This is a genomic window from Siminovitchia thermophila (assembly GCF_016909185.1).
Lineage (GTDB): Bacteria > Bacillota > Bacilli > Bacillales > Bacillaceae_C > Siminovitchia > Siminovitchia thermophila.
Genome location: NZ_JAFBFH010000003.1, coordinates 1 through 57,671 on the forward strand (window position 1 = coordinate 1; position 57,671 = coordinate 57,671).

The following is a 57,671-nucleotide window of genomic DNA, read 5'->3' on the forward strand; positions in this document are numbered from 1 at the left end:
ACGGGGCCAACAGGACCTATCGGACTTACTGGAGCAACGGGACCGACGGGGCCAACAGGACCTATCGGACTTACTGGAGCAACGGGACCGACGGGGCCAACAGGACCTATCGGACTCACGGGACCCACAGGGCCGACGGGACCGACGGGCGTAACGGGACCAGCATTTAACACATTTGCTGATCTTTCAGTTTATGGAGTTCGTGCGATTAATAATCAAAGTACAGTGATCTGGACTGTTGCACCATCAAGAACTTTCATTTCAAATATAGGCTTTAACGGAAGCGATTCTTTAATTATTCAACAGCCAGGGATCTATTATATGATTGGAGCACTCATGCCAAGCGTAGGAGTAGGCGGTTCATTTGGGGTGCAGATAGGTATTAATGGCACAACACCACAATTTGGATTTAGTGCTGCAAATTATGGAACTCCCGCCGGTCAAGAAGTTGTCGCCTTTGGTTTAGCTTCGTTAAATGTTGGAGATACCGTTGCACTTTTTAATATTGGAGCACCTACCTCGATTGGTGGCGCAATCGGTAACCAGCCAGATGGGCCGGCAGCTCGATTAACCATTTACAAAATTGCGGATTTATAGCCCCCTTGATCCGGAAATGAAAAAGCTATTTCGTGAATCGCGACTTTTACTCTTGATAAATCCTGAAGATACTGTCAGGATTAGGTTTATCGGGTAAACCAGAAACACGATTAGCAGTCTTCAACAATGGGATAAAGTTCATGTCAAACACATAGTAGCACAGACCAAGGTTTGTGCTACTATTTTTAGTAGAGGTTAAACATTCTTCGGGACTGTTTATGGCCATATTGAAAATTTGACTTGGCAATCTGTTTTTGGTTTACTACTGCGCTTTACAATGGAGGGGCTTGTCTTGAAAAGCATGTACGTTCCGGTCATTTCCAATTGCTTTTTTTATAAACACCGCAGAACATGATTGCTTCTGTATCATTTAGTACAAGTAAATCATTCTTTCATCGCGGTGTTCCTTCGTTCGATTTAGTCATTTAAATCATTTGTTTATTGATAATCGTAGTACATTAGAAAGTAGTAAAGTGGGAGTAATATGAAAATGTTAATGCCCGAAGTAAAAACGCAACTGCCGAGACACTGGCCAAGCTTCCCTTAAACCAAACGCCTCCCCACATTGGTGCATGATTCCGATCATTCCGAACTCAATCCCCTACTGCCCGTTTCCCTTTTCAACCTCATTTTCCGGATAGGAAACCCAGTCGGAATAACTTCCCGCGTACAGCTTGACCTTTTCAAACCCGGCCTCTAATAAGGCGATTATATTTGGCGTGGCAGAAACACCGGAGCCGCAATACACAATGATGTCATCTTCTTTTTTCAAGTGCGAAAACCGCTTTTTCTGTTCCTCGGGACTTTTCCAGCGGCCTCCTTCAAAGCTCTCGGTCCAAACGCAGTTAATGGCACCCGGGATATGGCCCGGGATGCGGTCTAGCGGCTCTTTTATTCCCAAATAGCGTTCTTTGGCCCGTGAATCTATCAAAACAGCCGAACGGGAAATCGTCTGCTTTTTAACCTCTTCATAAGAAGCTAACATGGAATGGTCCAATCGTATCTCAAACTGGGCGCGTTCAAATTCAGGGATGTCGTCTGTTACAGGCAACCCCGCCGCCTCCCAGGATTTCATGCCCCCGTCAAGAACGAAAACTTGTTCATGGCCCGCATATGTCATGAGCCACCAAAAACGAGAAGCAAAACAGCCTTCTCCCCCATCATAAGCAATGACATGCGTATGATTGCCAATGCCGGCTGCTTCCAATTTTCTTTTGAAAGTTTCCATATCGGGCAAGGGGTGGCGCCCGCCATGGGCTTTTACCTCTCCTGATAAATCGGATCCCAAACCAAAGTAGATGGCGCCGGGGATATGCTTCATCTCATATATTTTTCGCCCTTTGGATGGATCTCCCAACTGATAGGTGCAATCTACGATTCTGACATTTTTATCTCCAAGCCTATCTTTGAGCCATTTGACCGTTTTTATATGTTTCATGTCTTTCCTCCTCTTTATGACAAACTGGCGAGAGCATCGCGCAGGCGAATCCATTCGGACAATTTCCCCGCGTCTTCAAAGGCGACGAGCCAAGCCTCAAATTGTGCCTCGGCATCCCTTTGTATATGTTTGATGAGAAGGCTGTATTCTTGCTCGAGCAATTGCTGATAATGCCGGCTCAACTGTGCCAAACCTTCCTGCAAATAGTCGTCTGCAAGTGGCGAAAGGATGGATTCCAAATATTCTTCCATTCGTTTCTTACCGTTTTGTTCGAAAAAGGATTTTGTGTTCTTGAAATATTTAAAGGCCCCTTCAAGTTGGCGCTTTTCAATCGTTTGAAAAGCAGGCTCAAAATCAATGGATTCCGCTTTTTCAAACTCGATTGGAGAAAAGGCCAAGTCCTGCTGAATGTCTTTTGCTTCTGTCAACATTTGCTCAAAGCGTTCTTTCAACAACTTTTTCGCAAACTGTTCGAGACGTAATGAAGTAGCCCTCAATTCCTGGGCAAAGTCAAATCCGGCTGCTTGTAAATATTCATCCAACGCTTTATGGAGTGAATCGCGCTGTTGCAAGCTTGCGGGGTTAAAAGCTTCCTTAAAGAAATCCGGCAGCCTGAAAAATACCCTCTGTTTCACATAGTGGACTAATTCCTGCGCTTCCTGATGCAGCCTGTCAGGCATGGAGCCCGGTTGAGCAGAGCTGAGCCATTGATTTAATTGATCTCTCGCTTCTAGCAGTGCTCGTTTTCTTTCCCCTTTTATATGTTCATCCTCGCTAGCAGCCGCAATAATTTGGTCGAGCAGCGTTCTTGCCCGTTCAAATTCCGCTTCGACTGATTGCACCGCCATTTGCGTCAAGTCGGAATCAAGAAATTGCCGAAACACATCCTGGAACTCACCAATACCAGACTGTTCTCTCGTTTCTTGCTGCAGGGCCTGCTTGCTTGACAAGCCAAAAATTCTCGGGAAACGGATGCCGTATTCGGTAAGCTGGCTTTTGACGTACCGTAATACATCATCCACCTCACCCTTGGAAGATGCCAGATCAATAGCATTTACGATAAAAAACATCTTATCCAGTTCAAAAGCGTCCTTCACTCTTCCCAATTGGATCAGAAACTCCCTGTCGGCCTTTGAAAATGCATGATTGTAATACGTGACGAATAAAATCGCGTCCGAGTTTTTAATATATTCGAAAGCAACTCCCGTATGCCTTGCATTGATTGAATCGGCTCCAGGAGTGTCTACAAGTGTCACTCCCTTGCGTGTAAACGGACAGTCATAGTATAAATCGATTGATTCGACGAAGCATGATTTTGATTCCACTGCCACAAACTGTTGGAAGTCTTTTAAATCAGTTTGAATATCATGTCCCAATTCGCCCTTAAATACCTCATACCCGGTCATAAAAGCGGAAAGGAAAGATAAATGCACTTTTTCATTTCCATCATTCCGGTCGGCTTGTTTGGCCAACACTGTGGGGATAAGTGAATGGGCTTCATCCAATGTATGGGCTGTATGGCCAAACAGTTGCAATGACTGGCTTACGTCGGCAAGCATGTTTTCCGCCGTTTTGAACCGGACAACGGCTGTGCCGTGCTCATGCTTGTTATCGGGCGGACAAATTCTGTTGATGGCCGCCGTTGTCGGGTTCGGTGATACCGGAAGGACAGTTTCTCCAAGCAAGGCGTTGGCAAAAGATGATTTTCCGGCACTAAAAGCGCCAAATAAAGCAATTGTAAACCGGCTGTTTTTTAATCTGTTCACTTTTTGCCGCAACTGCTCTGTGATACGGTGAAATTGCTTTTCTTTAGCTAAAAGCAAGGCGGCTTGTTCCATTTTGGCCAACGTTTCATCGACAGGGACTGTTAGAGTGGCTGTTGTTTCATGCCCGCCCACAATCTCTTCTTTATGTTCTTGTTCATTCTCTAGCATATGTCGGCTTTCATCAAATACTTCCACCTGTTGCTCCAATGACTTCCATTCCGAAATCATTTCTGTTAACCGTTCTTCCTCGGTTCCGGTAGGTTCGGTGATGATGTCCGCTTTTTCATCAAACTCCTTTTCTATTTCTGCCGCTTTGCCCAGGGCGTCCGTCATTTCTTTTACTTGCTTCAGCTCTTGGCGAAGCGAGCTCATTTCTTTTTCGGCCCTCTTCTCCATTTCTTCTGTGACTAGTTGTTTCAACTCTTCGGATTGGCTGACTGCTATTCTTTTGATGCGAGTAGCAATCTCTTCACAATAATTCAGTACATATTCTCCCGTTACACGGGCTCCTTTTTTGATTGTTTCAATGAACAGCCGGTCGTCTATGTCCATTTTTAAACTTTGGGCCGCAGATTCAAGTTCGGAGTTGAATACTTGCGCCTCAGACAGCTTTTTGGCGAACAGCTCGCGCATATGCCACTCCATTTCTGTTTCAACCTGCTTTTTTACCTGCTCGGAAAAAGTGCGCAATCGCTGTTCTCTTTCGGTTTCCGTTTTTGCTTTGCTTCGAAAGAAACCGACTTTAAAATCGGGCTGGTATGCCTCCAAAAACTTTTCCGCCGCTTCCCTCGTTTCGTATGGCATTAAGTAGGCGTTTTTCAATAAACGCTCCCGTTCCTGATCCAATTCACTAGCCCATCGGCTTCCTCTTTCGGACAATTCCTCCAATTGACTTTCAAGGTGTTCCTCTTTTTGAAAAGCCTCAGCGATACGTTCCTCCGAATATTGGGAAAGCACATTGTCATATGGTTCAATTGCCAAGGACTTTTGTTCCTGTAGCCAATTTTTGTGTTCTTCCATCAATTGACTGTGGGCTGTTTGAATTGTTTCTTCCATCCATTGTTTATGGTCGAGCATCGCATGTTGAATAATCGTTTTTACTTCAAGAAATTCGTTGTGTTCATGATGGGGATCTTTCAAAGTAGTAAAAAACATTTTTTCAGGATGGACATCCCAGGATGCAAATGCATGCTGCACCGACTGCTTATAATCGTCGAAAGACAGTTCGCTGTCATTATGTTTATCAATTTGGTTAATGATTAAATACAGCCTTACCCCATGCTTTAACAAATTTTTTGTATAAATAAAGTTTAATTCCGACTGCACATGATTGTAGTCCATCACATAAAAAACAAGATCGGCCAAATGAAGTGCCGATTCGGTTGACAGCCGATGAGCGTCGTCTGTGGAGTCCACCCCCGGCGTGTCCATTATCGTAATTCCCTCCGGGATTTTACTCGTGGTTTTGCCAATCTCAATTTCAAGCGCATCACCATTTTTGCAAAATTGCTTTACTGTTTCAAAGCTGTATGGCGCATGAAATACGAGCGGCTTCTTATTTTGATAATACACTTTGGCAAATTCTTGCTCGGACGCAAAAACTTTTACGAGGTTTGCACTCGTGGGAATGGGGCTTGAAGGAAGAATGTCCTCCCCAATCAAGGCATTCACCATCGTTGATTTGCCGGCAGAGAAATGGCCGCTGAAAGCTGCGATAAAATCATTGGAATAGATTTTTTTTAGTAATTTTTTGGCTTTGTCGACACGTTCCCCGTCACCGTTTTGCTCAAACCTTTCAATGAAAGTTAATGATTTTTCAAGCAGGGAAACTCTTGCGTCTTTTTCCAGTACTTTTAGCATCCTTTTGATTAACCCCTTAATGTTACTTTTCTTTTTTCTACTCCATTTTACCTAATTTTTCGCTTTTTTCCCATAGTAATCGTCAGAAATAAGTGTCGTAATCTGTATTTTCCTTAAGGGCTCTTTCTTCCAATGGAATTCTTACCATTAGAATGATCTGGTTTAAAATAAAAAAGACACATGCCGTTACGTAAGCTTGAAATAATAAAGGAATCACCAATAATTCAATTGTTACAATGAAATAATTTGGATGCTTCATATATTTAAAAGGACCCTTTTTCACCACTTCTGCGCCTGGAAGGACGATGATTTTGGTATTCCAATATTTGCCCAGGCTGGAAATGACCCACACTCGTCCGATTTGAACAATGATAAAAAAGATCAGCAAGAGAGGCCAATAAGGATGCAAAGATCGGTTCATGATAAAAATTTCTACTATTAAAGAGATGAAAAATCCCACATGGATCAAAACCATAAATCTGTAATGATTCTGGCCATACTCCTTGGCACCCTGTTCTTTCATCCAGCGTTCGTTGCTGTTGGCAATGAACAATTCCACCACCCGTTGAAAAATCAAAAAAGCCAAAAATATGATAAACACCATCATTGCCACCTGACCAAAAGCATTTCCGAACTAAACCCGGGGCCAAGCGCCGTAATCAGGCCATATTCACCATCACCGATTTGTTTTTCTAAAAAACGCTTAAGGACAAATAAAACAGTTACAGAGGACATGTTCCCAAAATTCATCAGTATTTCAAGGGAATCAACTGTTTTATCCGGAGGGAGGCCAAGCGATTTTTCATAGGCGGAAATCACTTTTTTTCCTCCGGGGTGGGCAATAAAGTGATCGATATCTTCGATATGAAGCCCATGATGTTCCAAGAACCCTGTTGCGTTTGGCTTTAGCCATTTTTCAATCAGGGAGGGAATGCTTCTTGAAAAAACGACATACAATCCGTTATCTTTGATATTCCATCCCATTACATCCAATGAGTTTTCCAGCAATGTGGACTGCGTCCCCACAATGTGCGGGACGTGTTGTTGGACACTTTTCAATGATACATGATCACCGGCAACGAGAACAGCTGCAGCTCCGTCTGAAAACAGAGAAGTGCCGATCAAATTGCTCTTGGAAACGTCATCTTTTTGAAAAGTTAAGCTGCATAATTCTACTGCAATGACGAGGACTTTTTCATTGGGGAATGCCCGGCAATACTCAAAAGCCCTGGAAAGTCCTGCGGCACCTCCCGCGCATCCAAGGCCCCAAATCGGAATTCTTTTCATATTCCGGGAAAATGGCAATTCATTCATCAACCTGGCATCCAGGCTTGGGGTCGCCAGCCCCGAGGTGCACACCATAAACATAGCGCTGATTTCCTCGTGACCTATATGTACGTCATCCAGGCAGTCGTTGACAGCCTGCTTGCACAAGGGAAGGGCGCACTCCAAAAAAGCATCATTTTTTTCAGAAAAGGAATGGTCCTCATCGTACCATTCCAGATTTTTTGCGATATGTCTCTTTTTAATGTGGCCGTTATGAAAAACCGAAAGTAATCGTTCCACATCTTTAAAAGAATGGGAAAATAATTGCCTGGCAAACTCTACAGCTTGATCTTGTGAAACAATATGTTCAGGAACTCCTGTTCCAACTGATAGGATCTGCGGCAACTTCATATCCCCTTTCCCGCTTTTCTTTATCCCGCATGTAAGGTGCCGTAATACTCCTATTTCAAGACCTGAGTTGTTACAAAAGGTCTAAGTGGGAGAAAACGGCACCTAAATGCCCGATTCGTTCAACTAACATTCAGTAGGAGATGGAAGAAAACTCATACTGAATGAAGTTTCACTTTATGTGTTTGCGTGTTTTAATTGCTTCAACTGTTCAAAAAATCGAGGAAAAGAAATGCCGATCGCCTCGTTATTTTCTATGACTGTTTCACCTTTGGCGAGACAAGAGGCAATGGCGAGCATCATGCCAATTCGATGATCCCCGTGGCTGTTAACGGTTGCCGGCCGAAGTTTGGATGGACCATAAATTTTCATTCCATCATCTGTCGCCTCAATCTGCGCGCCCATTTTGGACAGTTCTTTTACAACCGTATCGATCCGGTTCGTTTCTTTTACTTTCAGCTCAGCCGCATCTTTAATGATCGTGACACCATCCGCTTGGGTTGCCGCCAAGGCAATAATGGGGATTTCATCAATTAATCTAGGAATGACGTCTCCGCCGATTTCAATTCCTTTTAAGGAAGAAGTTTTCACGGTAATATCGGCTACAGGTTCAATTGAATGGTCGTCTTTTCCTTCCACTAATATATCTGCGCCCATTTCTTTCAATACTTCTATTATGCCGGTTCTCGTTGGGTTTATTCCCACATTTTGAATCGTCAATTCACTGTTTGGAACAATAAGCCCCGCAACGAGGAAAAATGCCGCGGAAGAAACATCTCCCGGCACATGGATGGTCGTTCCTCTTAAGGATTGGTTTCCCTTTATTGTTTTTTTCAAACCATCTTCTTCCACATTACAGCCGAATAAACGCAGCATTCTCTCCGTATGGTCTCTTGACATTTGCGGTTCAGTAACGGATGTCACCCCATCAGCACGCAGCCCTGCCAACAAAACCGCCGATTTTACTTGTGCGCTTGCTACAGGTGAAACATAATCTATCCCGGTTAATGTGCCGCCGCGAATGCTGAGCGGTGTAAAGCGCCCATTTTCCCTGCCGTCTATTTTCGCTCCCATTTGCAAGAGTGGCTGCACCACCCTGTCCATCGGTCTTTTGGCAATGGATCCATCCCCGATGACGCATGCATGGAAGGGGGCATTCGCCAAAATCCCCAAGAGCAAACGGATTGTTGTCCCGGAGTTTCGCACGTCCAATATCTCTTTCGGTTCCTGTAAGCCGTCAATTCCCTTCCCTCTAATTTCAACATAATCTCCATCTCTTTCGATTTGAACGCCCATTTTTTGAAAGCAATCAATCGTCCGGAGACAATCATCTCCGGTTAAAAGCCCATGTATGCTGGTCGTTCCCTCCGCAATCGAACCAAACATGACCGCCCGGTGGGAAATGGATTTGTCTCCCGGAACGCTGAAAGTGCCCCTTAGCCGTATCCCTTCTTCTGTCTTCAACCGCATACTCATCATGCATCCCCCTTTTACATGTTCAAATATGTCTCGAAACCATCTCTTTCTAAGCACGCTTTGGCCCGATGCCTGTCTTCATCCGTTTGAAAGCTTAAACGAAGAACACCGAACACGTCTTCCCTTGCTTCAATAATGCGGATGTTTGTCAAGCTGATCTGCTCTTTCGCCAAAATAGTCGTTACATGGGAGATGACACCCGGCTTATCCAGCACATCCACAAATAAATCGTAAAACGCATCAATGGCTCCTTTTGCACGAACAGGGAGCGAATCGCGAAATTTCTTCGCTCCGGAAAAATAATGATAAATCTGTTCCCTATCCCCTTTTTTAACGAGTGATTTAACGAAGTCCATTTCATCGATCCATTCATCCAACAAGGCAATTAAACTCGATTTATTTTGTATAATGATGTCCCGCCACATTTCCGGACTGCTGGAGGCGATTCTGGTAATATCTCGGAAACCGCCTGCTGCCAGCCAGCGGACACGATCATTGGTTTGGGCGTGGCTCTCCACTTGCCGGACAAGACTTGAAGCAATCAGATGGGGCAAATGGCTGACGACTCCTGTTACCTGATCATGCTCTTTTGGATCCATCACAACAAAATGAGCTTTCGTTCCTTTCAACCAAGATTTTAACTCTGCAATTTTGTTTTCTTCAGTTTGGGAAGAAGGGGTTAACACATAAAAAGCATTTTCAAACAAGTGACCCCTTGCGCTTCCCGCACCTGTCTTATGGGATCCGGCCATCGGGTGGCCGCCGATAAAAGTGACCCCTTTTTCGCTAAGGATTTCAGCCTTTTCCATAATTTTTTCCTTCGTGCTGCCAACATCCGTCACAATCGCGCCTTGCTTTAAAGGCAACTCCGAAAGCCGCCCGATCATATGTCCCACTTCCTCAACCGGGCAAGCCAATATGATTAAATCACTTAAAACGGCTTCTTTCTCAAGCGATGACGCAATTTCATCAATGATGTGCATTTTTGCGGCCAGTTTGCAATTTTCTTCGTTCAAATCAAACCCCACAATATGGGCTTGATGTTCTTTTTTGATGGCAAGAGCTATCGAACCGCCAATAAGCCCTACACCTGCAATTAATACGCGTCTATCCAAAAGATGTCCCTCTCTATCTGTCTATTGTGTTACAAGCATCATCTTTTCCAATAGTTGAAAAAGCTCCTCGTTTTGTTCCTTTGTTCCGATTGTGATTCGGATGCCGTTTGGAAATGGCCTGACAATAAAACCTCTTTCAAGCAAATATTGAAAAACCTCCGCACTTTCTTTTCCTGGAATCCGAATGAAAATGAAATTTCCTTGCGAAGGGTAATATTCAAACCCGTTCCGTTTACATACATCATAAAATTTTTGTAATTCATCTTTGTTTTCACTGACACACTTTTCCACAAAAGCTTGATCTTGCAGAGCCGCAATGGCAGCTGTTTGCGCAAGGACCGAAGTATTAAACGGAAGCCGCGCCACATCCAATTGTTTAACAAGTTGTGCGTCCGCGATGCCGTAGCCAATGCGGAAAGCCGCTAACCCATATGCTTTTGAGAATGTGCGTAAAATAAGCAAATTTTTATAGTGGTCCAGCAAAGGAATTGTATCAGGAAAATCCTCGGCAACCGCATACTCATAATAAGCTTCATCCAATACGACCAGCACATGGGGTGGAACATTTTGTAAAAATTCATGGAGTTCCTCACTGTTTACATATGTTCCCGTTGGATTATTTGGATTGCAAATCCATACAACTTGTGTACGATCATCAATTTTTGCCGCCATGGCGTTTAAATCATGGCAGCCGTCTTTTAGCGGCACTTCCCGAACTTCCGCTTTCTGGATAACAGCATGGTGACGATATTGGGGAAATGTCGCATCAGCCATGACAGTATTTGCACCTTCTGAAAGCATTGCCCTGCTGATCATTTGGATTAATTCATCCAAGCCACTTGAAAAAATAAGCTGATTTTCATCCACTCTTAAGAACTTGGCTACTTCTTCCCTTAGCGTAATAGCTGCTCCGTCAGGGTATACAGCAAAGCTCTCCAAGGAAGAAATGGCTTTGCGTACGAGTGGTGAAGAACCGTATGGGTTTTCGTTCGATGCCAATTTGACAATCTTTGTTAATCCGTATTCCCGTTTCACCTCTTCGCTTGATTTTCCTGGTGAATAGGCTTTTAACGTCAACAATTCAGGGTTTACCTTTACTACTTCCATGTTGATCCCACCTTTCTATTTTTTCGGCTAGAAATTTTTTGTGTATGCCCTATACTGATTGATATTTTCTTGAATTTGTCCGATCTGATCATGGCCAAACTTTTCTAAGACCGCAACCGCCAATTCCCAAGCGACAGCAGCTTCAGCAACAACGCTTGCTGCCGGAACAGCGCAGCTATCAGAGCGTTCAATGCTTGCCTGGAAAGGCTCCTTCGTATCAATATCAACGCTATTTAACGGTTTGTACAAGGTCGGAATCGGCTTCATCACGCCCCTGATGACGATTGGCATCCCCGTCGACATACCGCCTTCAAGACCTCCGGCATTATTCGTTTTTCTCGTATAGCCGTTTTCTTCATCCCACATTATTTCATCATGTACAAGGCTTCCCGGTTTATGGGCCGCTTCAAATCCGACACCAATTTCAACACCTTTAAAAGCGTTTATGCTCAAAATGGCACCGGCAAGTTTGGAATCAAGTTTCCTGTCGTAATGGACATAGCTGCCTACCCCAATCGGCATACCCTCTGCTATTACTTCAACGATGCCGCCAATTGAATCCCCTTGCGCTTTTGCATCATCGATGGCTTTCATCATTTTTTCGGCAGCCGCTTCATCAAGACAGCGTACTGGAGAAGCTTCTGTCCTTTTCTGGAGATCCTCGATATTGTCGTAATGGACATTTTCGGCCCTGACGCCGCCAATTTCCAGAACATGCCCGCCGATGTTGATTCCAAGTTCAGCGAGTATGATTCTGGCAACTGCCCCTGCAGCCACTCTTACCGTCGTTTCTCGCGCAGAAGAACGTTCCAGCACGTTCCGCATGTCTCTATGGCCATATTTGATAGCGCCGTTTAAATCGGCATGACCTGGGCGCGGTCTTGTAATTTGTCTTTTTACCTCGTCTTGTTCCTCTTTTGAAAGGGGTGCGGCCCCCATGATTTTTTTCCAATGTTTAAAGTCGCGATTTGTGACAACAAGTGTTATGGGAGCACCGATCGTTTTACCATGGCGAACCCCGCTTAGTATCTGCACTTCATCCTTTTCAATTTGCATTCTTCTTCCACGGCCATACCCTTTTTGTCTGCGGGCCAACTGCTCATTGATCATGTCAGCCGTCAAAGTCAGCCCCGCTGGAACTCCCTCCAAAATGGTCGTTAGTTGCGGGCCATGTGATTCTCCTGCCGTTAAATACCTCATTCCCAATTACCTCCAATAAAAAGTAAATAAAATGAAAAAATCGCCCCTGCTATCAGCAGGGACGATTGAATCGCGGTACCACCCTCATTGTGGAAAAAAACTCCACCTCTTTATACAGATAACGGATGTCCCGTCTTTTCTTACTTGTTACAAGACGCCAATCGTTCAGAAAAGAAGCTCGAGGCCGTAATTCATGTTCATTTATATACTGGCTCCCACCATACACCAGCTCTCTGCAATAGTGAAATGAACACTACTCTCACCTTGTCATTGCCAATTATCAAAGTTATTTATCATTAATTTTTACCACATAAAACCTTGTTTGTAAAGAGGGCATTTGAATCATCCTAAAAATTGATAAAAACTTTACATAATATTTTTCCCCTTTTATTTTATAGCTGTTACAATACATATTGTGCAAACAATTTAAAAAAGTCTATTGACAAAACTTGAATAACGGTATAATGTGTTGAGCTATCAACAAAAATTATAACACAACTGCTTTACAGCGTTGAAGTCCTAAAGTAAGATTCGCTTCAACGGGAAGTTCAGTGAAAATATTTAAGGAGGGCTTATCGTTGTCTGATCTCGAAACATTGCGTTCGCGAATTGAAAAAACAACATTACAAATGTTGGAACTATTGAATGAACGCGGCAGTATTGCCCAAGAAATTGGGAAATTAAAAGAAATGCAGGGCGTTAAGCGCTTTGACCCTGTTCAGGAGCGTAAATTGCTGAACTTATTGGCCGACCATAATAAAGGCCCATTCTCAACCGCCACTGTTCAGCATATTTTCAAACAAATCTTCAAAGCGAGTCTTGAACTACAGGAAGATGATCACCGTCAGGCCCTGCTTGTATCAAGAAAGAAAAAAGCTGACGATACGATTGTTGAAGTAAACGGGGAAAAAATCGGGGACGGGCAGACCTACTTTATTATGGGACCGTGTGCCGTTGAAAGCTATGATCAAGTAAAAGCTGTCGGCAAGGCCTTGAAAAATAATGGACTCAAGCTGTTGCGCGGGGGAGCTTTCAAACCGAGAACTTCACCTTACGACTTCCAAGGCCTTGGTCTGGACGGACTAAAAATTTTAAGACAAGTGGCTGATGAAGAAGGGCTTGCGGTTGTCAGTGAGATTTTGAACCCGTACGACATGGAAGCGGCACTCGACTATGTTGATATCATTCAAATCGGCGCCCGCAACATGCAAAACTTTGAATTATTGAAAGTGGCCGGAGCCGTCAAAAAGCCTGTTTTGTTAAAACGGGGATTGGCTGCCACTATTGAAGAGTTTATGTATGCGGCAGAATATATTCACGCCCAAGGAAATAGCGAGATCATCCTCTGTGAAAGAGGCATTCGCACATATGAAAAAGCAACAAGGAATACGCTCGACATTTCCGCTGTGCCGATCTTGAAAAAAGAGACTCATTTGCCTGTCGTTGTGGACGTTACACACTCCACTGGCCGTAAAGATCTCCTGCTTCCTGCTACAAGAGCGGCCATTGCGATCGGAGCGGATGCGGTCATGGCTGAAGTTCATCCAGATCCTGCTGTGGCTCTTTCTGATTCCGCACAACAAATGGATATCGCCCAATTTAACGAATACATGGATGATGTCAAGACATTTGCCAAAAAAATTCAAAAAGAAACAGCCGACGTATAATCATTTGAAATGATTCGCTTCGCATTGCGTGAAGTGAATCGTTTTTTTTTAGGTCTGAGGAATCCGAAACCGAACATGATTTACTTTCCCTGTAGCTTTTTAAAAAGCTTAGCATACGTTAATAAAAATACAGATTGTACAATGATCATTAGTGACATTGTGAATGTTTGTACATGATGGTCAAGTATATTCAATATAGCCATAATGAATCCGGTTACAATAGAGTGAAACCTCATTCAGGAGGAGTTCCATCTCCTACTGAATGTTAGTTGAACCAATCGGGCATTTAGGTGCCGTTTTTCTCCCACTTAGACCTTTTGTATTAAATCAGGTCTTGAAGGGGTGTATATGGCATCTTACATACGGGATAACCATGGCACTTAGAAAAGGTATGACCTTCAATAATATTTCAGAATTTTTAGTTGCAAGGTGCTATTCCCTCCCCTCCACCTACTGCCTTTCATACGTTCTTACCGATCCAAAAGCTTTCTCACAATCCCTCCTTATCAAAAAAACTCGCCATTCGGTACATTACCGCGGCGAGGAATATGTCTATTTGCTTGTCATATCCTTGAATCAGAACGACCAAAACAGCGAGGTGACATGTTTTAACAGAAATATTGGACTTTATTTTTATAAAGAAAATGCTTACAAAGCATATAGAGCTGAATATTTATCAACGAGGTAGCGAGTCAAATAATCAGCAGTTAAGCGTTCGCCGGTTACATCTTGAATAATTTCCAAAGGTTTTTTTGTTTTTCCGAACTGATGAATCTTTTCATTAAGCCATTTTTTTATCGGTAATAGTTCGCCATTTTCCAACAGCTCATCGTATGAAGGCAGGTCTTGCAACATCGCATGTTTCATTTGGGCAGCATACATGTAACCAAGTGCATAGGACGGAAAATAGCCAAAGCTCCCTGACGACCAATGCACATCCTGTAAAATGCCTTCGGCATCGTTATTAGGACAGATTCCCAAATATTCCTCGTACTTGGCGTTCCACATCTCCGGCAAATCTTTTACGCTGACTTCATCGTTAAACAACGCTTTTTCAATTTCATACCTGATAATGATATGTAAAGAATACGTCAAATTGTCCGCTTCAATTCGGATAAAAGAAGGCTTTGCCTCGTTTATGGCGAAATAAAAATCATCGAGAGGAACATGATCAAGTTGGCCATTGGCATAAGATTTCAGCAAATGATAATTGTGAACCCAAAATGAACGGTTCCGCGCAACGATATTTTCATAAAAAAGCGACTGGGATTCATGGATACCCATTGATGTTCCGGTGCAAAGCGGAGTTCCAATTAGTGTTTGTGAGATATTTTGCTCATAGATTGCATGCCCGCCTTCATGGATTGTTCCGAATACGGCAGTCCTCCAATCGTTTTGATTATATCTCGTTGTGATACGTACATCCCCCGGATTTAGTCCTATGGCAAATGGATGCACCGTTTCATCAAGCCGGCCGGCTTGAAAATCGTAGCCCATTTGTTCCAATATTTTCAGGCTGAATTCTTTTTGGTTTTTGATCGGGATGGAACCCCAGAAAATATCTTTGGACGGCTTTTTTCCCGAGTCGGCAATGTTCCTGACCAATGGAACGATTGTTTTCTTCAACGCGGAAAATTCCTTGTCAATTGTTTTTACCGTTACTCCCGGCTCGTAAAGATCCAACAGTGCATCATATTTATTTTCGCTGTATCCCCAGTAGTTAATAAATTTTTTGTTAAACTCGACCAGCTTCTCCAAATAAGGCCGGAACATTTCAAAGTCGGATTTGGCCCGTGCTTCTTCCCAAACCGATTCGGCTTCTGCTTGTAAAATGACATATTCTTTATACTCTGCTGGAGGTATTTTTATATTTTGATTATATGTTTTTTTGCACTCTTCCAGTGTTTTTTGTCCAAGGCTTGACAGTGTCTCTTTTTTTCCTGAAAGGCTTGCAATAAATGCGGCCATTTCTTCAGACGTAGACATGTGAAAGTATTCAGAAGCAAGAACACCGATCACTTGCGACCGTTGCTGCAACCCTTTTTTCGGCGCCCCCGTCCGCATATCCCAGTAAATAAGCTGCAACGCCTCGTCATATGCCTCCATTTTTTTTACATAATTTAAGAATTTTCCTTCTTTTTCAAGCGCGCGTTTCCCCATATGACAGCCCCCTCTAAAATAATCACTCCATATTTGCAAAAGGACCAAGCCTTCCACATCATATTAGTATAATATAAGTCCTATCGTCCAGTAGATCGCAATAAAAAATGAAACGCGGCGAATGATTCCATAGCGTTTCATTTTGCCCTTAAGCAACCATTGTTGGACAATACATAATGCAGCGCTTTGGTAAAGCTTTGTTCGGCATCCTGAAGGCTCTTCGTGGCCAAGTCCGGCACACTTTCCTTCTGCAGGATTTCATAAGATGAAGTGAGCGCTTTCGAGATTTTTTGCAGTTCATTGATTTGTTGCGGCATGCGAAGAATCACATCCTCTCTAGTAAAGTGTACACAAAAAAGTATATTCCAAAGATGTTATTTTTATTCGAGATAAAAAAAACCTTCCTGCTCCGGAAGGTCGTTCATTGAACTTTCTCGCCTATTTCAATAACATTCTGTAAGCCATGTTCTGTGCCATTGTACTGCAAGCGACCGTAGGCTGATCTCGTACTCCGGCGGTAATCATCTATCTGCGGGCACAACCACCCGCCTCTTTCCTCGTTCCTTTATTCCTCGGAAAGAGTGCCTCTACCATTATTTGAGTTTCTCGCTCACGGGGTTTACCTCGTTCCACCCTCACCGTTTCCGGCAAGGCTTCGTCACTGTGGCACTTTAAAGGTATTCGCGTCATATCTGCAATAGACTTAGATGCTTTCCCTGCCGTCAGCCGAAATATCGGCTGCCCTGGCTTATCGTTTCGCCAGGCGTGATCACTACGGGCATCTCAGCACCGTGCGAGCATGGACTTTCCTCTGCCATCGTAAAAAATGACAGCGATTACCCGAATGTTATTGACGTCGAATTACTATTATAGTATGTAGGGGAAAAAAAAGCAAGCTCCATTATCTGGAAATGTTAATAATTTTCATCAAGCTTGCTCCCAAATACGTGTTTTTCTAAATTTGACAGACGTTTTAAAATATCAAAGTTCGTTGTGCCAGCCGGCGGCTGTACATGCTGCCTTCGGCTGCTTTCCTCCAATTGCTTTCTTAACCTTACGTTTTCTTGCTGCATTTCATCAATGATTGTATGCATTGCTTCGTAATCCTTGATAATTAGATCCAAAAACTTGTCAACGTCTTCTTGTTTATAACCACGAATACCGGTTTTAAATTCTTTTTCTAAGATTTCTTTGGCAGTTAATTTTAATTTATCAGCCATCATTCGAGACCACCTCAAATCCAACGACATTACTATTATTCTTTCAGAATATAGGCCATTTGTCAATTTTACAGTTCCGATTTTCCATTTCGTTTATCCAGTGTAAAACAATATCTGATTTGACACAACTGTTTCTTCATAAAAATCCCTACAAGGATGAATATGGCGTTTATTCATCCTTGTATCAGCCTGACCTAATAAGGGATCATCGGACCACCGGGACCGAACCCTGGCATTGGAGGACCGAATCCGGGACCTGCAGGTGGAACCATTCCCGGGCCTATAGGCGGAACCATTCCTGGTCCTGGGGCCGGACCAAAAGATTGGGTGTTAGTCACTTCATTTACGCAAGACTCAGTGTGCGGAAACGAGTGTTGGTGTTGGTAATTAATATGATTGACCGTTGTCGTATGTGAAGGATGGATTTCAGGAATGACATAATTATACTGTTTATGTTTTACACAACATTTTGTCGGGTGCACGACTGCGGGCAACACTTTAGTGCCGCAATTTATATACATAATATATCCCCTTTCTGTATTGATTATTTGTTTACACTATAACCTATGAGAAAAAAGAAACCATGTACTAATACAAACACCTATTTTCAAGGCTGCCGCACAAAGTGTCCCCCGAACAACGTGTCAGCCTTGAAATTTTTTGATTAATTTCTGTCCATTTCAACAAATCATGATAATCATTTCGCCGCAAAGTCGAAAGCTGCGCTTGCCCGGGAAATGACGGCTATTCCCTTATTCCCAAGAACTTTTTTTATGAGTTCTTCATACATTGATTAAAAAGCAGAGGAGCGTGTAAAATGACGGATCAAAATCAAGATAAAAATTCGCCCGGGCAGCCATCTGAAGCTGTTCATTACTTTCTTAAAGCAATGAATGATTTTTTTGAGCACCGTCCTGTTAAAGGATTTTTAGAAAGCATGGACGAATTATTTGCATCCTCCCCATTGAGCAGCTTTCCGGCAGAACTGAAAGAAACAGAAAAGGAGTATGTCGTCCAAGCAAAACTTCCAGGAATTCGAAAAGAACAAATTGCAATCGATGTATGGAACCAACATCTTACAATTTCGGTGCTTCACCATGAATCGTTCACCGCAGAAAATGAACACAAGGAAATCATCCAGCAGAAAGAAACGATGAAAAAATCAACAAGGACGATTCCCTTAACAAAGCCCATCGATAATAAAGGTGTAAAAGCTATATTCGAAAACGGGCTGTTGATAATTAAAATTCCAAAAATAAAAGGAAAAAGAATCGAAATACCTTAAAAAGGAACCGGTTTGAAACACCGATTCCTTTTTTCATTTTCTCACGCAATTCATCCACCTTTAAAAAGCCCTCCTATTCCTTTTGCCATGTTGGATAACTGCGTTAGCGCATTCATCATTTGTCCGGCAGTATCAACCATTTTATTAATGTCTAAACTCCCGCTTTGAGATTTAAATGAGTTTAGAATCGTTCCGAATTGGCTTGGAGGAGGCTTTGGAAAAATTCCCTGCTGCTGGTTGGGAATGGGATATGGTTGAGGGCCCATCCCATACTCTGGCATGGAAAACCCTTTGTCTTCTTCCGGCTGTAATGGGTTTTGAAACAATTGTGACTGAGTATTCGGCGTACCATATTGATGAGGCTGGCCCGCGCCGGCCATATACTGCCCGTTTAAAGTTTGCTGTTGAAGCGTAAAATTGGGAATTCCTCCATAACCTTGCAACCCGATGGGCTGTCCTTCAAATCCTCCCGGCCCGTACGGTGTTGCATAATAATATGGAGAAGGGGTGTACCGTAACATATGTGGATAATGACCATGAAAAAAATGCATAATCCTCCCCTGCCTTTACTGCTTAAGTCAATCTATTTTATGCCCATAGGCAGATTATTGTGCCATAATATAAATCATATATGAAAGCGTTGTCGAAATGTCGAACCTTTTGTCTGAAGTCTCACTTTTCTATAAAATGGCAAACCGGAAAAATTATGTTACTATAAAAAAAAAGCCTAGGAGGAATGTACATGTCAATTCACGAATTAAAGCAAAAGTTTATGATGAAAAGGTCACATGCAATTGAGGATGTCAGCCAACTGTTGGACTTTGCAAAGCAAACATACATTAACAATGAAATTACTGTTAAGGAATTTCGAAACATAATTCGTGAATTGGAAGCTCTCGGTGCTAGAAATCCAGAACCCGTTTATCAAACTGAAAAATCAAGCAACTGATAGAGACCAAACAATTATTTGGAAACGATTACAAATAGAGAGAAAATAAATCCCCTGACGTCTGTCAGCGGGATTTATTTTCGTTGATTTCCTCCATAATCCGGTGTAAAACATATTCAATTGATTGAATATGGCTCTTGAATCTTTTGAGACTCGAATCAGGATAAAAGGAGCGGATAGATACCATTTGGATGTTTTCTGCCGTATGTTTGATTTGTTGAGGAAATAGATTTTTGGGCGCGCAGGCAATCGTCCATTGGACCGCTAAAGGTTCCCATTTCTCACAAAGCTGCTTTACTTTGTCGGCAAACGGCTTTACCTCTCCAAAAAAATCACCCTCCACTCCGGTTTCCCGAGAGTTGTGAAAGTTTGACGAAGCTTCATGACAATAATGAAGAAGTTGTTCCGTCCATTTTTTTAATTGTACCTCATCCATTTCAATCAGCTCCCGTAATAAAAAGGAGCAGCTTTTTAGCTGCTGGCTTCATTTTACAAGCTGCCGGAATGCAATTCAAGTATCGTGGACGTTTCAGGACACTTGATAGCGCCTGATCTTTTCTCTCGCTTTCGCCAACTCCAATTGAGCCAGCTTTTTTCCAATTTCATTATTTTCCTTCGTTATGACCGCTCCTAACCTTGTTTCCTCATTTTTTACACGATGGGCAATTTGTTGTTCCAACCGATTTAATTGCGCCTTGATTTCTTCCAGCTTGTCGATACAGTCCTGTTTATTCATTATGAATCCCCCCATGAAACTGTTGGGTAATGTATTCTTCCTTTTCAAAGAACTTCCTGCCTTGGTGACAAAACTAGAAGCAAATCGTCAAATGTTCTTGTTTATTTCACCTCGTGCTAATGATGTAAAAGTGTGATGGATTATGCAATAGAATATCAATGTAAAAAACTGGATATATTGGAAAATCATTATAAACCATTTACTTTTCCTTTAAATACTTCCTGACAGGATAAATTTGTTATAAAATGTTCTTTGGAATAAGGAAGGCTCTTTTAGATACCCTTTAGACCGGCTCTTGTTCCTTTTATTTTCATATGTTCTCAATTTCTTATTTTTATTCGTTTTTTTCTGCTATGATATAATTTAGTCCATAAAGGGGGATGAAACATGGAATTTCATTATCCTAATGGCCGTAAATACGAAAACCTGTCCGCGGCAAAGCAAAAAACCCCGGACACGACTGCAGCCACTAATTACAGTAACAGAGGCATGACGTTGGAGGAAGATCTTAATGAAACAAATCGGTATTATTTGACCAGTGGAATAGCTGTCATTCATAAAAAACCGACTCCGGTCCAAATTGTTCATGTGGACTATGCCAAAAGAAGCACGGCAGTCATCAAGGAAGCTTACTTTCGCCAAGCATCCACGACGGATTACAACGGTGTATGTGAAGGCAAGTATATAGATTTTGAGGCAAAAGAAACAAAAAGCAAGACATCATTTCCGTTAAAAAATTTTCACTCCCATCAAATTGAACATATGCATCATGTTGTCAAGCAAAATGGAATAGCTTTCGTCATCATTAGATTTTCGACAACCGAAGAGATATTTTTGCTTGAAAGCAAGTTTTTATTTGCATATTGGGATCGCATGATATCCGGAGGCCGAAAGTCAATCTCCAAAAAAGAGATTGTAGCGCACGGGCATAAAATTAAGCTAGGCTATAGGCCGAGAATCGACTATTTGAAAATTATACGTGAGATTTATGCATTTTAAACAAAATAGACTTCTTAAACATTGAAAGCGGGGATTCTTTATATGGCAGACAAGTTTCAAACACGGACAGAACGTCGAAAAGTAACAAAACAAAAAAAACAAAAAAAGCCAAAAAGCTTTCTGAAAAAAACTTTTCTTTTCGTTGTCATACTCATGTTTGCAGGATTGGTAACAGGGGCCGGAACCTTTGCATGGTATGTGAAAGATGCTCCGAAACTGGATAAAAAGTTGCTCGTTGATCCGGTTGCATCTGAATTGCTGGATATAAACGGTGAAGTATTTACAACACTGGGAACGGAGCGCCGGGACTATGTTGAGATTGACCAGATTCCACAATTAGTGAAAGACGCGGTACTTGCCACGGAAGACGTGAGATTTTATAAACATCACGGAATTGACTTTAGAAGAATTGCAGGGGCCGTACTTGCGAACTTCTCTCGGGGATTTGGATCGGAAGGAGCTTCCACCTTGACCCAACAAGTCGTCAAGCGTTCATTTTTGTCAGATGAAAAAACGCTAAAAAGAAAAGCTCAAGAAGCATGGCTTGCTTTTCAATTGGAAAAACAATATACCAAAGACCAGATTTTTGAGATATATGTGAACAAAATATATTATTCCAGCGGTGTTCATGGAATAGAAACAGCCTCCAAGTATTATTTCGGAAAGCCGCTGGATAAGCTTGAGCTCCAAGAAGCTGCATTCCTTGCGGGACTGCCGCAAAGCCCAAACAGATATAACCCGTACGAGTACCCGGAAAGGGCGGATAAACGCAAGAATATTGTGCTGTCCCTCATGCACCAGCATGGCAAAATTTCCAAAGAACAAATGGAAAAGGCAAAGAACATATCCGTCACCGAAACGCTCGTTCCTGAAGAAGAAAATCGAAAAGACTCTTACAAATATGATTCCTTTGTTGATCAGGTCATAAAAGAAGTTGAAGCACTTGGAGATTACAATGTATTTTCTGATGGGCTAAAGATATATACAACTCTCGACCCCGATGCACAACAGTATACTGAAAAAATGTTATACACGAATGAAGTCGTCCAATATCCCGATGAGAAATTTCAAGCGGGAATTGTTCTGATGGATACCAAAACAGGAGAGGTAAGAGCGATTGGTGGCAACCGCAACAAAGACGTAAAGCGCGGGCGGAATTACGCTACACAGCTCAGCGACAAACAACCGGGATCGACTGTCAAACCAATTTTTGACTATGGTCCGGCCATAGAATATTTAAACTGGTCAACATATGAACAAGTCAAAGACGAGCCTTATACGTATACAGGAGGCACGCCGATCAACAACTTTGACAACCGGCACCTTGGACAAATGTCGATAAGAGAAGCTTTATACCGCTCGAGAAACATTCCCGCGTTAAAAGCTTTCCAAGAAGCGGGAGCAGAAAATGTCAGAAAGTTTGCGGCGGGATTGGGCTTTGAAAATATCGATATGACCGAATCCGATTCAATCGGAGGGGGAAAACAAAATCCGTCACCGTTTACTTTGGCCGGCGCGTTTGCCGCATTTGGAAATAACGGGATGTATCATAAGCCGCACACGGTGAAAAAAATCGTGTTGATGGATGGAGAAACGGAAATTAAAAATAAAGTTGAACCGAAAATCGCTATGAAAGACTCTACTGCTTATATGGTTACCGATATGCTGAAAGATGTACTTTCCTCTAAAGCAGGTGCTACCGGTAAAGCAGCGGCGATTCCTGGACTTCCTGTGGCCGGAAAAACGGGTACGACAAACTATAGCAAAGCGGAAATGAGAGAATATAACATTCCGCGGGGAAGTTCTCCCGATTCATGGTTTGCCGGTTATACAACAAACTATACAGTTGCTGTTTGGACCGGATATGAAAAGCGGGAAAATCCAATTCTGCCGAAAGATTTAAAAATCGCCCAGCAACTGTTTAAAAACTTGATGAGACATGCATCTTCAGACATTGAAACACCTGATTTTAAAATGCCAAAAAGCGTTGTACGAGCAGCTGTTGAAAAAGGCTCCAACCCGGCGAAAAAGCCAAGCAAACATACGCCTGAAAGCAATATCGTACACGAGCTGTTTGTAGCCGGAACCGAACCGAAACAAGTGTCACAGGCCTTTGACAAACTGGATGCTCCATCCGTCTCCGGCGAATATAAAGAAGGAGAAAAAGCGGTTGTGTTTAATTGGTCGCATCCTGAATCAGGTGAGCTTAAGTTTCAGGTGAAAGTAAATATTGCAGGAACAGAAAAAGATCTTGGAGAAATATCGGATACAAGCTATACGATTAGCAATGTGGAGCCTGGCAAGACTTATTCGATCAAAGTGACTGCCGTGTCGGAATCGCAAACAAGCTCACCAGGATCGGCAAGTGTCACGGTTCCATCCAACGAAGAGGATCAGAACGAAGAAGAACCAACAGACGGCGAAGAAGAACCCAATGAAGAAAATCCGCCTGCCGATAACGATCAAAACGGAAGCGGAAACGACAATCAAAACGACAATCAAAACGGGCAAAACAATAACAATAACAATAATCCTAATGATAATCAAAATGGGAATAACGGAAACAATAATGGGAATAACCCAAACCCTGGTAATAACCAAAATCCTGGCAATAACGGCAACCAGCAAGAAGGTGGCGATTCGGGCGAGACCCCGGACGACAATACAGACCAATCCGGCGGCTCCCCTCCACAGGCCGTTCGCCCGGCGAATAGAATGACCGGGTAAAATAACCAACAAAAGAAAAAAGAGTGCACAAGAGGCGCCCTCCGCTTGTAGAGAAAGTCGACGCACTTTCTCTACAAGCTTTTTTAATAGGTGTGATTGTACAGAACATCGCTTGTTTAAAAAAAAGCTGTCGAGGTTCCCCTCAACAGCCTTATTCAGCCATTTGTTTTTCCATTTTCTTTATTCTTTTCTTCCCTTCCCTGCAAAGCTCCAACAGCGGACAACTCGCACATTGCGGGTTTTGCGCTTTGCAATGGTAGCGGCCGAAAAAGATCATCCGATGATGGCTGATGGACCATTCTTCCTTCGGTATTTTTCGCATCAAAGTCTTTTCGACTTCCAGTACACTGTCTTTCCATCGGCAAAATCCCAAGCGTTTGCTGATCCTTTCCACGTGAGTATCTACAGCGATCGCCGGCACTCCAAATGCTACCGACACGACAACGTTAGCTGTTTTTCTGCCTACTCCGGGAAGCTGCATTAATTTGTCGCGGTCACTCGGTACGTTGCCATCATATTCGTTTATCAGGATGCTACACAGCTTTCGAATGTTTTTCGCTTTATTTCTGAAGAGGCCGATTGAACGGATATCATTTTGAAGTTCTTCTTCGGAAACAGCCAAATAATCTTCAGGTGTTTTATATTTTTCAAATAACGTTTTGGTTACCTTATTGACGAGAACGTCTGTACATTGAGCGGAAAGCAGCACCGCAATAACGAGTTCAAAAGGATTGGAATGATTTAGTTCACACTCGGCGTGCGGAAACATCTCACCCATCGTATCAAGACAATAGCGAATTTCTTGTTTAGTCAGCAATTCAATAAGCACCTGCCTTTATTGTTCCAGCCAGTTATAAAATGGTATTTTGTTGGAAGGCTCATGCGAAATGACTTTTGACCCCTGTTTAGTTGCCCTTTGTCTGAATTGACTTCCTTGCATGCGAGCCTGCTCAATCGTTTTAACCCCATTTTTCTTCCAACTGAATAATATGCGGTCAATATAACGGAAATTTACTTTTCCCGATATGACTGCCTCCCTTAACGCCGCTTTTATAATGGAGGGGTCCTGTTTGTCTTCATCCAGCCACATGGCGAGATTCTCGCATTCCATCGGGGAAAGGGGCCTGCCAAATTCCTGCTCAAAGACCGTGTATAAATCATGCTCATCATGAAGTGTATGTTCCAAGTCTTGTTGTTTTTTCTCCGCAATCAGTTCTTCCGCCAGCCGAATCCATAGAGGCTTCAAAGAATACTTTTCAAAACGGATTTTTTCCTCGGACATTCCCTCTTCTATGGCAATGAGCTGCATTTGGACGAGTTTCCCCAACATCGCAGAGCACTCATCCGCAGTGATGGACATCCGTTCACACAGTTGCTCGGGTGTTGGAAACTCGTTTCCCCGATCCATAAAGAATTGAATATGCAAAAGCAGCACCAACTCTTTTTCGTCAAGGCCGATTTGTTTATATTTGTTTAACAACACACTTGGTATTTGAACCATACCTTCTTCCATCCACGATACAATCATTTCTTTATCCACATTCAGCACCTCATCTTTATTCATGTGGAGAGTTTTTTTACTCCTTCGATGGAAAAACCACGTACAACATGCACGTGGCTTGTATAACGCAATGATCGGCTTATCGGCTCTTTTCTTTTACAAAAGAATGAATACGGCGGATTGCTTCTTCAAGCGACTCCAGCGCAGTTGCATATGAAAGCCTGATATTTTCCGGCGACCCAAAGCTTGATCCGGGCACTACAGCAACAAGGGCCTCTTCCAGCAATGCTCCGACAAAGCTGTCCACGTCCTCATAGCCGGTTATCCGGGCAGCCTCCATTACGTTCGGATATAAATAAAAGGCTCCTTGCGGCTTCAGGCAAGTGACTCCCGGGATTTCATTCAGCTTTTTATATATGATGTTCATTCGTTCTTCAAAAGCTTGTCTCATCCGTTCAACCGGTTCCTGTGTCCCATTGTAGGCTTCGATAGCCCCGTACTGGGATGCCGCTGCCGGATTGGATGTGGAGTGGCTGGCGACATCTGTCATCGCTTTAATGATGGCTTCATCACCCGCGGCGTATCCTATTCTCCAGCCCGTCATGGAATGTGATTTCGAAACACCGTTAATGATGACGGTAATCGCCTTCAGTTCAGGTGAAATTTCCGCAATCGACACATGTTGGTTGCCGTCATATAAAAGCTTTTCGTATATTTCATCCGATACGACAACGATGTTATGCCGCAAGCAGACTTCGCCGATTTCTTCCAATTCTTCTTTCGTATAAATCATGCCCGTCGGATTGCTCGGCGAGTTGATGATGACAGCTTTTGTTTTTTGTGTAATGGCTGCTTTCAACTGTTGCGCTGTAATCTTGAAATGTTGGGATTCTTCGCCGGCAATATATACTGGCTTTCCTCCAGCCAGCTTTACCTGTTCCGGATAGCTTACCCAATACGGTGCGGGGATAATGACTTCATCCCCCTCATCCAAAATCACTTGAAAAAGGGTGTACAAAGCATGTTTTGCGCCGTTTGTCACAATGATCTCCGCCGGCTTGTAATCAAGCCCTTGGTCTCTTTGCAGCTTTCCTATGATCGCTTTTTTCAATTCAGGCAAGCCGCCTGTTGCCGTATACTTCGTATGTCCTTCTTTCATGGAGCGGCTAGCCGCTTCAATGATGTTTTCCGGCGTATTAAAATCAGGCTCTCCAGCACCAAGGCCAATCACATCAAGCCCGTTTTGTTTTAATTCTTTTGCTTTGGCCGTGATGGCCAAAGTGGATGAGGGTGTAACTTTTGAAACACGGTTTGATAATTGAATGTTCATGCCTATCCCTGCTTCCTTATAGATTTTCAATATTTCTCCACCATTTTCCGGTGTCAAAATGAATGTAATAATAATTTAAACGGGATTGATTGTCTAAATAGGACAATTCCCATACGGGGAGCTGTTTTTCCATGCCAAGCCTGACGCCAAGAATTTCCTTGGGCTGCTTTTCTTTCACCAGCATATCGATGGCTTCCTGCTTGGAAATGCCATCAGCCAGCTTTTTAGAGATGGTTTTTTCATCCTTTTTTTCCGGAATCCAAAAAACAACTTGTTCGCCCTTTTTTTCTTCTCCAATCAAAACATAATACGTTTGCGAACCGTTGTATAGATAAAAATCATCAATTTTCTTCAATTTTTCATCGGCGTTTATTCTTTGTTCCGCCTCTTTTCTGGCTTGTTTGACCGGATCCATCGCCTTTGTATATATGTATCCCCCTGCTCCTGCTAGAAGCAATAAGACTGAAAAAATGATAATAAGCCATTTATACATGTAACATCCCCCATTTAACGGCGGGCGCCGAATACACAAATTTTGTTACTCATAATAAGCCGTTTGAAAGCCAAAATATCATTAAACAACGCATTGCTCACCCATCATTATAACATGATGGGAATGACGTTATAAATACATTCTAGTCCACATTCCAGGAGCGTCGCAATTGCGGCGTTCTATTCATTCTCCAGCCATTGCTCTATTGCGGGGATAAGCTCCTTTAATGGCTGTTGTTCCACCTGGATCGGAGGAAGTGAACGCAGAAACGCGCTTCCATACATCGTTGTAACGATTCGGCGATCAAACACAATAAATGCCCCCCTGTCTGTTTCTTTCCGGATCAATCTTCCGAAACTTTGTTTAAATTGTATGATTGCTTCAGGCAATGAGTATGCGGAAAAAGAATTCTTCCCGGCTTCCTTGATCGCCTGCATTTTTGCAGCGGTTACCGGTTCATGAATATGGGAAAACGGGAGCCTGGTGACAACGATCGCGGATATACTTTCCCCGTTCATATCAATTCCTTCCCAAAAGCTGTTCGTTCCCAGCAAAATGGACTTTGTAAACTGCTGGAACGTTTTCAGAAGGCGGTGGCGGCTTCCTGAAGATATTCCATGAGCCAAGAGAACATACTCATGCAGTTCTTCGCTGTCCTTTAACAAATCAAACGTTTTTCTCAGCATATCGTGTGAAGTAAACAACACAAGAATTCGTCCCCTTGCTGCGTGGGCAATAGCGATTAAATGACAAGCGATCGCTTCTGTATACTCATCGCTTGCGACTGCGCTAATATCTGGCAAGTCACTTGGAATAAATAGCTTTGCTTTCTTTTCATATGCATACGGGGATTCAATCATTTTTTCAAGCTTTTGAAATGGCTGAATGCCGCACTCTTCCGCAAAAAATGCAAACGAACGGTTTACGGTCAAGGTAGCTGAAGTTAATACGACACTTTTCGCCGTGCCGAACAGCTTTTCGGATAAAAAGCGATTTGCGTTAAGCGGCTTCGCATGTATAAATGTCCTGTTTAATATTTGTTTTTTTTCTCCTTCAATCCAGACAATATCTTCTTTTTTTGGATGAAACACTAATCTGTCAAGGGTTGTTTGAATGGTATTCCATTGCTCACAAAAAGCCGTCGTTTCCTCCAATAGCGCCAACTCTTCCGGTTTAAGCGCCTTCCTTGATGTTTCCATCAAGCCAAGCCGCTCCGCAATTCCTTTTTGGATAAAACGGTGTCCGGCCGCTACCCTCTCGGCACACAATTCGATCGACTGCCACTTTCTTTCAAGCCTTGTTTGTGATGTGATGCTTACCTGCGCTTTATAGGCATTATTTTTATGTTGTTGAAAAAGCAGTTGCCCCATTAGTGAAAATAAATCATTTATTTCAAGATCAAAGCTGTTTAAGGCTTCGTCCAATTCAAATACATGAATGCTTGGCTCCAGTTTCAGCCGTTTTACGCTTTTTTCAAGTTTATACAATAGCTTTTTCTTTTCCGATGTGCCGATTCGTCCGAGCATGTTTTTCAGGTCGTAGTATCCCAAATGGACACCAAATGTATTTCGTGCCGCTTTTTCCAATCGGTGCGCTTCATCAATTATAAAATATTCAAGCTGCGGAATATCCATCCGTCCTTCCAAGCTTTTCATCAAGCTGGCATGATTCATGATGATAATATCGGCTTCGAATGCTTTTCTTTTTGCGCGCGCATAAAAATCTCTTTGATGCCAAGGATCTTCCCGCTGATGTACGTTTCTGTTCGAATGGCGTATCTTTTCCCAAAAAAACACGCCGCCGCCCGATAAATTCAATTCGTCCACATCGCCTGTTTCCGTTTGCACAAGCCATACGAGTATTTTCATTTTTGTGATGGCCTCATCGTATGAGTCACTATTTTCTCGCAGCGATTGTTCAAACTGAAATAGACTGATGTAATGGTCTCTTCCCTTTAAAAGCGCCGTTTTAAAAGGAAAGGGGATGATGTTTTTCAATTTGTCCAGTTCATTTTCGATCAATTGATGTTGCAGATGGATTGTATATGTACTGATGGCCACTTGCTTATTGTTGTTAACCGCAAAATAAATACTTGGCAACAAATAGGCGATCGACTTGCCAATCCCTGTTCCCGCTTCAATCATCGCATGGGTATTCGTTGTCAACGCTTTATACACCGTATCCATCATTTCAAATTGGCCTTCACGCAGAGTGAAATGGTGAAAGTGCTGTTGAAATAATTGGGCCTTCTCATCTGTTCCCAGCGGAAATGTTTCCGTTTGTAACGCAACATCCTCTCTTGCATCCGGGCATTTCCTTAAAGCAATGCCGCGCCATACATCCAAGTTTCCGGGGAGATTTTCTACATGTTTGCGTTTTTGGGCAAGAATGGCTCCAAATAAAAAAGTCAAGCCGCTGTCGGCTTTTTCTGCCAAACGGTACAGCATTTCCAACGTAACCACGGGAAGATTTTCTGCTTTTTTCACCAAAAGGAGGAAAAGTTCTGCTGTCGCCAGAGCATCACTGTCCGCCTGATGGGGATTGTCATGGACCACGTTCATTTGATCACTTAAATCTTGTAGTTTGTAGCTAGGAGAGCAGGGAAGAAGTATCTTGGCCAGTTCGACGGTGTCCAAAGTCAGATTCACCGGGTGGTGTTTTCCCGCATGTTTCAGCTCTCCATCCAAAAAGCCCAAATCAAACTTGACATTATGGGCAATAAATATCGAGTGTTCCAATATTGTATATACTTTATCAGCAATTTCTTCAAATTTCGGGGCAACCGTAACCATTTGATCATCAATTCCCGTTAGTTCTTGAATGAAAGCCGGAATAGGCTTTTCGGGATTTACAAGTGATGTGTATTGATCAATGATCTTTCCTTTTTCAATGATCACAATCGAAATTTGAATGATTCTGTCGCCCTTTTCAAAAGAATTTCCGGTTGTTTCCAAATCTACTGTGACATATCTTTTTTCCATTTCTTTCACACCTTTAATCACTGCCGTCATTCGGCTCTATGATAGTGTATCACACGCAGATTGATTCAGCCACAGACACGGAATATAAAAATAAGTGGGCTGATGCGCAAGAGGCGGGTCGTGCAGACGTTGGCTTTACGATGTGGATTCTCAGCCTGAAAACCCCAAAAAACAAGGGGCAAAAGCGACCTTCTGTTGGCAATCTCAGGCAACGACGTTTTTATAAAGTTTGCGTTTTTTTGCGTGCGCTGGCAATGCTGGCAAAACTGTTTGTCCTGTCTTTTCGCTTGCACTCGTATATCCTGTTTGCAAAAATGCCTTTATGATCAACATCCTCGAAAAAGCTAACATTTTTTCTTCATGCGATGACGGTGCTGCCGAAGCTTTCCTTATCCTGTCGACCCGAACCAATCAGTTCGGTTACTGGCAGTTGATCCTCACATTTGCCATTTTCTCTTAATCCCGATTCGACACCTTCCTCCCAGTTAATGGATGATAGGAAAATGCCCGCAGCCTTTTGTTGGCTGCGGGTCATATATTATGACACATCAAAGATGATGTTGTCGATGAGTCTGGCTTTAGAGAATTTGACAGCTATGGCGATGATGATGCGTCCATGGATTTGTTCAAGAGGCTGAAGCTCCGGATAGCTTAGGATATCGACATAATCGATCAAAGCGTCCGTACGGCTCTTTAAAAAGTCTATAACCGCACTTTTTATTTCCTCGACATCGGTTGCTCCTTGTTCAATTTTATGTTTTGCCAGGAGCAAGCTTTTATAAATGCACGGGGCCTGCTCTTTTTCACGAGCGGATAAATATACATTCCTTGAACTGACCGCAAGGCCGTTTGCATCCCGAACAGTTTCAACGGGTATAAGCTGTACAGGAAAATCGTAATCGGCAACCATGCCGGCAACAACCGCAAATTGTTGGGCGTCTTTTAACCCAAAGTATGCCTTGTCGGGCATGACGATGTGAAATAATTTTGCCAGTACGGTGACCACCCCGTCAAAATGTCCTGGCCGGTCATTGCCGCATAACGCATGATTACGCTTTACGACACTCATTTTTGTCGACAATTCGGCGTCATACATATCTGAAACGTTTGGAATAAACAATAGATCGACACCTGTTGTTTCAGCAAGCCTTTCGTCCCTTTTTTGGTCACGAGGGTATGCTTCATAGTCTTCATCCGGTCCAAATTGCAGGGGATTTACGAAGATACTCATAACAACGATATCATTTTCCTTTTTGGCCTTGCGCACAAGGGTCAAGTGACCCTCATGAAGATACCCCATCGTTGGAACAAATCCAATCGTTTTACCTTTAGACTGAAGCTGTTTTGCCATTTGCTGCATCTCTTTTTTCTCGGTGATGATTTTCAATTTTATTTTCCTCCGTACAAAGAAGCCAACTGGCTCTGTTCCATATTAAATGTGTGTAATTGCGCATCAGGAAATACACCTTGTTTTACTTCATGAATGTACTGCTTCAACCCTGTGGTTACATGTTCATTCACATCGGTATATCGTTTGGCGAACTTTGGAATTCTATCGACACCAAATGTGGCCAAATCATGAAAAACAAGAACTTGTCCATCTGTCGCAGGACCGGCGCCAATGCCAATCACCGGAATATTTAATTGTTTCGCCACTTCTTTGCCAAGCTGCTGGGGAATGCACTCGAGCACGAGCGCAAAGGCACCCGCCTCTTCGCATTTTTTGGCTTCTTTAATAAGCGTTTCAGCCGCTTGTGCTGTCTTCGCCTGTACTTTATAGCCGCCAAGCACCCCTGCCGTCTGCGGAGTCAATCCTAAATGTCCCATGACGGGCACTCCCGCTGTTGTAAGAGCCTGGATCGTTTGTATGACTTCACCCCCGCCTTCCACTTTGACAGCATTGGCACCGCTCTCCTGCATAATACGGCCAGCCGCCCGCATCGCTTCTTCCCTGCTGATATGAAAAGACATAAAAGGGAGATCCGTTACGACAAACGTGTTTTTTGCACCGCGTTTCACGGCTTTCGTATGATGGACCATGTCATTGACAGTGACAGGTACGGTAGAATCATAACCGAGTACGACCATGCCAAGGGAATCCCCGACAAGAATCATGTCCACCCCCGCCGCTTCCGCCAGTTTTGCCTGGGGAAAATCATATGCGGTGACCATAGCGATTTTTTCTCCCGCCTGTTTCATTTTTACAAAATCAGCAGTCGTTTTCATTTTTCATTTCCTCCTTTTTGTTAGAGGAGCGAATGCAGTTCGAGCAATTGGACGCCTAAAATACAAAAGGAATCCTCTCCAAAAAGGCAGAAGGACTCCGTAACATCCCTTTCACTCGCTTCGGTCCTCTGTCCCCGTCCTCTCTATGGATCAAGGCAGATATTAATATAAAAAATACATCAAATGAAAATGGTGCAGCTCGTTAAGATACCGCCCAATAACATAATAGCAAAATAAATAGAAAAATTCTATCAATCCGATAGTTCTATATCGGCAGAGTAAACTTCGTGTATCGTGCCGTGTTCATCCTCCACTTTTAATACGCCTTCATCCGTAATGCCAAGTGCCCTGCCGACAATCTCTCCGGTAACCGTTCTGGCTGTGATTACTTTTCCAATGCTGATCGCATACGTTTCCCATAATAGTTTAATCGGCGCAAACCCCTTGTCCAAATAAATGCCATAGTATTTTTCAAAATCTTTTAAAAATGTTTGGATCAATTGAGCTCGTGAAATTTTTTTCCTTTTTTCAATATACAATGACGTGGCTTTTCCCTGGATACTTTCATGGAGATCTTCTACATCATGGTTGGCATTTATACCAATACCGATAACGAGAGATGAGATTTTATCCGCTTCCGCTTGAAGCTCGGTCAATATCCCGACTACTTTTTTACCGTTTATCAAGATGTCATTCGGCCATTTAATTTCCGGATGAAGACCTGTCACTTCGCCAATGGCATTTGCTGCTGCAACAGCCGTAATCAAAGTAAACTGGGGAGCTTTTTGGGGAGGCAGAACCGGACGGACGATCATACTCATCCATACTCCCTTTTTCGGCAATGACGACCAACTCCGCCCTAGCCGGCCCCTTCCTGTTCTCTGCTCTTCGGACACAACGATAGTCCCTTCAGGCGCTCCTTCATGTGCCAGCTGATGCGCTACCTTTTGGGTGGATTCGACTGATTCGTAAAAATGTATATTTCTTCCAAAACGCTCCGTTTCAAGACCAAATAAAATGTCACTCTCGGTCAGATCTTCCGGCGTATTGATGATTTTATAACCTTTATTTCTGACAGCTTCCAAAATGAAGCCGTCCTTCCTTAGTTCTTCTATATGTTTCCAAATAGCTGTCCTGGAACAACCGATCTTCTCGGCAAGTGTCTGGCCGGACAAAAATTCGCCATCGGCATCAGAAAGTGCTTTAATCAATTGTTTTCTTATATCAATCGACAATTTTCCATCCAACTCCTGATTTCTTGTTTATGATTTGCGATTTCACCGTTTATGACCGCCTGCGCCGCTTCATGGAGAACCTTTCCGATCCAGGGCCCGCTTTGTTTACCTGTCCAGCGAATGAGATCATTTCCGTTCACAGTCAATTCCTTCAACGATTTAATGGGAAGACTTTCATACTTATCCAGCAAATGAGCCAATTGTACATCCTCTCTCTTGATCGTCAGAAAAGCCGTTTCTACAAGAAGAGCGATTTCTTTTCCGGCGGTAAACAGTTCATCCCTGCTCCAAAAGTGATCTTTACGCAGCATCAGGTATGAAAGAGCCATTGAAAGCAGTTTTATTTTTTTGGACGGAAGTCGCCATTTCTTTAATGTAGTAACAGGATGTTCCCCGGAGAAATATAATGCCAACAGCCATATATCAAGTTCTTTTAAGGGAGAAATTTCCAGCTTGGTCACTGACTGCACGACATGTTCTTGATTGAATAAAGAAGGCAATCGCTTATAAATGCCTGTATGAAAAAGCAATTCAAAAGCGTTCTTTTTGTATTTTCCATCTAATAGCTTTTCAAATTCAGCCGTTATTCTTTCTACGGAAATATGGCGCAACAAATCGACATGCTCTTTTATCGCTTTTTCGGTTTGTTTCTCCAAGTGAAAACCGAGCTGGCTGACGAATCTTACAGCACGCATTAGCCGCAAGGCGTCCTCCTGAAAGCGCTCATCAGCCGATCCAACGGTGACAATGACTTTTTTTTCCACTGCCAAACGGCCTGCAAAAGGATCAATGAAATTTCCCTCTTTATCCATGGCGATCGCATTCATTGTAAAATCGCGTCTTTTTAAGTCTTCGTATAAACTTCGGACAAATGTAACTGATTCCGGCCTTCTATAGTCTTGATAGTCGCCTTCTGAGCGGTATGTGGTCACTTCGTAAGATTTTCCATTTTGTATGACCATAATCGTTCCGTGTTCAATACCCACATCGACCGTTTTTGAAAATATGGTTTTCAGCTCAGCCGGCGTCGCTGATGTTGCTATATCCACATCATGAATGTCTCTGCCAAGCAAAAAATCTCTCACAGCACCGCCGACAAAGCAAGCCTCATAACCAGCCGCTTCAATCTCATGAATAAGCGGCAATGCGGACAAGAAAGGTTCTTTCATATGCCGATCCTTCTTTCTCATAAGTTAAGGAGAGATGTATACAACGCTTCATATGATGATACGATAGCATCAGCCTGGAATCGCTCCTGCGGAGTGTGTTCGGCATTCGCCGAAAATATTTCATGCTTCTCCTTATCTTCAAGTAAAATCAGTGCTTTTTCGGCTGCTTCATCGGTGTTTCCTAGTTCACAGAGAAAGCCGTTGTATCCATCTTCAATAATTTCGGGGATCCCCCCGACTCTTGTTCCAATGCAAGGCACGCCGCACGCCATTGCCTCCAATGCCACCAGCCCGAAGCTTTCTTTTTCGGATAATAGCAACATCAAATCACTCATCGAATATAGCTCTTCGAGATGATCTTGCCGACCAAGAAACAACACTTTTCCATCCAAAGACAAGTTTTTTACGAGTTCACATATCTTCGTCATTTCCGGTCCATCACCGACGAGCAGCAGTTTTGCGGGCAAGCGGGAGGCGATGTTTGAAAAAGTTTTCACAACGTCCTGTACCCTCTTTACCTTCCTGAAATTGGAAACGTGGATGATCACTTTTTCCTCAGGAGAGATGTCGTACGTTTCTCTCAATCCATTTACTTGTACCCTTTTATATACCCTGTCATCGATAAAATTGTGAATGACATCAATTTCCTTATCAGGTGATACAATCGTTCGTGTTTGTTCAGCAAGGGCATATGAGACAGCTGTTACCCTGTCTGATTTTTCAATGCCGAAACGGATGGCATCCGCCAAGGTCGAATCATAGCCCAAAACGGATATATCTGTTCCATGAAGCGTCGTTACAATTTTTATATCCTGCCCCGACATTTGTTTGGCCAAAATGGCGCAAACTGCGTGCGGGATCGCATAGTGCACATGCAGTATATCCAGTTCTTCCCGTTTGATTACCTCCGCCATTTTACTGGCTAGGGCGATGTCATACGGCGGATATTGAAAAAGCGAATATTGATTTACAGCAACCTGATGAAAGAAAATATTCGGGTCCCATCTATTCAACCGGAACGGAATATTGGAAGATATAAAATGAATTTTATGCCCTCTTTCGGCAAGAAGTTTCCCAAGCTCGGTCGCAACGACACCCGATCCGCCTACTGTCGGGTAACAAGTAACACCAATTTTCAGTTTCATAAGCTACAAGCCTTCCCCAAATATGTTGTTATTTACAAGCAAAGGGCGATCCGTTTTAAACCCTTCTGCAAAAGCAACCCCTGTTTCAAGACCATAAAGCCTTTCCCTTGCCTCAATTCGTTCTAGATAACCGTTTGTAAGCACTGTCTCCACGCCGTTAGGCCCTTTCATAAACTGCGACTCATAGGCACGAAGCGCGAACAGCTTTTCTTCGATAAACAAAGAAATATCCACGGCAACATCAGGACGCGGCTGGCTGTTGATAAAGTAATATAGTAACTGTCTTGCTTTATGTACACTTTGGCCATCCGCTTCATACTTTTGAATGCCGGCCGAAAAAAAGGCTTCCTTCACAAGAGCCGCGCAATTGCCATGGTCTGGGTGCCGATCTTCCCAAAAAGGAGCAAAAACGACAATCGGCTTGTAACGGCGAATGACCCCCGCGATCCTCTTTATGTATTCTTCTTTCATGAATAAGCCGCGGTCGGGAAAATGCAGATTAATCCGCTCATGCACATGCAGCCTTTGGGCCGCTTCCTTTGCTTCAGCGTGTCTCTTCTCGACAGTTCCATTGGATGAGAGTTCGGCCTCAGTTAAATCACAAATGACAATTTTTTTGCCTTCAGATGCCCATTTATAGATGGAGCCGGCCATGCCGATTTCTACATCATCGGCATGAGCCCCAAAAGCAAGAATATCTATTTGCTCCAGTTTCAACAGAAATCCCCCTTTTTAGTCTATGATAGATTCCAAACCGTAGACAAGGGTGGTTAATTGAAGTACGGTCTCCACCGAGACTTTCACTCCGGACATAAAAGATGCCCGGTTATACGAATCATGCCTGATTGTTAAGGTTTGTCCGTTAGAACCGAAGATCACCTGCTGATGGGCGACTAATCCCGGAAGTCTTACACTATGTATTCTCATACCGTCAACTTCGGCGCCTCTCGCACCTGAAATGGTTTCCTTTTCATTTTCGTGTCCCTGTGCCTTTGGTTCCCTGTTGACGCCGATCATTTCTGCCGTTTTGACAGCGGTCCCTGATGGAGCATCCAATTTTTGATCATGATGCATTTCAATAATTTCAACGTCTTCAAAATACTTTGCCGCCGTTTGGGCGAATTTCATCATTAATACGGCGCCGACCGCAAAATTCGGAGCAATGATGCAACCCAGACTTTTACGTTCAGCAAGCTCTTTTAACTCTTCAAGTTGTTCCGGCGTAAAACCGGTCGTGCCGACAACCGGGCGCACTCCGTTTTCCAAAGCTGATTTTGTATGTAAGAAACCTAGATCGGGGGTTGTTAAATCAATCAATACATCCGCTTCCACCTCCCGGAAGCACTCATGTATATCAGTGTAAATCGGAACATCCAGTCCCGAAAATCCTTCCATATCCGATAACAGCTTCCCGTTATTGATGCGGTCAACGACGGCTGTAAGCCGAAAATGCGGTGTTTCTTTTACAAGGTTTACTGCTTCCCTGCCCATTCTTCCCCGCGGGCCGGCTACAATAATGTTAATCTCATTCATCATTTTGTTCACCTTCATTTTTTTTAGTCCATCTGTCTTTGTCTCTCGTTTTGAACTTGTGCATGACTCGGTCGTGGGCATCTTGTAAATCGATGTCCAAGGAATTGGCCAAGCAAATCACGACAAATAACAAATCGCCAAGTTCTTCCTCTACTGTTTTTTCCGTTTCATCGGCTTTTTTCTTTTTTTCACCATAATAATGATTAACTTCCCTTGCCAGTTCCCCCAACTCTTCGGTTAATCTGGCTGTCATGGCCAAGGGACTGAAATACCCTTCTTTAAACTGGCCGATATAGTGATCCACTTCATGCTGCATTTCCTGTAACGTTTTTCTATGACTCATCATTTCTCACCTTGATTCATTATTTCTTCACCTTCTTACCATATGTTAGCTAATTCTTTTTTTTTATACAAATGAAAATGCTTCAGTAAAGTGAAACTTCATTCAGTAGGAGTTCCATCTCCTACTGAATGTTAGTTGAACCAATCGGGCATTTAAGTGCCGTTTTCTCACACTTTGACCTTTTGTATCAAATCAGGTCTTGAAGTGGTGTATATGGCACCTTACATGTGGGGTAAAAGTTGCCGCTAAATGGAGTTATTGGATATAATGTGAAATACTCGGTGAAAAAAATGTGCAGGGAGAGAAGGAATTGTGCCTTTTCAATTAAAAGTAAAGAATATCCTATATATCTTATTGGGTGCGGGCATTTTTGCATTCGGACTTGTTCATTTTAACATGCAAAACCATTTGGCTGAAGGAGGATTTACGGGAATTACCCTTCTTCTTTATTTTCTATTTCACATTGATCCTTCCCTCACAAATTTACTATTGAATGTGCCCTTATTTTTCATTGGCTGGAAATTGCTTGGCAAAAAACCTTTTCTTTATACCCTTATAGGGACGGTTGCCGTATCGATATTTTTGTTCATTTTTCAGAGATTTGAGATTTCCATTCCGCTGGATGGCGATCTTTTTCTCGCTGCGTTATTTGCCGGGGTGTTTGCCGGCATTGGCCTGGGAATGATTTTTCGCTTTGGGGGAACAACGGGAGGCGTTGATATTATCGCCCGTCTCTTATTCAAATATAAAGGGATAAGCATGGGCAGGACAATGTTCATTTTTGATGCATGCGTCATCCTTTTATCTTTAATCACTTACTTGGATCATCGGGAAGCAATGTATACGCTCGTTGCCGTATTTGTCGGAGCGCGTGTCATTGATTTCATGCAGGAAGGGGCTTATGCAGCGAGGGGCGCCATGATCATTTCTGAGAAACACCACGGCGAAGTAGCTGACGCCATCATGAAAGATATGGGCCGGGGCGTAACTGTATTAAGAGGACGGGGATCTTTTACAAAAGAGGAAAAAGATGTGCTCTATTGTGTGGTTGGCCGAAATGAAATTGTCCATTTAAAACGGATTATTTCAACAATCGACCCGCAGGCGTTTGTGTCTGTCATCGTCGTTCACGATGTGATGGGCGAAGGATTTACACTTGATGAAAATAAAAGACCGCTTGATCTATAAGGTAGGCTTTCTTGATATGTTAACAGCACGAGCTGAAATGAAGAACCTTAAGCCGCCCGCCAGGAATGAGACGTAGACGTTTCCAGGAGGCGGCTTGTCAGCGCGCAAGCAGTTCAAGAACTTCATATGCAGCTTTGAGTGGAGCTAACCGGAGAGCTGGGAGTAAGCCAATAGGCACCTGACATTATGTTTCCTCCCTTCTCTCACTTAGCTTGCATCAGCTTGATGTTTAGCCCTTCCTCCAGTTGAATCAATCATAAAAAAAGCCCGGTGCAAAAGAGCGCCGGACATATTTACCTATTCACGATTTGTAAAAATAAGGATCAATCTGAGCAATTCCAATACGGCGACAGCGGCTGCCGCAACATATGTCATCGCTGCCGCATTCAAGACTTTTCTCGCGTCGCGTTCTTCCGAGTTGCTGATCAGGCCAAGCGAGACGATCTGGTCCATGGCTCTGGAAGAAGCATTGAATTCAACCGGCAGTGTAACGAGTTGGAATAAAACTCCCGCCGCCATCAAAACAATGCCGATTAACAGCATGTTGGAAAACGCGGTGGAAAGCAAGCCAATGATAATAAATATCCAGGCAATGTTGGAGCTGATGTTTGCAACCGGTACCAATGCGTGTCTAAAGCGCAAAGGCGCGTATCCCTGCTGGTCTTGAATGGCGTGTCCGACTTCATGGGCTGCCACAGCGGCACCGGCAACCGATGGACGATGAAAGTTGTCTGATGACAAATGCACCGATTTGGTGATCGGATTGTAGTGGTCACTTAAAACGCCAGGGGTTTCCTTAACTTGGACATTATATAAACCGTTGGCATCCAATATTTTTCTGGCCACTTCTGCTCCTGTAATGCCGGCGGTTGTTGGAATTTTTGCAAATTTTTTATACGTACTTTGGACCCTAAATTGTGCCCATATGGGTATGATTATGATCAACAAAAAATACATTAAATATCCGCCCATTTTTACCCTCCAATACAAGTAGCTTTACTATTATTTTATGGGATAACTTGCTGTTGGTCAATTATTTGGATCTTTTCGCTTCCTCTCTTTTTTCTCACCTTTATACTTGCGCCAACTGACATAGGAAAGTGTCAAAATAATCACGCTTCCGGTCATGGATATGACCCACCATAATGAAGGATCCGCCTCATCCTCATCCACTTCGGCAAAGAGACGCTTTAAATCGGCTTCAAAATCCTCTAGTTGGGATGTCCAATTTTGTTCAGTAAATTGTGAGCGGTAATTGTCAAAGAAAGCAATTCTTGAATCAATTTTCTGAAGCTTTTCAGCGGGAAGATCAATTTTTAAACTTGGCTGGATTACGCTATATATGGAAAGAAAGTCGTTTAAATGACGATTGTAAGATTCCTGGTCGCCGTCCAGCGCAGCATTTTTCACTTGGCGAAAGCTGTCCATGATAGAGCCTTCCATTTCAAGCCACATGGGTTGATGATTGGATTGGACAGCGTCATTGGCCAATCGGAAGGCTGTCACCATCCGAATCCTTTCTTCTTTATCCATGTCAACGCTTGTAACTGCCCTGAGCGCCTCATGATGAGCGGCAGTAAGCACTCTTAACTCGTCCATAGTAAACGTTTGTTCTTTCATGCCTTGCTTAGAGAACTGCACGGCATAACGTTCCAAAAGGACCTTTGCTTCGTCGAACCGCGAAAATTTTGTTAGCTGCAAGGCCTCGTCAGCCAGTTGATCGAGCTCCTCAATGACAGGATCAGGTTTTGAATTGGCTAAGCCGCCATTTAGAAAGAGAGTCAGGCTCAGAAGGATCCCGGATAACAATTTCATAAGTGCCCCTCCTCATACTACTTGTAAAAATGTATGAGAAAGTGGACAAGAATAGACCTTTTTTAATATTTGCCTAATGATTATTGAATATGTATTGTGTCACGATTTCTGCGCGCTGCATAATAAGCAATTCCCACCGATATAATACTCAGCCAAAATGTAAAATAGCCAATCTCACGTACATACAGCTCGAGTCCGGGATATTTGGGATATTGCATAAATACATAATCTATGACGTCATTGTGGAAAGTCCATACTGCTGCCGCCAAAACATGTTTGATCTTCAATTGATAAAAAGGTGCATATAATACTGCCTGCAGGGCCATTGCCCCGTGAGAAGCGATCAGCATATATCCCTGCCAGGGCAGTACACCCGTGACATTCAGTGTCAGGATATTCATGACAACAGCCCAAATTCCATACTTTACAAGCGTTACGCAGGCAAACGCTTCAAAGATGGGGGAGTTTTTATTTTGAATAAAAGCCATCAGCACGAAAACAAAAAAAAGGCTGGCTGTCGGACTATCCGGAACGAATGGAATAAAGATCAAAGGTGTGATTTCCAACTGGCTTTTATACCAGTAATAGCCATACATTGTACCGATGGCATTGACGATCAATAACATCCATAATATACGTCTATCCATCAAGATCGTTAACAACAGCTTCACGGGGCACACCGCCTTCCCTTTACATAAAAAGCCGGCAAATTTGCCGGCTTTCAGAGTATATTATTCACTTTTCAAGCTGGCAATAAATTCTGCAAGCTTGTCTAAATCTTCTTCAGAGCCATTATATTGATCCGCGGGCATTGTCCCAACACCATTTACCGCAATATCTTTAAGTTCGTCTGGACTTAAATCAAGATTGACCAATGGTGGCGCCGCAGGTCCGCCTTCAAGGTTTTCACCGTGGCAATTAATACAGCTTTGAGCCGCATATATTTTATAACCTTCTGCCTCTGTGTCTATCTCAACATCGGCTTCTTCGGTAATTTTCCCTTGTTCCTTGGCCGCTGCCCAATCGTGATTCGCAACTGCTTCCCAAGTAAGGTAAAAAACGGAAGCAAATCCAAGCAGCATAAAGGCCGTTGCCAATGGACGCTTTATCGGACGTCGTTCAGGCCCCCGATCTAGAAATGGCGCAAGCATTAAAGCACCAAAGGCAAGACCCGGGATAATCAAGACGCCAATGACGTTATACGGCCCGGAAGCGAAACGATATTTGATTAATTGATAAAGAAACAAGAAGTACCAGTCAGGCAGTGGAATATAACCGGTATCCGTCGGATCGGCAATACGTTCCAGCGGTGCCGGATGAACTGCCGTCAAACATAAGAATCCGATGAGGAACACAGCGCCAACAAGCCATTCTCTCAACAGAAAGTCCGGCCAGAATGCTTCCGTTTTTCCCGGATATTCGGAATAGTCTTTGGGAACGTTCGGCATCCGTTCAGCAGGAATACGTGAATCGCCGACAAACTTCATCCCTTTTCCTCGTTTCATTTTGTCCCCTCCTTTAATCCGTTACTATTCAATAATGGTTAATGGGTTATTTTTTTATAGTGGACCAGAAATTCCTTGTCTTCTAATCAAGATAAAGTGAGCACCCATTAAAGCCAACAATGCAGCAGGAAGGAAAAATACGTGTATGGCAAAAAAGCGTGTCAACGTTTGCGCACCGACAATCGTCGGGTCTCCTGCTATTAAAGTTTTCATAGCAACTCCGATAAACGGAATCGATTCGACAATATCCAATGTAACTTTCGTTGCGAATAATGCCTTCATATCCCATGGGAGCAAGTAACCTGTAAGTCCAAGGGCCAGCATGACAAAAAAGATAAGGACTCCTACAATCCAGTTAAGCTCACGAGGCTTCTTATATGCTCCTTGGAAAAACACACGCAACGTATGTAAAAACATCATAACAATAACGACACTGGCTCCCCAGTGATGCATGCCACGGACGATCTGTCCGAAAGCCACTTCATTTTGAAGGTAATAAACGGATTCCCAGGCGTTTTTGATATCGGGTACATAATACATCGTTAAAAACATTCCCGATAAAATTTGGATAACGGTAACGAAAAACGTTAACCCGCCAAAACAGTAAACAAACGCAGAAAAATGGTGTGCCGGATTGACATGTTCGGGCACTTCATGATCTGCAATGTCTCTCCAAATCGGCGTAATATCCATTCGCTCGTCAATCCAGTCGTACATTTTGTTCAGCAATGATTACGCCCCCTTTACTTCTTTTTAACGAACGGATTTTCTTCTGGATTACCCAACATTAAAAAGCCGTCTTTTTCCTTGACTGGATAAGCATCCAACGGTCCTCTGGGCGGAGTTCCCGGAACATTGTTCCCGTCTTTCGTGTAAAGGCCGTTATGGCATGGACAGAAAAACATATCTGGGTGCTTTTCACTACCTGCCCAGTTAACGGTACAGCCTAAATGTTTACAAATGGGAGAAAGTGCTACAACCTCTCCTTTGTCATTTTTATACACCCAAGCTGTTTGCGTTACCTCGGAGGTGTACCACCCATCCTTTTGCTCATACTTAAAGTCAACACGGACAGGTTCTTCTGTAATATCGGCCATCTTTTTATCGGTCATTTTAAAATCACCAGCAGCTTCTGCCTTTAACACAGGATCCACTGCAAACCGAACCATCGGCAACAGCATTCCAGCCGCCATAAAGCCGCCCACTCCAGTTAGCGTATAACTTAGAAATTGGCGTCTTGTTACTGGATTTTTGCTCATCCTTATCCCCCCTCTGTCAGTAAGGTTAGTCCATCGGACAATTTATTGCGCACATTTACAAACTAGGACATCATAATAATATATCAATAAACCATGAAAATCAATAATATACAATCGGAAACAATGTCAACTATGTGGCGATTCCCTGCCACCCTTGAACGATTTCATTCATCAGCTGCTTGACCTGAGTTTCCATGATAGAGTGTTTATACTGCTCATCCAAATGTTCCAAGGGAACAGATGCGGCAAACAGCAGAGAAGCGGAAAGCTGTTCAGCCATACTGCGCCAACTTTCGTCCGATGTCAGTAAAAAGACATACTTCACTTCATGTTCTTTCATGTGCTCGACCCACTTTTGAATCGAAGAAACTTTTTCATTGTCCGCCATCTCGCTTAAGTATGTAAAAGGCGGCAATGCAAGCGCTCTTCCCTTAAATTGTCTTTCAAGGTGCTGTGACAACAAATGGGTGAATTCTCCCTTTTCGGCAATTTGTTTCATGTGGGAGCCAAAGCTGATCGGTATGAGCGGAACAATTACAGTATCAATGTAACTTTTTTCCTTCAAGTAAACTTCAATATCCTTTGCCTTCCACTCCATGTTTCACTCTCCTTTCTTTAAGTATGCTCCAAGACACTGGTTACCATTCTACCAAAAGAATGCGACTAAGACAAAAAAAACAAGGCTGGAACATAAGCAAATACGAAATAGCAAAAACCGAACAATTCATTTATAATTGTTCGGTTTATTTGTGTTAAAAAAATCCCTATCATCGCTACGTCAACATATTTCGCTTTCCGCAGGTCTCTTCCGCTTCCTCGGAAAGCAAAGGCCGCTTTCCTGCGGGATCTTCGGCTCGAGCTATTCCCGCAGGAGTCTACCTATTTTGACAACGCTAAAAGTTTGCGTATGATACAATGGGATCCATTTATCCCGGCACGCATGTAAGGTGCCGTAAAACTCCCACTTCAAAATCTTGAGTGAATACAAAAGGTCCGAGTGGGAGAAAACGGCACCTAAATGCCCGATTCGTTCAACCAACATTCAGTAGGAGGCCCTACTGAATGAAGTTTCACTTTATGGTTCGTTTTTTCATCAGCTGATTTAGTTGTGTCCCAGACTTTATTTTTGCTCTCTCAGTTCTTTTAACTGCAGCGACAGCTTTTCAAAAAGATCCTTATCGCGGCGATCAAGCGCCTCATCAATGGCCGTTAACAATTTGTCCTCTTGAAATTTCAGCAGACTTTCTTTCAAAAATTGTTCCGCGATGGCTTTATCTTTTTCACTGATCAGAACCGTCTTTTTAACGAATGGATTCTCCTCCAATACCGCGGCATATTGATGAGACAAGTGTGAACCACGGAAGTTGATCTGAATATAAATATCTTCATCCCGATTCAATCGAATATCATGAAAAGATTTTTCCGCATCGGTTGTCATAATATTATCCTTATAAAACCGGAAAGGAACTTCTCTTGTGCAATGAGTGGACATGATTAATCCTCTGGGACAGAACTGGGCTTCTTCAACAAAATGAACTTTCTCCATCAACTGATCGTGGCTCATCAAATAATTCAGAATCCAGACAGATTCTCTCCTTTTGAGTTGATAACGATTTAAAAACCAGCGAATAAAATCTTTTTTTTCGTTGACAGATACAGGGGTGGCCATTTCTATTCCCTCCTCTGTGAAGATATAGCCCCAAAGGCTGATCTTAATCTTGCAGACGGTCAATCCATTCGTGCCATTCCTCATTCTCAGGCTCCATTTCAGCCAATGAATGAAAGATATCCACCGCTTCTTCCGCTTTTCCATCCTCAATCAAAAAGTATGCAAAATGTTTTAAAAACTCCGGGTTGTGTTTAAGATCATTATATGCCTGCTTGTACTCGTTTAATGCATCAGAATACTGTTCCAGTTGCTGATGGCTGTACGCTGCATCCCAGCGCATTTCAGCATCCTGATTGTCTTTAAACATGGCTGTCATTTCCAGCACTTCATGATATCTTTCCTGTTTCATAAGAAGCCTTGTCAGCCGTTTGGCTGCCTCCGAAAGTTCCGGGTCAAGCGAAAGCGCCTCTCGCAAAAAGCTTTCCGCTTCGTCACTCCGGCCGGCTTTTAATAACAATGTTCCAGTGTATGCATACAAATCGGGATTAAATTCATCGACAGCCAACCCCTCTTTGCCAATCTGTATGGCCTTCTCCAATTCGCGGACCCGCTCATAGGATTTGGCCAAATATAAATAAAGTGAAGTGTAGTCGGGATCAAGCTGTTTCAGTTCATTGAATGCCTTTATTGCTTTTTGGTCGTTTCCTGCTTGGTAGCATGTCAAGCCGTAGCCAAAAAGCACGTTTAATTCCTGATGTTCTTCCAGAGCCTTCTCATAATAATGGATGGCATCTTCAAAGGCGCCGCCCGAACTTAACGCTTCAGCAAGCTTTGCATCCATGTTCTGTCCTGCAACAGTGTGCTCCCCTGTGCTTAATAATTGCTTGTAGCATACGCCGGCATCAAGAAAGCGGCCCTGTGACATATACAGCTCTCCCAATGCGTACATTATGATCGGTTCATCAGGAAATTTCTGTTTTGCTGTAAGAAGTTTCTGTTCACTTACCTCATACAAGCCTTGCATTTGGTATAAATCTGCTTCAAGGAGAAGTGCCGCCCCATACAGCTCATCCGTATCAGGGATTTTTTCCAGAAGAAGCAGTGCCTTTTCCTCCTGGCCCATTTCAATGAGCAGTTCAGACATGGACAACCTAATGTCACTGAGATCAGGGTATTGATTCAGAAGAGATTCATAAAGCTCAATCGCCTCTTCCAAAAATCCATACTGAGCCAACTGGCCGGCAAGTGAGTACTTTTCCTCATCGGAACTGTATTTTTTCACTCTTGAAAAAGATTGCATGGCTTTGTCAACATTTTGCGTTTGTATATATTGTATCATTAACTCGGCATCTGTCATAAGCAAAACCCTTCCAAAAACCATCTATGGTTTGATCAAGAAGATTATATTATTGTTTCTCCATCAACTTGTGAAAATCCTCTTTTCATTTTTAAAAAATGAAGCTTATTTTTTTAGTTTAGAGAACGTATTTTCCAATATCTTTTGGTCCATGTCAACGATTACCGGCTTGCCAATTTCCTCCAACAATACGAAGCGCGGCTGATCACTCAGTGTCTTTTTATCCCGCAACATCGTTTGATATACTTGCTGAAACTCAAGATCATCCGGTATGGTCGTCTGATATCCCAACTGTTTCGCCCATTGGACAAAATCTCCGATTGAAAATCTCAAGCCAGTGACTTGTTCACTTAAATGGAGCGCGTAAATCATTCCAACCATCACCGCTTCGCCATGGGCAAAAATACCGTAACCTTTGGATGTTTCAATAACATGTCCCAGTGTATGGCCAAAGTTTAGTATGGCTCGCAGCCCGCTTTCTCTTTCATCGACAGAAACTACTCCAGCTTTAATTTCGATTCCCCGCCGCAAAATATATGCCAGCTTGTCATCGGCAATAGTAGCTAGATCAGTAATTTCGGTCATCAAATATTGTAAAAAAGCGGGATCGGAAATAAATGCATGCTTCACCGCTTCGGCAAAGCCCGATCTTTTTTCTTTTATCGGGAGCGTCTTTAAAAAATATGTATTATACAGCACTGCATCAGGCTGATGGAATGCGCCTATCATGTTTTTGCCAAGCCGATGGTTAATGGCGGTCTTTCCACCTACGGCACTATCATGGGCAAGAATCGTTGTCGGAACCTGAATAAAGGAAATTCCCCGCATATATGCCGCTGCGACAAAGCCGGCCAAATCGCCGACAGCCCCTCCGCCAAAGGCAATGATGCAAGATTTCCGATCTAAGCCATGTTCGAGCGCATGCGTAATGCATGCTTCAAAAACCGTCAATTGTTTCGCTTTTTCTCCGGCGGGAACGGTGTAAACAACCGATGGAATCTCCTGCGGCATGTTCGCTTTTAAAGTATCCAAGTGGAGGGAGCCTACAATCTCGTCGGTAATGACGAGCAGTTTTGTATAATTGTTTTGAACGACGAGGTCTCCCAGCTCGTCCAAAGAAGCCGGACCGATGAATACAGGGTAACTTTTAGATGCAGTGCGAACGATCATTTTCAATCAAATCACCTCGTTATGAAAATGAAAAAACACCTGCTCGACGCAGGCGGTTTTCATTCGTTTTAATACACCCAGTTATTGATTAACTTGGAGTATTCAATCAGCTCTTCTTTCTTGAAAAAGAGGCCAATTTCCCTTTTGGCACTTTCAGGGGAGTCGGATCCATGAATAACATTTTTGCCGACCGTAACACCGAAATCACCGCGGATTGTGCCTGGGGCTGCATCTTTAGGGTTGGTAGCCCCCATCATTTGTCTTGCCGTGGCGATCACGTTTTCTCCTTGCCACACCATGGCAAATACAGGACCGGAAGTAATAAAGTCAACTAACTCCCCAAAAAAAGGACGTTCCTTATGCTCTCCGTAATGCTCTTCCGCAAGTTCGTTGGAAATTTGCATAAGCTTTGCTCCGATGAGCTGAAACCCTTTTTTTTCAAAACGGGAGACAATTTCGCCGATCAATTCTCTTTGCACACCATCAGGCTTAACCATTAAAAATGTTTTTTCCATTTGCATTCACTCCTGCCATAAGATCAAGTACAAATAACAAACAAAAACTCAAAAAGAATGATAACACTTTTTATACAAGCTGGCAAATTTTGTTTGGCTCATCAATGCCTTCTTTTTCCAATATAGTTGGCAATCTCTTGAAGAGGTCTTTTTGCTCGGTTGGCCGGCAACTCTTGCAAAATGTGAAGCGCCTTGTCAAGATAGCGCCTGCTGAGCAGGTGGGACTTTTCAATCGCTCCGGAGTGCTTGATGAGGTGAATGATTTTTTGCATTTCCTCTTTATTCGTATCTTCATTTACCTTTATAATTTCAGCTTTCAGCTCGGGAATTTGCATGGCATATAAAGCCGGGAGGGTGATGTTTCCTTGCCGCAAGTCCTCTCCGGCGGGTTTACCGAGTTCTTTTTCTGTCGCGGTAAAATCCAATATGTCATCTGTAATTTGGAAGGACATTCCGATATAATATCCAAACTTGTATAGGCGCCGGTATATACGCTCATCCGTTTTCCCTGCAATAGCCCCTAGTTCGCAGCTCACCGCGATTAGCAAAGCTGTTTTTCTTTTGATCCGCCGTAAATAATCTCTTATTGTTTGGTCAAAACGAAATTTATCCTGGATTTGCACCATTTCCCCAATGCAAACTTCGACTATTGCCTTTGCCAGTTTTTTATGGGCAATCGGGTTGGAAATATTGGTCATGTATTCCAGAGAACGCGCAAAAATAAAGTCGCCTGTATACATGGCCATCCGGTCATCCCAAGTATAGTTGATGGTCGGCCTGCCTCTTCTTGTATCGGCTTCGTCAATGACATCGTCATGAACAAGAGACGCCATGTGAATTAATTCGAGGGCAAGCGCCACATTTTTGATCGTGTCGATTTTATATTCGCCAAATTGAGCGGAGAGCAATACAAAGACTGGCCGTATTCTCTTACCGCCAGCTTTCAACAATTGGAGGGAGGCGTTTTGCAGTAATGTTGAATTGGAACAAACGGCGTTTTCCAGTTCTTTTTCAATTAAATCCAGATCGTATTTAAAGGTTGAATAAAGCCTTTTTAGTTTCATGTCATTTCCACCCAGCTATTTTTTCTCTTTCCATCCAATGTGGGCCGCTGCAGCCCCTCCACTAAAAGATTTGTAGATGACGTTCGTAAAGCCCGCCCGCCAAAACATTTGGGCCAGCTCTTCCTTTCCAGGAAAGTCACGCGCAGATTCCTGCAGCCATGAATATTCCTCATAGCTTTTCGCAAATAACTTCCCGAAAACGGGCATAATATACCGAAAATAGGCATAGAAGAGTTGGCGGTAGACAGGCAGAGTCGGCTGGGAAGTTTCCAGGCAAACGGCCATTCCGCCGGGTTTTGTCACCCGATACATCTCTTTCAATGTTTGCATATAATCAGGAACATTACGAAGGCCAAATCCTATCGTGACATAATCAAAACGATTATCTTCAAAAGGAAGTTCCATTGCATTTCCGTGAATGAGTGTCATTTGCTCCATATTTCTTTGTGCTTTCTTTTCTTCGGCAATTTTTAACATATTTTTACTGAAGTCAAGCCCGAACACCTGTCCTTCATGTCCGACTTTCTCCGCTAGTGAGACCGTCCAGTCTCCGGTGCCGCAGCAAACATCCAGCGCCGTTTCGCCTTTTTGCACGTCCATTTTTTTCATCGTTTCTCGGCGCCATTTTGTATGCTGCTGAAAACTGATGATAGAATTCATTTTATCGTAGTTTTTATAAATTGATTCAAATACGTTATGTACACGCTGTTCTTTAGATTGCATTTGGTAACCTTCTTCCAAAATTATGTTGCAAAATGATGGCCATTTACCAGATCCACAATACGTGTTTGCAGGATGGACGGCAGTGTGCCCACCCCTCTCATTGCTTCCAGCAAGACAGTCTTGCTTTTTTCTATGTACATTTGACAAATGCTTTCCAAGTTCTGTCCATTTTCCATTCTGTCCTGGGCGGTATATCTTTTAAGGCCTTCAAATAATATCGAAAAGTGGCCGTTCTTATACTTCTCCCATTCTGATACAAGCCTCTTAAAGAATAGCAGCTCCGTAAATAATGAATGGTAATGGACAAAATTAAAATGGTTGCAAAATTGTTCAATAATCGTTGTCTCTACTCTTTTTAAATACAGCATGAAGGTGTCAATATCATCCAATTCAAATTGATACAGAGAAACTTTGTACTCGTTGATGAACTTAACCGCCTTTGCAAGTGTTCGGATTAAGTCAAGATTTTCGTGATCAGCCAGAAGGCGGTAGTAAAGACCGCTAAAATAGTCGCCCGCCAACACCGTTAATTGCCTCTCTTTCATGGATGATAAAGGATTCGTCACCTTTTCATGCGTATCCAAGGCAACTTGAACAAGCATGGCAGATGTCACATATTGGTCAGCCTGCGTATCTGGCAGCTCCGTCTCATTTACCGCCATCGCCAGCATCAGGATACGGTCTTCGTCAATAACCGGAAATTCGATTTGTTTTGAAAGAAAGTGATGGTGCAATTTCCTTTCAACAATGGCTTTTATTAAATCAATTTTCTGTTCATTTACACAAAGACCCATATCCGTTTTCCCCATTTCTTTTACACATCATTACTTCCCGGTTCAATTTCACTATTATAACATGATCATTCGTTTCTTTCACTTTCGACTTCACCGACCGCTGTGATGATTTTTGCATTCCCTCTTATTTTGATGGCTGATGTATGATCTGTAAACTGGGCTACCAGAACTTCACCCTTATCCAACTTTTCCGCATGATGAAACCTCGTATCCGTTCCACGCGTCAACCCCATCACATTGACTCCATTCTCCATGGCTTTAATGACGATAAAGTCACCTTGCCCCAATTGGCTTTTCATAGTAACACCCTCTATTCTACGACTTGATTAAAGAGAGAACTTCATTGCGTGACTGGATATCTTTTAAAAAGATTCCCCTTACCGCGGATGTAATGGTTTTAGATCCAGGCTTTTTAACCCCTCTCATCGTCATACACATATGTTCCGCCTCTAATACCACCATAACACCGTGAGGCTGTAATCTATTCATAATGGCGTCCGCTACTGTAGACGTGATCCTTTCTTGAAGCTGTGGCCGCCGCGCAACAGCTTCAACAGCTCTCGCGAGTTTACTTAAACCGGTAACTCTCCCGTTTCTCGGAATATATGCAATATGGGCTTTCCCAAAGAACGGAACCAAATGGTGTTCACACAGCGAGTAAAATGGAATATCTTTCACCAATACGAGTTCTTCATGGTCTTCCCCGAAAATCGTTTCAAAATATTGTTCTGGTTCGATATGAATGCCCGCAAATACTTCTTCATACATGTTGGCAACACGCTTTGGCGTATCAACGAGTCCTTCCCGGTCCGGATCTTCTCCAATTGCTTCCAAAATCATCCGGACTGCTTCTTCGATTTTAGGTTTATTCATTTTCGCCATTTGATATCCTCCTGCCATACTTTCACTAACAGTCCAATATTACCATACAAATATATAAATAAAAAGGAACTGCCTCGGGCAGTTCCTCTCATACACTCAATGAGGTATGTAATTATTTTACCGCATCTTTAAGCGCTTTCCCCGGTTTAAATGCAGGTACTTTGCTTGCTGCGATATCAATCTCTTCTCCAGTTTGAGGATTGCGTCCTTTACGAGCTGCACGCTCGCGCACTTCAAAGTTGCCAAATCCAATTAGGGAAACTTTATTTCCATTGGACAATGCATCTTGAATGGATTGAAAGACAGCTTCTACCGCTTTTGTAGCGTCTTTTTTGGAAAGTTCAGCTGATTCTGCCACCGCATTGATTAGTTCTGTTTTGTTCATTCTGTTCACCTCCTCTATCGGCACATTATAACCTTTCACAAGCCTTATTACATGTGTTATCAAATTTTTGGATTTCTAAACATTTTCATGCCAGAAATCGTTGAAAAAGCTTTTGAATCAAGGTTCAACGAGCTTTTCTGCTTAACAGATTATCATATAAAAATTGTGATAGCAAGAAGAAATGCAATAAATAATGGAAAAGGCGCTGAATTTTTGTATATTCAGCGCCTTTTGTCCTATAAAATGATCGCAATCAAGCCTCCGGAACCCTCGTTGATGATCCTTTCCAATGTCTCTTTCAGCTTGTAACGGGCATTTTCCGGCATCATCGCAAGCTTTGCCTGAATGCCTTCTCTAACGAGGGAACTTAAGCTTCTTCCAAAAATATCGGAATTCCAAATGGAAAGCGGGTCATCTTCAAAGTCTTGCATTAAATAACGCACAAGTTCCTCACTCTGTTTTTCTGTTCCTATGATTGGGGCAAATTCGGATTCTACGTCCACTTTTATCATATGGATAGAAGGGGCCACAGCCTTCAGCCGGACACCAAACCGGGCGCCTTGCCTGATAATTTCTGGCTCATCCAAGCTCATGTCCTGTAATGATGGAGCAGCAATCCCGTATCCTGTTTGCTTTACCATGACGAGCGCATCGGAGATTTGGTCATACTCCCTCTTTGCTTCTGAAAAATCTTGCATCAGCTCCAGCAAATGATCTTTTCCTCGAATTTCAGTTCCGACAATTTCCGTAAGAACTTCATCATAAAGAGCATCTGGAGCAAATAAATCTATTTCCGCGACACCCTGGCCCATATCGACTCCGGCAAGCCCGGCATCCTCGATAAATTCGTAATCGTTAAAATGCTGTACTACCCGGTCTACATCACGCAGCCGTTTAATGTCCTTCACTGTTTCTTTGACGGCCTCCTGGTAATCTGCCCTGAGCCAATGATGATCTTTTAACACCATTACCCAGCTTGGAAGGTTGACATTGACTTCAAGCACCGGAAACTCATAGAGTGCTTCTCTTAATACATTTAACACATCGTCTTCTCGCATATTTTCCACTGACATGCTTAACACTGGAATATCATACTTCTCTTGCAGCTGGCCACGGAGCATTTCTGTTTCCGGGTGATGCGGCCTTGCTGAATTGACAACCATGATAAAAGGTTTACCGACTTCTTTTAATTCCTCAATGACACGCTCTTCCGCATCTACATAGTCTTGCCGCGGAATTTCTCCGATAGAACCATCTGTCGTTACGACAATCCCCAATACAGAATGCTCTTGAATCACTTTCCTCGTACCAATCTCGGCCGCTTCATGGAAAGAAATCGGTTCTTCATACCATGGGGTATGAATCATCCTCGGACCATTTTCATCTTCATATCCTTTTGCCCCAGGAACCGTATATCCTACACAATCTACCAGCCTTACATTTACTTCCAGTCCATCATCAACATGTACGGAAACTGCCTGATTTGGAACAAATTTCGGTTCGGTTGTCATGATCGTCCTGCCGGCTGCGCTTTGTGGCAATTCGTCTTGAGCACGAGCCCTGTCGGCCTCATTTTTAATATTCGGCAAAACGGCCAGTTCCATAAATTTTTTGATAAAAGTAGATTTCCCTGTTCGGACGGCCCCTACAATGCCCAAATAAATATCCCCGCCCGTTCTTTCTGCAATATCTTTAAAAATATCGACCTTTTCCAAGAGTTTCCCTCCTATCCTAGAATTCAAGGGACAACATGATCCCGTTTTATCGAAGTAAGACCTAGAAGGTGCGTGATGTTGTCCGATTTAAATGTACTTGATAAAATATAAATCCTTCTTCCACATTATATTTTGCGGAAGAAGGATTATGCCTATTTCGCCATATATATTGGCTCATTATTCTCATCTATTGTATACGGAACGGAAAAGGCAGGCACGATGGGCGAATTTTTATATAATATCGGCCTAATATCTTCTCCTTGTTTGAATGTTGTTTTTTCCTCCTGCAAAGCATTATAGAGGTCCGAAATATAGTCTACAAAAATCTCGCCTTCCCCATTAATGACAAACGGCAGATTGTTGTTCGTATAGGGAGATGTAGCATATTGCTCCTCTTCGTATCCCAGTTTTTTATAATCGAGCGTAAAGACATTATCTGCTAGAGTTTCTTTAAACGGCGGATAGCGATACGCTTGCATCCTGATCTTTAACTCTCTTATTTTTTCTGCGATGTGCAAATCAAATACTTTCACCGTCGGATTTGTTTCTACATCAATCAAAACATATTGATATACTCCCCCATTTTCATAAGCGTTTCCTGGAGGGGCTTCTAAAAATTGCGGTATCAGCTTTTTAAAGTCTATCGGATATTTTTGATAAATGGGTGTGCCCATCTCTTTTTCCTTGATAGGAAGCAGTCCTTCATTTGCTTCCTGGTATTTATCCACCGCCCGCTGTACTGATGCAATCTGCTCTTCATAAGGGACCTGATTCTCCACTTTTCGTTCCTGAGGAAAAAAACATCCGGGTAACACGAGCACAATGGCTATTATGGGCAGTGATCGCAACAACCACCTTTTCATGTATATGTACACTCCTTAAAATGCCTGATACTTATTCCATTTCTTAATAGGTCGGGCCTGTCAAGACGACAAACAGCATCAGCAGCCCCCCGATAATCATGCATGCCCACGCAGCGAGGGCCGTCACAACCTTTAAAAGCCCTTTATTAAGCTTGAATCTGCTAATATATATCGTAAGCATCGCCAGTGCCATAAGCACCATGGCAATAATCGATATCCACATTTTTTGCATTGATACTGACACGGAAGGTCCCCTCCAAATTGTATAGAAATAAAAAACTTGGCTTTAACTCGAAATCATTATAACACCCCGGCAAATGCCGGTAAAATAAAATTCACAAAAAAATGAAGCAAAAAGATGGATTTTTTGCTTCATCAAGTGTTGGAACTAAAAAACCCCATGCCCACGGTTTCTGCGAATCTCATTACAGCATATGTTGCATGAAAAAGAACGCATCCTCGTATGCCTATGGCCGCTATCTTTGTTCCATCTGCTCACTCAGAATGCCCACAAGATCTTCCATTTCGTGTTTCTTCAATCTTCCCATCAATTGGTCAACTGCATCCTTCGGATTGACAGCATTAAACAATACATTGTATAACGCTTCCGTAATTGGCATATTCGTTTTATATTTTTGTGCAAGCTGATACGCAGCTTTGGTTGTCCGTACACCTTCGACAACCATCCCCATATTTTCCAACACCTCATCCAATTTATGGCCTTTGCCGAGAAGATTCCCCGCTTTCCAATTGCGGGAATGGACACTGGTACATGTGACAATTAGATCACCGATGCCGGTCAACCCGGAAAATGTTAATGGATTCGCACCCATTTTCGTTCCCAGCCGGGATATTTCGGCAAGTCCTCTCGTAATGAGTGCCGCTTTGGCATTATCTCCATATCCAAGGCCGTCGGAAATACCGGCCGCCAGCGCAATAATATTTTTCAGAGCTCCTCCAATTTCCACTCCAATGAGGTCAGGGTTCGTATACACCCGAAAATGTTTGTTCATAAACAAATCTTGAATTTTTTGGGCGGCCTTCATATTTTTTGAGGAAACCGTCACTGTTGTTGGATGCCGCTCACCTACATCTTCCGCATGGCTCGGTCCTGATAGAACGACCAAGTCTTTCAGCAAACGAGACGGAATCTCATCTTCGATCATCTCCGATATTCTTTTATGCGTATCCGGCTCAATTCCTTTGCTTACATGAACAAATGTCAGCGGTTTGGCAATAATGGCGGCAATATCCTTGGCAATTTCTCTGATCGCCTCGGATGGAACAGCGATAATGACAGTCTCGGCCCCTTCCAGGGCATCTTCCAAAGAAACATATGCCTGAATATTTTCCGGCAGTTTTACCCCCGGCAAATATTTCGAATTGGTCCGCTGCTCATTGATCTCCTTTTGCTGTTCTTTATTTCTAAGCCATAATTGTACACGGTGTTCGTTGTCAGCCAATACGAGTGCCAAGGCCGTTCCCCAGCTCCCGGCTCCGATTACCGCGACGGTTTCTTTATCATTGTCCACTAGACTCACCTGCTTTGACTTTATTTCCTTTTTCGAGCGATAATTTTTAACGGCGTTCCTTCAAATTCGAATGCCTGCCGTATCGTGTTTCGCAGAAACCTTTCATAAGAAAAGTGCATTAATTCTGGTTCATTTACAAAGACAACAAAGGTTGGCGGCTTGACAGAAACTTGAGTGGCATAGTAAACTTTCAAGCGTTTTCCCTTATCTGCCGGCGCCGGGTTCATTGCGGCCGCATCCAAAATGACTTCATTTAACACGCTGGATTGGACACGCCTGGCGTGATTTTCACTAGCCATTTGAATCGCCGGAAGCAATGTTCCGATTCTTTTCTTTGTTTTGGCGGAAAGAAAAACGATGGGAGCATAATCAAGAAATTGAAACTGGTCTCTGATTTTCTCTTCAAAATTCCGCATCGTTTTCTCATCTTTTTCAACGGCGTCCCATTTATTGACGACGATAATGATCGCACGTCCAGCCTCATGGGCATAGCCGGCAATCCGTTTGTCTTGCTCGCGGATTCCTTCTTCCCCATCCAGCACGACGAGGACGACATCAGAACGCTCTATGGCTTTTAACGCTCTTAATACACTGTACTTTTCCGTACTTTCATATACTTTTCCTCTTTTGCGCATGCCTGCCGTATCAATGATGACATATTCCTGGCCGTCCACAATGTATGGGGTATCGACCGCATCACGCGTTGTGCCGGCAATCGGGCTCACAATGACTCTTTCTTCACCAAGAAGAGCGTTCACGAGAGAAGATTTTCCGACATTGGGTCTTCCGATCAAACTAAATTTAATGACATCTTCATCATACGGATCTCCGTGATCAGCCGGAAAATGTTTTATCACTTCATCCAGCAAATCTCCCAGTCCCAAACCGTGGGACCCCGATATAGGGAAAGGTTCGCCAAAACCAAGGGAGTAAAAATCATAAATTTGCGATCTCATTTCCGGATTATCCACTTTATTGACAGCTAAAACTACCGGCTTTTTGGATCTGAATAAAATCTTTGCCACTTCCTCGTCAGCCGACGTAACCCCTTCACGGGAATTGACAATAAAAATAATAACATCAGCCTCTTCTATGGCAATCTCTGCCTGCTGGCGGACTTCTTCCAGAAAAGGGGCATCACCTATATCAATGCCACCGGTATCAATTACATGAAAATATGTTGTCAGCCACTCGCCGGTTCCATATATCCTATCCCTCGTTACACCAGGCTCGTCTTCAACAATTGAAATCCTTTCGCCCACGATCCGGTTGAAGATCGTTGACTTTCCGACGTTTGGTCTTCCAACAATAGCTACGGTCGGCATTCCCATTCTCATCACTCACTTTAAATAAATATCAGTAC

General features: G+C 43.0%; 57 protein-coding genes, 1 other RNA gene, 1 pseudogene and 1 other annotated feature. Of the genes and pseudogenes, 7 read left to right on the forward strand and 52 right to left on the reverse strand.

From position 1 onward, the window contains the following. A pseudogene (locus JOC94_RS02600) lies at positions 1–597 on the forward strand (exosporium leader peptide-containing protein); the annotation flags it as partial. Between the two features lie 601 nt (positions 598–1,198). Here the strand turns inward: JOC94_RS02600 and JOC94_RS02605 are convergent. The 8 genes from JOC94_RS02605 to aroC form a co-directional block, all read right to left on the reverse strand. Further along, positions 1,199–2,035 carry a sulfurtransferase gene (locus tag JOC94_RS02605; RefSeq protein WP_205178554.1) on the reverse strand — a complete coding sequence of 279 codons (837 nt, stop codon included), beginning with the start codon at positions 2,033–2,035 and terminating at the stop codon, positions 1,199–1,201. 14 nt (positions 2,036–2,049) lie between these two features. After that, positions 2,050–5,661 (reverse strand): dynamin family protein, encoded by a 3,612-nt coding sequence (locus tag JOC94_RS02610; protein WP_077113356.1) that lies wholly within the window; start codon positions 5,659–5,661, stop codon positions 2,050–2,052. Positions 5,662–5,743: 82 nt separating this feature from the next. Continuing rightward, positions 5,744–6,265: an isoprenylcysteine carboxyl methyltransferase family protein gene (locus tag JOC94_RS02615; protein ID WP_077113355.1), complete on the reverse strand. Its 522-nt coding sequence runs from the start codon at positions 6,263–6,265 to the stop codon at positions 5,744–5,746. After that, entirely contained in the window at positions 6,265–7,332 is a 1,068-nt protein-coding gene (locus JOC94_RS02620) for a type III polyketide synthase (protein WP_077113354.1), read from the reverse strand. Before JOC94_RS02620 ends, JOC94_RS02615 begins: the two co-directional genes overlap by 1 nt. A 180-nt stretch (positions 7,333–7,512) precedes the next feature. Then, positions 7,513–8,811, reverse strand: a complete 1,299-nt coding sequence (aroA, locus tag JOC94_RS02625) for a 3-phosphoshikimate 1-carboxyvinyltransferase (RefSeq protein WP_408021899.1) — start codon at positions 8,809–8,811, stop codon at positions 7,513–7,515. 14 nt (positions 8,812–8,825) lie between these two features. Beyond that, the gene (locus JOC94_RS02630) at positions 8,826–9,926 is read right to left on the reverse strand and encodes a prephenate dehydrogenase (RefSeq protein ID WP_077113353.1); all 1,101 of its coding nucleotides are present in this window, start codon (positions 9,924–9,926) and stop codon (positions 8,826–8,828) included. A gap of 21 nt (positions 9,927–9,947) precedes the next feature. Further along, positions 9,948–11,033, reverse strand: a complete 1,086-nt coding sequence (gene hisC, locus JOC94_RS02635; RefSeq protein WP_077113352.1) for a histidinol-phosphate transaminase — start codon at positions 11,031–11,033, stop codon at positions 9,948–9,950. 27 nt (positions 11,034–11,060) lie between these two features. Next, entirely contained in the window at positions 11,061–12,233 is a 1,173-nt protein-coding gene (aroC, locus tag JOC94_RS02640) for a chorismate synthase (protein ID WP_077113351.1), read from the reverse strand. A gap of 54 nt (positions 12,234–12,287) precedes the next feature. Further along, positions 12,288–12,513, reverse strand: a binding site (T-box leader). A 298-nt stretch (positions 12,514–12,811) separates the two neighbouring features. Between aroC and JOC94_RS02645 the strand changes: the two genes are divergently transcribed. Continuing rightward, positions 12,812–13,900 carry a bifunctional 3-deoxy-7-phosphoheptulonate synthase/chorismate mutase gene (locus JOC94_RS02645; RefSeq protein ID WP_077113350.1) on the forward strand — a complete coding sequence of 363 codons (1,089 nt, stop codon included), beginning with the start codon at positions 12,812–12,814 and terminating at the stop codon, positions 13,898–13,900. Between the two features lie 648 nt (positions 13,901–14,548). Here JOC94_RS02645 and JOC94_RS02650 read toward each other — a convergent pair. The 5 genes from JOC94_RS02650 to JOC94_RS02670 form a co-directional block, all read right to left on the reverse strand. After that, on the reverse strand, positions 14,549–16,060 hold the full coding sequence (locus JOC94_RS02650) for a carboxypeptidase M32 (RefSeq protein WP_077113349.1): 1,512 nt from the start codon (positions 16,058–16,060) through the stop codon (positions 14,549–14,551). 137 nt (positions 16,061–16,197) lie between these two features. Next, positions 16,198–16,377 (reverse strand): hypothetical protein, encoded by a 180-nt coding sequence (locus JOC94_RS02655; protein WP_077113348.1) that lies wholly within the window; start codon positions 16,375–16,377, stop codon positions 16,198–16,200. 135 nt (positions 16,378–16,512) lie between these two features. Beyond that, positions 16,513–16,908, reverse strand: an RNA gene (gene rnpB, locus JOC94_RS02660) — RNase P RNA component class B. A gap of 66 nt (positions 16,909–16,974) precedes the next feature. Next, positions 16,975–17,283 (reverse strand): cell division regulator GpsB, encoded by a 309-nt coding sequence (gene gpsB / locus JOC94_RS02665; RefSeq protein ID WP_077113347.1) that lies wholly within the window; start codon positions 17,281–17,283, stop codon positions 16,975–16,977. Positions 17,284–17,474: 191 nt separating this feature from the next. Next, a complete protein-coding gene (locus JOC94_RS02670; RefSeq protein WP_077113346.1) occupies positions 17,475–17,801 on the reverse strand; it encodes a CotD family spore coat protein in 327 nt (108 codons plus the stop codon). Positions 17,802–18,097: 296 nt separating this feature from the next. Here JOC94_RS02670 and JOC94_RS02675 point away from each other — a divergent pair, with 296 nt between their 5' ends. Continuing rightward, positions 18,098–18,565 (forward strand): Hsp20/alpha crystallin family protein, encoded by a 468-nt coding sequence (locus tag JOC94_RS02675; protein ID WP_077113345.1) that lies wholly within the window; start codon positions 18,098–18,100, stop codon positions 18,563–18,565. A gap of 50 nt (positions 18,566–18,615) precedes the next feature. Here the strand turns inward: JOC94_RS02675 and JOC94_RS02680 are convergent, their stop codons facing one another. Further along, entirely contained in the window at positions 18,616–19,116 is a 501-nt protein-coding gene (locus JOC94_RS02680) for a YppG family protein (RefSeq protein ID WP_077113344.1), read from the reverse strand. 191 nt (positions 19,117–19,307) lie between these two features. On the opposite strand from JOC94_RS02680, the gene yppF reads away from it, so the two are divergent. Next, a complete protein-coding gene (gene yppF, locus JOC94_RS02685; protein ID WP_077113343.1) occupies positions 19,308–19,514 on the forward strand; it encodes a YppF family protein in 207 nt (68 codons plus the stop codon). Between the two features lie 64 nt (positions 19,515–19,578). Here yppF and JOC94_RS02690 read toward each other — a convergent pair whose 3' ends face one another. Further along, complete coding sequence (locus JOC94_RS02690; RefSeq protein WP_077113342.1) at positions 19,579–19,950, reverse strand: YppE family protein; 372 nt, start codon at positions 19,948–19,950, stop codon at positions 19,579–19,581. Between the two features lie 93 nt (positions 19,951–20,043). Then, on the reverse strand, positions 20,044–20,250 hold the full coding sequence (locus JOC94_RS02695) for a hypothetical protein (protein ID WP_077113341.1): 207 nt from the start codon (positions 20,248–20,250) through the stop codon (positions 20,044–20,046). A 387-nt stretch (positions 20,251–20,637) separates the two neighbouring features. On the opposite strand from JOC94_RS02695, the gene recU reads away from it, so the two are divergent. Both recU and JOC94_RS02705 read left to right on the forward strand, forming a co-directional pair. After that, entirely contained in the window at positions 20,638–21,249 is a 612-nt protein-coding gene (gene recU, locus JOC94_RS02700; protein ID WP_077113340.1) for a Holliday junction resolvase RecU, read from the forward strand. A gap of 42 nt (positions 21,250–21,291) precedes the next feature. Further along, a complete protein-coding gene (locus JOC94_RS02705; protein ID WP_077113339.1) occupies positions 21,292–23,976 on the forward strand; it encodes a transglycosylase domain-containing protein in 2,685 nt (894 codons plus the stop codon). Between the two features lie 151 nt (positions 23,977–24,127). Here the strand turns inward: JOC94_RS02705 and nth are convergent, their stop codons facing one another. The 14 genes from nth to JOC94_RS02775 all read right to left on the reverse strand — a co-directional run bounded on the left by nth (position 24,128) and on the right by JOC94_RS02775 (position 37,932). Next, on the reverse strand, positions 24,128–24,793 hold the full coding sequence (nth, locus tag JOC94_RS02710; protein ID WP_077113338.1) for an endonuclease III: 666 nt from the start codon (positions 24,791–24,793) through the stop codon (positions 24,128–24,130). 18 nt (positions 24,794–24,811) lie between these two features. Further along, on the reverse strand, positions 24,812–25,516 hold the full coding sequence (locus JOC94_RS02715; protein ID WP_321189693.1) for a DnaD domain-containing protein: 705 nt from the start codon (positions 25,514–25,516) through the stop codon (positions 24,812–24,814). A 100-nt stretch (positions 25,517–25,616) separates the two neighbouring features. Then, positions 25,617–26,801 (reverse strand): pyridoxal phosphate-dependent aminotransferase, encoded by a 1,185-nt coding sequence (locus JOC94_RS02720; protein ID WP_077113515.1) that lies wholly within the window; start codon positions 26,799–26,801, stop codon positions 25,617–25,619. Positions 26,802–26,823: 22 nt separating this feature from the next. After that, the gene (locus JOC94_RS02725; protein WP_077113336.1) at positions 26,824–27,300 is read right to left on the reverse strand and encodes a cell wall elongation regulator TseB-like domain-containing protein; all 477 of its coding nucleotides are present in this window, start codon (positions 27,298–27,300) and stop codon (positions 26,824–26,826) included. Between the two features lie 179 nt (positions 27,301–27,479). Next, the gene (gene dinG, locus JOC94_RS02730) at positions 27,480–30,281 is read right to left on the reverse strand and encodes an ATP-dependent DNA helicase DinG (RefSeq protein WP_077113335.1); all 2,802 of its coding nucleotides are present in this window, start codon (positions 30,279–30,281) and stop codon (positions 27,480–27,482) included. A gap of 358 nt (positions 30,282–30,639) precedes the next feature. Beyond that, positions 30,640–30,816, reverse strand: a complete 177-nt coding sequence (locus JOC94_RS02735; protein WP_171973996.1) for a hypothetical protein — start codon at positions 30,814–30,816, stop codon at positions 30,640–30,642. 3 nt (positions 30,817–30,819) lie between these two features. Then, positions 30,820–31,668, reverse strand: a complete 849-nt coding sequence (gene panC / locus JOC94_RS02740) for a pantoate--beta-alanine ligase (protein WP_077113334.1) — start codon at positions 31,666–31,668, stop codon at positions 30,820–30,822. 2 nt (positions 31,669–31,670) lie between these two features. After that, a complete protein-coding gene (gene panB, locus JOC94_RS02745; RefSeq protein WP_077113333.1) occupies positions 31,671–32,507 on the reverse strand; it encodes a 3-methyl-2-oxobutanoate hydroxymethyltransferase in 837 nt (278 codons plus the stop codon). Positions 32,508–32,758: 251 nt separating this feature from the next. Continuing rightward, positions 32,759–33,742 (reverse strand): biotin--[acetyl-CoA-carboxylase] ligase, encoded by a 984-nt coding sequence (locus tag JOC94_RS02750; protein ID WP_077113332.1) that lies wholly within the window; start codon positions 33,740–33,742, stop codon positions 32,759–32,761. Then, positions 33,727–34,911, reverse strand: coding sequence for a CCA tRNA nucleotidyltransferase (locus tag JOC94_RS02755; RefSeq protein ID WP_077113331.1), 1,185 nt, complete (start codon positions 34,909–34,911; stop codon positions 33,727–33,729). Before JOC94_RS02755 ends, JOC94_RS02750 begins: the two co-directional genes overlap by 16 nt. Positions 34,912–34,928: 17 nt before the next feature. Then, complete coding sequence (gene bshA / locus JOC94_RS02760; protein WP_077113330.1) at positions 34,929–36,056, reverse strand: N-acetyl-alpha-D-glucosaminyl L-malate synthase BshA; 1,128 nt, start codon at positions 36,054–36,056, stop codon at positions 34,929–34,931. A gap of 3 nt (positions 36,057–36,059) precedes the next feature. After that, positions 36,060–36,773, reverse strand: coding sequence for a bacillithiol biosynthesis deacetylase BshB1 (gene bshB1 / locus JOC94_RS02765; RefSeq protein WP_077113329.1), 714 nt, complete (start codon positions 36,771–36,773; stop codon positions 36,060–36,062). 15 nt (positions 36,774–36,788) lie between these two features. Then, positions 36,789–37,589 (reverse strand): 4-hydroxy-tetrahydrodipicolinate reductase, encoded by an 801-nt coding sequence (dapB, locus tag JOC94_RS02770; RefSeq protein ID WP_077113328.1) that lies wholly within the window; start codon positions 37,587–37,589, stop codon positions 36,789–36,791. Beyond that, positions 37,582–37,932 (reverse strand): nucleotide pyrophosphohydrolase, encoded by a 351-nt coding sequence (locus JOC94_RS02775; RefSeq protein ID WP_077113327.1) that lies wholly within the window; start codon positions 37,930–37,932, stop codon positions 37,582–37,584. The genes dapB and JOC94_RS02775 overlap by 8 nt, the downstream gene beginning before the upstream one ends. A 312-nt stretch (positions 37,933–38,244) precedes the next feature. On the opposite strand from JOC94_RS02775, the gene JOC94_RS02780 reads away from it, so the two are divergent. After that, positions 38,245–39,120, forward strand: coding sequence for a YitT family protein (locus tag JOC94_RS02780; RefSeq protein ID WP_077113326.1), 876 nt, complete (start codon positions 38,245–38,247; stop codon positions 39,118–39,120). 297 nt (positions 39,121–39,417) lie between these two features. Here JOC94_RS02780 and JOC94_RS02785 read toward each other — a convergent pair whose 3' ends face one another. The 22 genes from JOC94_RS02785 to der all read right to left on the reverse strand — a co-directional run bounded on the left by JOC94_RS02785 (position 39,418) and on the right by der (position 57,639). Next, complete coding sequence (locus tag JOC94_RS02785; protein ID WP_077113325.1) at positions 39,418–40,092, reverse strand: zinc metallopeptidase; 675 nt, start codon at positions 40,090–40,092, stop codon at positions 39,418–39,420. Between the two features lie 57 nt (positions 40,093–40,149). After that, positions 40,150–40,935 carry a sporulation protein YpjB gene (ypjB, locus tag JOC94_RS02790; protein WP_077113324.1) on the reverse strand — a complete coding sequence of 262 codons (786 nt, stop codon included), beginning with the start codon at positions 40,933–40,935 and terminating at the stop codon, positions 40,150–40,152. An 80-nt stretch (positions 40,936–41,015) separates the two neighbouring features. After that, positions 41,016–41,606: a lipoprotein heptaprenylglyceryl N-acetyltransferase LhaT gene (gene lhaT / locus JOC94_RS02795; RefSeq protein WP_077113323.1), complete on the reverse strand. Its 591-nt coding sequence runs from the start codon at positions 41,604–41,606 to the stop codon at positions 41,016–41,018. Positions 41,607–41,666: 60 nt separating this feature from the next. Then, on the reverse strand, positions 41,667–42,440 hold the full coding sequence (locus JOC94_RS02800; protein ID WP_077113322.1) for a menaquinol-cytochrome c reductase cytochrome b/c subunit: 774 nt from the start codon (positions 42,438–42,440) through the stop codon (positions 41,667–41,669). A gap of 54 nt (positions 42,441–42,494) precedes the next feature. Beyond that, positions 42,495–43,169: a menaquinol-cytochrome c reductase cytochrome b subunit gene (gene qcrB, locus JOC94_RS02805; protein ID WP_077113321.1), complete on the reverse strand. Its 675-nt coding sequence runs from the start codon at positions 43,167–43,169 to the stop codon at positions 42,495–42,497. A 14-nt stretch (positions 43,170–43,183) separates the two neighbouring features. Continuing rightward, a complete protein-coding gene (locus tag JOC94_RS02810; RefSeq protein WP_077113320.1) occupies positions 43,184–43,699 on the reverse strand; it encodes a QcrA and Rieske domain-containing protein in 516 nt (171 codons plus the stop codon). 130 nt (positions 43,700–43,829) lie between these two features. Next, positions 43,830–44,297 (reverse strand): YpiF family protein, encoded by a 468-nt coding sequence (locus JOC94_RS02815; RefSeq protein WP_077113319.1) that lies wholly within the window; start codon positions 44,295–44,297, stop codon positions 43,830–43,832. A gap of 522 nt (positions 44,298–44,819) precedes the next feature. After that, entirely contained in the window at positions 44,820–45,368 is a 549-nt protein-coding gene (locus JOC94_RS02820; protein ID WP_077113318.1) for a ReoY family proteolytic degradation factor, read from the reverse strand. Between the two features lie 43 nt (positions 45,369–45,411). Then, positions 45,412–46,665 (reverse strand): tetratricopeptide repeat protein, encoded by a 1,254-nt coding sequence (locus JOC94_RS02825; RefSeq protein WP_077113514.1) that lies wholly within the window; start codon positions 46,663–46,665, stop codon positions 45,412–45,414. 105 nt (positions 46,666–46,770) lie between these two features. Then, positions 46,771–47,835, reverse strand: coding sequence for a 3-dehydroquinate synthase (gene aroB / locus JOC94_RS02830; RefSeq protein WP_077113317.1), 1,065 nt, complete (start codon positions 47,833–47,835; stop codon positions 46,771–46,773). Between the two features lie 68 nt (positions 47,836–47,903). Further along, complete coding sequence (gene ndk, locus JOC94_RS02835; protein WP_077113316.1) at positions 47,904–48,350, reverse strand: nucleoside-diphosphate kinase; 447 nt, start codon at positions 48,348–48,350, stop codon at positions 47,904–47,906. 101 nt (positions 48,351–48,451) lie between these two features. Continuing rightward, positions 48,452–49,414, reverse strand: a complete 963-nt coding sequence (gene hepT, locus JOC94_RS02840) for a heptaprenyl diphosphate synthase component II (protein ID WP_077113315.1) — start codon at positions 49,412–49,414, stop codon at positions 48,452–48,454. Between the two features lie 15 nt (positions 49,415–49,429). Continuing rightward, positions 49,430–50,137 (reverse strand): demethylmenaquinone methyltransferase, encoded by a 708-nt coding sequence (gene menG, locus JOC94_RS02845; RefSeq protein ID WP_077113314.1) that lies wholly within the window; start codon positions 50,135–50,137, stop codon positions 49,430–49,432. A 20-nt stretch (positions 50,138–50,157) separates the two neighbouring features. After that, positions 50,158–50,931 (reverse strand): heptaprenyl diphosphate synthase component 1, encoded by a 774-nt coding sequence (locus tag JOC94_RS02850; RefSeq protein WP_077113313.1) that lies wholly within the window; start codon positions 50,929–50,931, stop codon positions 50,158–50,160. 65 nt (positions 50,932–50,996) lie between these two features. After that, entirely contained in the window at positions 50,997–51,230 is a 234-nt protein-coding gene (mtrB, locus tag JOC94_RS02855) for a trp RNA-binding attenuation protein MtrB (RefSeq protein ID WP_077113312.1), read from the reverse strand. Positions 51,231–51,246: 16 nt separating this feature from the next. Next, a complete protein-coding gene (gene folE / locus JOC94_RS02860) occupies positions 51,247–51,813 on the reverse strand; it encodes a GTP cyclohydrolase I FolE (protein WP_077113311.1) in 567 nt (188 codons plus the stop codon). Positions 51,814–51,925: 112 nt separating this feature from the next. Continuing rightward, positions 51,926–52,198 (reverse strand): HU family DNA-binding protein, encoded by a 273-nt coding sequence (locus JOC94_RS02865; protein WP_077113310.1) that lies wholly within the window; start codon positions 52,196–52,198, stop codon positions 51,926–51,928. A 236-nt stretch (positions 52,199–52,434) separates the two neighbouring features. Further along, entirely contained in the window at positions 52,435–53,913 is a 1,479-nt protein-coding gene (gene spoIVA / locus JOC94_RS02870) for a stage IV sporulation protein A (RefSeq protein WP_077113309.1), read from the reverse strand. Positions 53,914–54,065: 152 nt separating this feature from the next. Further along, positions 54,066–54,776 carry a hypothetical protein gene (locus JOC94_RS02875; protein WP_077113308.1) on the reverse strand — a complete coding sequence of 237 codons (711 nt, stop codon included), beginning with the start codon at positions 54,774–54,776 and terminating at the stop codon, positions 54,066–54,068. Between the two features lie 43 nt (positions 54,777–54,819). Beyond that, positions 54,820–55,020, reverse strand: coding sequence for a DUF2768 domain-containing protein (locus JOC94_RS02880; protein WP_077113307.1), 201 nt, complete (start codon positions 55,018–55,020; stop codon positions 54,820–54,822). Positions 55,021–55,252: 232 nt separating this feature from the next. Beyond that, positions 55,253–56,308: an NAD(P)H-dependent glycerol-3-phosphate dehydrogenase gene (locus JOC94_RS02885; protein ID WP_077113306.1), complete on the reverse strand. Its 1,056-nt coding sequence runs from the start codon at positions 56,306–56,308 to the stop codon at positions 55,253–55,255. A gap of 20 nt (positions 56,309–56,328) precedes the next feature. Next, positions 56,329–57,639: a ribosome biogenesis GTPase Der gene (gene der, locus JOC94_RS02890; RefSeq protein ID WP_077113305.1), complete on the reverse strand. Its 1,311-nt coding sequence runs from the start codon at positions 57,637–57,639 to the stop codon at positions 56,329–56,331. Positions 57,640–57,671 lie beyond the last annotated feature (32 nt).

What these genes read in the sequence shown, in the direction of transcription:
- recU (WP_077113340.1), top strand. Translation starts at nt 20,638, where the DNA reads ATGGAATTTCATTATCCTAATGGCCGTAAATACGAAAACCTGTCCGCG.
- JOC94_RS02655 (WP_077113348.1), bottom strand. Translation starts at nt 16,377, where the DNA reads ATGCCGCAACAAATCAATGAACTGCAAAAAATCTCGAAAGCGCTCACT.
- aroA (WP_408021899.1), bottom strand. Translation starts at nt 8,811, where the DNA reads ATGAGTATGCGGTTGAAGACAGAAGAAGGGATACGGCTAAGGGGCACT.
- JOC94_RS02675 (WP_077113345.1), top strand. Translation starts at nt 18,098, where the DNA reads ATGACGGATCAAAATCAAGATAAAAATTCGCCCGGGCAGCCATCTGAA.
- JOC94_RS02690 (WP_077113342.1), bottom strand. Translation starts at nt 19,950, where the DNA reads ATGGATGAGGTACAATTAAAAAAATGGACGGAACAACTTCTTCATTAT.
- JOC94_RS02610 (WP_077113356.1), bottom strand. Translation starts at nt 5,661, where the DNA reads ATGCTAAAAGTACTGGAAAAAGACGCAAGAGTTTCCCTGCTTGAAAAA.
- hepT (WP_077113315.1), bottom strand. Translation starts at nt 49,414, where the DNA reads ATGAAACTAAAAAGGCTTTATTCAACCTTTAAATACGATCTGGATTTA.
- JOC94_RS02735 (WP_171973996.1), bottom strand. Translation starts at nt 30,816, where the DNA reads ATGACCCGCAGCCAACAAAAGGCTGCGGGCATTTTCCTATCATCCATT.
- gpsB (WP_077113347.1), bottom strand. Translation starts at nt 17,283, where the DNA reads ATGATGGCTGATAAATTAAAATTAACTGCCAAAGAAATCTTAGAAAAA.
- JOC94_RS02785 (WP_077113325.1), bottom strand. Translation starts at nt 40,092, where the DNA reads ATGGGCGGATATTTAATGTATTTTTTGTTGATCATAATCATACCCATA.
- menG (WP_077113314.1), bottom strand. Translation starts at nt 50,137, where the DNA reads ATGCAATCTAAAGAACAGCGTGTACATAACGTATTTGAATCAATTTAT.
- JOC94_RS02820 (WP_077113318.1), bottom strand. Translation starts at nt 45,368, where the DNA reads ATGGCCACCCCTGTATCTGTCAACGAAAAAAAAGATTTTATTCGCTGG.
- JOC94_RS02650 (WP_077113349.1), bottom strand. Translation starts at nt 16,060, where the DNA reads ATGGGGAAACGCGCGCTTGAAAAAGAAGGAAAATTCTTAAATTATGTA.
- aroC (WP_077113351.1), bottom strand. Translation starts at nt 12,233, where the DNA reads ATGAGGTATTTAACGGCAGGAGAATCACATGGCCCGCAACTAACGACC.
- JOC94_RS02670 (WP_077113346.1), bottom strand. Translation starts at nt 17,801, where the DNA reads ATGTATATAAATTGCGGCACTAAAGTGTTGCCCGCAGTCGTGCACCCG.
- ypjB (WP_077113324.1), bottom strand. Translation starts at nt 40,935, where the DNA reads ATGAAATTGTTATCCGGGATCCTTCTGAGCCTGACTCTCTTTCTAAAT.
- bshA (WP_077113330.1), bottom strand. Translation starts at nt 36,056, where the DNA reads ATGAAACTGAAAATTGGTGTTACTTGTTACCCGACAGTAGGCGGATCG.
- JOC94_RS02825 (WP_077113514.1), bottom strand. Translation starts at nt 46,665, where the DNA reads ATGACAGATGCCGAGTTAATGATACAATATATACAAACGCAAAATGTT.
- JOC94_RS02755 (WP_077113331.1), bottom strand. Translation starts at nt 34,911, where the DNA reads ATGAAAGAACCTTTCTTGTCCGCATTGCCGCTTATTCATGAGATTGAA.
- JOC94_RS02705 (WP_077113339.1), top strand. Translation starts at nt 21,292, where the DNA reads ATGGCAGACAAGTTTCAAACACGGACAGAACGTCGAAAAGTAACAAAA.
- yppF (WP_077113343.1), top strand. Translation starts at nt 19,308, where the DNA reads ATGTCAATTCACGAATTAAAGCAAAAGTTTATGATGAAAAGGTCACAT.
- JOC94_RS02605 (WP_205178554.1), bottom strand. Translation starts at nt 2,035, where the DNA reads ATGAAACATATAAAAACGGTCAAATGGCTCAAAGATAGGCTTGGAGAT.
- dapB (WP_077113328.1), bottom strand. Translation starts at nt 37,589, where the DNA reads ATGAATGAGATTAACATTATTGTAGCCGGCCCGCGGGGAAGAATGGGC.
- aroB (WP_077113317.1), bottom strand. Translation starts at nt 47,835, where the DNA reads ATGATCGTTCGCACTGCATCTAAAAGTTACCCTGTATTCATCGGTCCG.
- ndk (WP_077113316.1), bottom strand. Translation starts at nt 48,350, where the DNA reads ATGGAAAAAACATTTTTAATGGTTAAGCCTGATGGTGTGCAAAGAGAA.
- JOC94_RS02800 (WP_077113322.1), bottom strand. Translation starts at nt 42,440, where the DNA reads ATGAAACGAGGAAAAGGGATGAAGTTTGTCGGCGATTCACGTATTCCT.
- JOC94_RS02810 (WP_077113320.1), bottom strand. Translation starts at nt 43,699, where the DNA reads ATGAGCAAAAATCCAGTAACAAGACGCCAATTTCTAAGTTATACGCTA.
- JOC94_RS02775 (WP_077113327.1), bottom strand. Translation starts at nt 37,932, where the DNA reads ATGAGTCATAGAAAAACGTTACAGGAAATGCAGCATGAAGTGGATCAC.
- JOC94_RS02850 (WP_077113313.1), bottom strand. Translation starts at nt 50,931, where the DNA reads ATGGGTCTTTGTGTAAATGAACAGAAAATTGATTTAATAAAAGCCATT.
- dinG (WP_077113335.1), bottom strand. Translation starts at nt 30,281, where the DNA reads ATGGAAAAAAGATATGTCACAGTAGATTTGGAAACAACCGGAAATTCT.
- panB (WP_077113333.1), bottom strand. Translation starts at nt 32,507, where the DNA reads ATGAAAACGACTGCTGATTTTGTAAAAATGAAACAGGCGGGAGAAAAA.
- JOC94_RS02815 (WP_077113319.1), bottom strand. Translation starts at nt 44,297, where the DNA reads ATGGAGTGGAAGGCAAAGGATATTGAAGTTTACTTGAAGGAAAAAAGT.
- JOC94_RS02695 (WP_077113341.1), bottom strand. Translation starts at nt 20,250, where the DNA reads ATGAATAAACAGGACTGTATCGACAAGCTGGAAGAAATCAAGGCGCAA.
- JOC94_RS02865 (WP_077113310.1), bottom strand. Translation starts at nt 52,198, where the DNA reads ATGAACAAAACAGAACTAATCAATGCGGTGGCAGAATCAGCTGAACTT.
- JOC94_RS02615 (WP_077113355.1), bottom strand. Translation starts at nt 6,265, where the DNA reads ATGGTGTTTATCATATTTTTGGCTTTTTTGATTTTTCAACGGGTGGTG.
- folE (WP_077113311.1), bottom strand. Translation starts at nt 51,813, where the DNA reads ATGGCGAAAATGAATAAACCTAAAATCGAAGAAGCAGTCCGGATGATT.
- mtrB (WP_077113312.1), bottom strand. Translation starts at nt 51,230, where the DNA reads ATGAAAAGCCAATTGGGGCAAGGTGACTTTATCGTCATTAAAGCCATG.
- hisC (WP_077113352.1), bottom strand. Translation starts at nt 11,033, where the DNA reads ATGGAAGTAGTAAAGGTAAACCCTGAATTGTTGACGTTAAAAGCCTAT.
- der (WP_077113305.1), bottom strand. Translation starts at nt 57,639, where the DNA reads ATGGGAATGCCGACCGTAGCTATTGTTGGAAGACCAAACGTCGGAAAG.
- JOC94_RS02680 (WP_077113344.1), bottom strand. Translation starts at nt 19,116, where the DNA reads ATGCATTTTTTTCATGGTCATTATCCACATATGTTACGGTACACCCCT.
- JOC94_RS02725 (WP_077113336.1), bottom strand. Translation starts at nt 27,300, where the DNA reads ATGTATAAATGGCTTATTATCATTTTTTCAGTCTTATTGCTTCTAGCA.
- JOC94_RS02875 (WP_077113308.1), bottom strand. Translation starts at nt 54,776, where the DNA reads ATGAAAAGGTGGTTGTTGCGATCACTGCCCATAATAGCCATTGTGCTC.